The organism is Pseudomonas sp. TNT2022 ID642 (genome assembly GCF_028656995.1).
Classification (GTDB): domain Bacteria; phylum Pseudomonadota; class Gammaproteobacteria; order Pseudomonadales; family Pseudomonadaceae; genus Aquipseudomonas.
Map to the genome: position 1 here is coordinate 1 of NZ_JAMDGW010000010.1, position 56,276 is coordinate 56,276.

39 protein-coding genes are annotated in these 56,276 nt (G+C 58.7%); 20 read left to right on the top strand and 19 right to left on the bottom strand.

The genetic code is table 11. The features are described 5' to 3' along the window. Window positions 1–448 precede the first annotated feature (448 nt). The 7 genes from M5G26_RS11245 to M5G26_RS11275 all read left to right on the top strand — a co-directional run bounded on the left by M5G26_RS11245 (window position 449) and on the right by M5G26_RS11275 (window position 7,439). Entirely contained in the window at window positions 449–1,375 is a 927-nt protein-coding gene (locus M5G26_RS11245; RefSeq protein WP_273915328.1) for a glutamate/aspartate ABC transporter substrate-binding protein, read from the top strand. A gap of 193 nt (window positions 1,376–1,568) precedes the next feature. Continuing rightward, window positions 1,569–2,315, top strand: a complete 747-nt coding sequence (locus M5G26_RS11250) for an amino acid ABC transporter permease (protein ID WP_016986630.1) — start codon at window positions 1,569–1,571, stop codon at window positions 2,313–2,315. Further along, window positions 2,315–2,986 (top strand): amino acid ABC transporter permease, encoded by a 672-nt coding sequence (locus tag M5G26_RS11255; RefSeq protein ID WP_003227756.1) that lies wholly within the window; start codon window positions 2,315–2,317, stop codon window positions 2,984–2,986. Before M5G26_RS11250 ends, M5G26_RS11255 begins: the two co-directional genes overlap by 1 nt. Continuing rightward, window positions 2,983–3,717, top strand: a complete 735-nt coding sequence (locus tag M5G26_RS11260; protein WP_007963947.1) for an amino acid ABC transporter ATP-binding protein — start codon at window positions 2,983–2,985, stop codon at window positions 3,715–3,717. Before M5G26_RS11255 ends, M5G26_RS11260 begins: the two co-directional genes overlap by 4 nt. Before the next feature lie 145 nt (window positions 3,718–3,862). After that, a complete protein-coding gene (locus M5G26_RS11265; RefSeq protein WP_038369086.1) occupies window positions 3,863–5,764 on the top strand; it encodes a sensor histidine kinase in 1,902 nt (633 codons plus the stop codon). Continuing rightward, window positions 5,761–7,089 (top strand): sigma-54-dependent transcriptional regulator, encoded by a 1,329-nt coding sequence (locus M5G26_RS11270; protein ID WP_122598872.1) that lies wholly within the window; start codon window positions 5,761–5,763, stop codon window positions 7,087–7,089. Before M5G26_RS11265 ends, M5G26_RS11270 begins: the two co-directional genes overlap by 4 nt. Window positions 7,090–7,100: 11 nt before the next feature. Then, window positions 7,101–7,439: a GlpM family protein gene (locus tag M5G26_RS11275; protein WP_273915329.1), complete on the top strand. Its 339-nt coding sequence runs from the start codon at window positions 7,101–7,103 to the stop codon at window positions 7,437–7,439. 211 nt (window positions 7,440–7,650) lie between these two features. Here the strand turns inward: M5G26_RS11275 and M5G26_RS11280 are convergent, their stop codons facing one another. Together M5G26_RS11280 and M5G26_RS11285 are read right to left on the bottom strand one after the other, a co-directional pair. After that, window positions 7,651–8,316: a DsbA family oxidoreductase gene (locus tag M5G26_RS11280; protein ID WP_273915330.1), complete on the bottom strand. Its 666-nt coding sequence runs from the start codon at window positions 8,314–8,316 to the stop codon at window positions 7,651–7,653. A gap of 176 nt (window positions 8,317–8,492) precedes the next feature. After that, on the bottom strand, window positions 8,493–9,527 hold the full coding sequence (locus M5G26_RS11285; RefSeq protein ID WP_134177577.1) for an alpha/beta fold hydrolase: 1,035 nt from the start codon (window positions 9,525–9,527) through the stop codon (window positions 8,493–8,495). Window positions 9,528–9,744: 217 nt separating this feature from the next. On the opposite strand from M5G26_RS11285, the gene M5G26_RS11290 reads away from it, so the two are divergent. Both M5G26_RS11290 and metR read left to right on the top strand, forming a co-directional pair. Then, window positions 9,745–15,300, top strand: coding sequence for a dermonecrotic toxin domain-containing protein (locus M5G26_RS11290; RefSeq protein WP_273915331.1), 5,556 nt, complete (start codon window positions 9,745–9,747; stop codon window positions 15,298–15,300). A 149-nt stretch (window positions 15,301–15,449) separates the two neighbouring features. After that, the gene (metR, locus tag M5G26_RS11295; RefSeq protein WP_007916739.1) at window positions 15,450–16,367 is read left to right on the top strand and encodes a transcriptional regulator MetR; all 918 of its coding nucleotides are present in this window, start codon (window positions 15,450–15,452) and stop codon (window positions 16,365–16,367) included. A 94-nt stretch (window positions 16,368–16,461) separates the two neighbouring features. Here metR and M5G26_RS11300 read toward each other — a convergent pair whose 3' ends face one another. The 5 genes from M5G26_RS11300 to M5G26_RS11320 all read right to left on the bottom strand — a co-directional run bounded on the left by M5G26_RS11300 (window position 16,462) and on the right by M5G26_RS11320 (window position 20,677). After that, on the bottom strand, window positions 16,462–16,962 hold the full coding sequence (locus M5G26_RS11300; RefSeq protein ID WP_273915332.1) for a GNAT family N-acetyltransferase: 501 nt from the start codon (window positions 16,960–16,962) through the stop codon (window positions 16,462–16,464). A gap of 2 nt (window positions 16,963–16,964) precedes the next feature. Continuing rightward, a complete protein-coding gene (locus tag M5G26_RS11305; protein WP_273915333.1) occupies window positions 16,965–17,603 on the bottom strand; it encodes a LysE family translocator in 639 nt (212 codons plus the stop codon). 23 nt (window positions 17,604–17,626) lie between these two features. Then, entirely contained in the window at window positions 17,627–18,049 is a 423-nt protein-coding gene (locus M5G26_RS11310; RefSeq protein WP_273915334.1) for an NUDIX hydrolase, read from the bottom strand. Window positions 18,050–18,118: 69 nt separating this feature from the next. Continuing rightward, the gene (locus M5G26_RS11315) at window positions 18,119–19,444 is read right to left on the bottom strand and encodes an APC family permease (protein WP_150693221.1); all 1,326 of its coding nucleotides are present in this window, start codon (window positions 19,442–19,444) and stop codon (window positions 18,119–18,121) included. A 411-nt stretch (window positions 19,445–19,855) separates the two neighbouring features. Then, window positions 19,856–20,677, bottom strand: a complete 822-nt coding sequence (locus M5G26_RS11320) for a carbon-nitrogen hydrolase family protein (protein WP_273915335.1) — start codon at window positions 20,675–20,677, stop codon at window positions 19,856–19,858. A gap of 126 nt (window positions 20,678–20,803) precedes the next feature. Between M5G26_RS11320 and M5G26_RS11325 the strand changes: the two genes are divergently transcribed. Both M5G26_RS11325 and M5G26_RS11330 read left to right on the top strand, forming a co-directional pair. Further along, the gene (locus tag M5G26_RS11325; protein WP_095048312.1) at window positions 20,804–21,604 is read left to right on the top strand and encodes a helix-turn-helix transcriptional regulator; all 801 of its coding nucleotides are present in this window, start codon (window positions 20,804–20,806) and stop codon (window positions 21,602–21,604) included. A 171-nt stretch (window positions 21,605–21,775) separates the two neighbouring features. Further along, entirely contained in the window at window positions 21,776–23,395 is a 1,620-nt protein-coding gene (locus tag M5G26_RS11330) for an FMN-binding glutamate synthase family protein (RefSeq protein WP_273915336.1), read from the top strand. Window positions 23,396–23,444: 49 nt separating this feature from the next. On the opposite strand, the gene M5G26_RS11335 is transcribed toward M5G26_RS11330, so the two are convergent. From M5G26_RS11335 to M5G26_RS11345, 3 genes are all read right to left on the bottom strand, one after another. Next, on the bottom strand, window positions 23,445–24,929 hold the full coding sequence (locus M5G26_RS11335) for a glucosyltransferase domain-containing protein (protein WP_273915337.1): 1,485 nt from the start codon (window positions 24,927–24,929) through the stop codon (window positions 23,445–23,447). Window positions 24,930–25,120: 191 nt separating this feature from the next. Continuing rightward, window positions 25,121–26,542: an amino acid permease gene (locus M5G26_RS11340; RefSeq protein WP_273915338.1), complete on the bottom strand. Its 1,422-nt coding sequence runs from the start codon at window positions 26,540–26,542 to the stop codon at window positions 25,121–25,123. 1,814 nt (window positions 26,543–28,356) lie between these two features. Continuing rightward, window positions 28,357–30,006 (bottom strand): dermonecrotic toxin domain-containing protein, encoded by a 1,650-nt coding sequence (locus M5G26_RS11345; RefSeq protein WP_273915339.1) that lies wholly within the window; start codon window positions 30,004–30,006, stop codon window positions 28,357–28,359. A 291-nt stretch (window positions 30,007–30,297) separates the two neighbouring features. Here M5G26_RS11345 and M5G26_RS11350 point away from each other — a divergent pair, with 291 nt between their 5' ends. Together M5G26_RS11350 and M5G26_RS11355 are read left to right on the top strand one after the other, a co-directional pair. After that, a complete protein-coding gene (locus tag M5G26_RS11350) occupies window positions 30,298–33,441 on the top strand; it encodes a transglycosylase domain-containing protein (protein WP_273915340.1) in 3,144 nt (1,047 codons plus the stop codon). A 192-nt stretch (window positions 33,442–33,633) separates the two neighbouring features. After that, the gene (locus M5G26_RS11355; RefSeq protein ID WP_273915341.1) at window positions 33,634–38,748 is read left to right on the top strand and encodes a dermonecrotic toxin domain-containing protein; all 5,115 of its coding nucleotides are present in this window, start codon (window positions 33,634–33,636) and stop codon (window positions 38,746–38,748) included. Between the two features lie 57 nt (window positions 38,749–38,805). Here M5G26_RS11355 and M5G26_RS11360 read toward each other — a convergent pair whose 3' ends face one another. The 6 genes from M5G26_RS11360 to M5G26_RS11385 form a co-directional block, all read right to left on the bottom strand. Next, complete coding sequence (locus M5G26_RS11360; protein WP_273915342.1) at window positions 38,806–40,023, bottom strand: hypothetical protein; 1,218 nt, start codon at window positions 40,021–40,023, stop codon at window positions 38,806–38,808. A 40-nt stretch (window positions 40,024–40,063) separates the two neighbouring features. After that, window positions 40,064–40,564, bottom strand: coding sequence for a CS1 type fimbrial major subunit (locus tag M5G26_RS11365; protein ID WP_191625154.1), 501 nt, complete (start codon window positions 40,562–40,564; stop codon window positions 40,064–40,066). A 33-nt stretch (window positions 40,565–40,597) separates the two neighbouring features. Continuing rightward, window positions 40,598–41,341 carry a molecular chaperone gene (locus tag M5G26_RS11370; RefSeq protein WP_134177597.1) on the bottom strand — a complete coding sequence of 248 codons (744 nt, stop codon included), beginning with the start codon at window positions 41,339–41,341 and terminating at the stop codon, window positions 40,598–40,600. Between the two features lie 44 nt (window positions 41,342–41,385). Next, window positions 41,386–42,603, bottom strand: coding sequence for a hypothetical protein (locus tag M5G26_RS11375; protein ID WP_273915343.1), 1,218 nt, complete (start codon window positions 42,601–42,603; stop codon window positions 41,386–41,388). Between the two features lie 4 nt (window positions 42,604–42,607). Further along, window positions 42,608–45,130, bottom strand: coding sequence for a CS1-pili formation C-terminal domain-containing protein (locus M5G26_RS11380; protein ID WP_273915344.1), 2,523 nt, complete (start codon window positions 45,128–45,130; stop codon window positions 42,608–42,610). A gap of 113 nt (window positions 45,131–45,243) precedes the next feature. Then, on the bottom strand, window positions 45,244–45,735 hold the full coding sequence (locus M5G26_RS11385) for a CS1 type fimbrial major subunit (protein ID WP_134177600.1): 492 nt from the start codon (window positions 45,733–45,735) through the stop codon (window positions 45,244–45,246). Window positions 45,736–46,245: 510 nt separating this feature from the next. Here M5G26_RS11385 and M5G26_RS11390 point away from each other — a divergent pair. Further along, window positions 46,246–46,821 (top strand): PadR family transcriptional regulator, encoded by a 576-nt coding sequence (locus M5G26_RS11390; RefSeq protein ID WP_273915345.1) that lies wholly within the window; start codon window positions 46,246–46,248, stop codon window positions 46,819–46,821. Continuing rightward, entirely contained in the window at window positions 46,818–47,606 is a 789-nt protein-coding gene (locus M5G26_RS11395; RefSeq protein WP_134177601.1) for a siderophore-interacting protein, read from the top strand. Before M5G26_RS11390 ends, M5G26_RS11395 begins: the two co-directional genes overlap by 4 nt. A 92-nt stretch (window positions 47,607–47,698) precedes the next feature. On the opposite strand, the gene M5G26_RS11400 is transcribed toward M5G26_RS11395, so the two are convergent. Both M5G26_RS11400 and M5G26_RS11405 read right to left on the bottom strand, forming a co-directional pair. After that, a complete protein-coding gene (locus tag M5G26_RS11400; RefSeq protein ID WP_273915346.1) occupies window positions 47,699–48,331 on the bottom strand; it encodes a Pr6Pr family membrane protein in 633 nt (210 codons plus the stop codon). A gap of 1 nt (window position 48,332) precedes the next feature. Then, window positions 48,333–48,563, bottom strand: coding sequence for a VF530 family DNA-binding protein (locus M5G26_RS11405; protein ID WP_007916799.1), 231 nt, complete (start codon window positions 48,561–48,563; stop codon window positions 48,333–48,335). Between the two features lie 300 nt (window positions 48,564–48,863). Here M5G26_RS11405 and M5G26_RS11410 point away from each other — a divergent pair, with 300 nt between their 5' ends. From M5G26_RS11410 to M5G26_RS11420, 3 genes are all read left to right on the top strand, one after another. Beyond that, window positions 48,864–50,225 carry a carbohydrate porin gene (locus M5G26_RS11410; protein WP_273915347.1) on the top strand — a complete coding sequence of 454 codons (1,362 nt, stop codon included), beginning with the start codon at window positions 48,864–48,866 and terminating at the stop codon, window positions 50,223–50,225. 217 nt (window positions 50,226–50,442) lie between these two features. Further along, window positions 50,443–52,854, top strand: coding sequence for a glucose/quinate/shikimate family membrane-bound PQQ-dependent dehydrogenase (locus M5G26_RS11415; protein WP_273915348.1), 2,412 nt, complete (start codon window positions 50,443–50,445; stop codon window positions 52,852–52,854). 510 nt (window positions 52,855–53,364) lie between these two features. After that, on the top strand, window positions 53,365–53,730 hold the full coding sequence (locus M5G26_RS11420) for a DUF6124 family protein (protein WP_137219352.1): 366 nt from the start codon (window positions 53,365–53,367) through the stop codon (window positions 53,728–53,730). A gap of 65 nt (window positions 53,731–53,795) precedes the next feature. Here M5G26_RS11420 and M5G26_RS11425 read toward each other — a convergent pair whose 3' ends face one another. Then, on the bottom strand, window positions 53,796–53,984 hold the full coding sequence (locus M5G26_RS11425) for a hypothetical protein (RefSeq protein WP_150693206.1): 189 nt from the start codon (window positions 53,982–53,984) through the stop codon (window positions 53,796–53,798). A gap of 687 nt (window positions 53,985–54,671) precedes the next feature. Here M5G26_RS11425 and M5G26_RS11430 point away from each other — a divergent pair. Then, window positions 54,672–55,046 carry a DUF6124 family protein gene (locus M5G26_RS11430; RefSeq protein WP_127929640.1) on the top strand — a complete coding sequence of 125 codons (375 nt, stop codon included), beginning with the start codon at window positions 54,672–54,674 and terminating at the stop codon, window positions 55,044–55,046. Between the two features lie 242 nt (window positions 55,047–55,288). Continuing rightward, window positions 55,289–55,741, top strand: a complete 453-nt coding sequence (locus M5G26_RS11435; RefSeq protein ID WP_273915349.1) for a hypothetical protein — start codon at window positions 55,289–55,291, stop codon at window positions 55,739–55,741. Window positions 55,742–56,276 lie beyond the last annotated feature (535 nt).

Genomic DNA, 56,276 nt, shown 5'->3' on the forward strand with positions numbered 1-56,276 from the left:
TACCCGGTCTTTACCCACCCCAGCCCTCTCCCCCAGAGGGGAGAGGGGGAAGGGAGCCGATCGAGGTGCTCTGTAAATCCTGAGTTCGACTCGGTATCTCAAGTCGGTGCATCCCACCCAGTCGCCGCGTTCAGTCCCCTCTCCCTCTGGGCGGTCCGACGTTTCGGGAGGGTTAGGGTGAGGGGCTTCCGACCGTTCGGTTTTCCGAACGCGACTTCCCGGTCGATTCGGTAAACCGGATCAGTTACGCCAAAACAAACCATCACAAAACTTTAATAACGTTATAAATCATTAACTTAATGACATCGGACTGGTCTGGCACGACTCATGCTCTACACTCTCTCGACGAATGCTTGTTGTGCCAACACTTCAGGAGCCGTCAGGCATTCGAAGCACAAAAGGGCCGACAAACTGGCTCCATAAAAAAAACAATGTCGAGGAAAATTTGATGCGCATCGTTCCCCATATCCTGGGCGCAGCCATTGCTGCCGCTCTGATCAGCACGCCAGTTTTCGCCGCCGAACTCACCGGCACCCTGAAGAAAATCAACGATTCGGGCACCATCACGCTCGCTCACCGTGACTCCTCCATTCCGTTTTCCTACATTGCAGATGCTTCCGGCAAACCAGTGGGCTACTCCCACGACATTCAGGTGGCCATCGTTGAAGCCCTGAAAAAAGACCTGAACAAGCCCGATCTGCAGGTCAAGTACAACCTGGTGACCTCGCAAACCCGTATCCCGCTGATCCAGAACGGCACCGCGGATATCGAGTGCGGCTCCACCACCAACAATGCCGAACGCGCCCAGCAAGTCGACTTCACCGTCAACATCTTCGAAATCGGCACCCGTCTGCTGGTCAAAAAAGACAAGGAAGGCAAGCCGTCCTACGCTGACTTCGCCGACCTGAAAGGCAAAAACGTCGTGACCACCGCCGGCACCACGTCCGAGCGCATCATCAAAGCGATGAACGCCGACAAGCAGATGGGCATGAACATCATCTCCGCCAAAGACCACGGCGAATCCTTCAACATGCTGGAAAGCGGCCGCGCCGTAGCCTTCATGATGGACGACGCCCTGCTGGCCGGTGAAGAAGCCAAGGCCAAGAAACCGACTGACTGGATCATCACCGGTACGCCACAGTCCTTCGAAGCCTACGCGTGCATGGTTCGCAAAGACGACCCGGCCTTCAAGAAGGCGGTCGATGCCGCCATCGTTGGCCTGTACAAGTCGGGCGAGATCAACAAGATCTACAGCAAGTGGTTCGAGAGCCCGATTCCTCCAAAAGGCCTGAACCTGAACTTCCCGATGAGCGACAAGGTAAAAGATCTGATCGCCAACCCGAGCGACAAGCCGGCGCCTGACGTAAAAATCTGATTACTGACTAACCTTATCTCCTGAGGGAGCCACCCTCCCTCAGGCGTCTGTTACTACCTGCTGGCTATACAGTGGAACACTCGACCTGGCGGTTTTCGAGCCGATCGCGTGTGCCTGACGTTCAACGTCAGGTGGGAAAGGATCTTCCCCAAGCGGGTGCTTGTACATCGATCGATCTCGAGGGGAGACCCTAATGAATTACAACTGGGACTGGGGCGTGTTCTTCAAGTCCACCGGCGTCGGCAGCGAGACTTATCTCGACTGGTACGTCACCGGTTTGGGCTGGACCATTGCCATCGCCATCGTGGCGTGGATTATCGCCTTGCTGCTGGGCTCCATTCTGGGGGTCATGCGCACGGTGCCAAACCGCATCGTATCGGGCATCGCCACCTGCTACGTCGAGCTGTTCCGTAACGTGCCGCTGCTGGTTCAGCTGTTCATCTGGTACTTCCTGGTGCCCGACCTGCTGCCGCAAAACCTGCAGGACTGGTACAAACAGGACCTCAACCCGACGACCTCGGCTTACCTGAGCGTTGTCGTGTGCCTGGGCCTGTTCACCGCTGCCCGTGTCTGCGAACAAGTGCGTACCGGCATCCAGGCGCTGCCACGCGGCCAGGAATCCGCCGCCCGCGCCATGGGCTTCAAGTTGCCGCAGATCTACTGGAACGTGCTGCTGCCCCAGGCCTACCGGATCATCATTCCGCCGCTCACCTCGGAATTCCTCAACGTCTTCAAGAACTCCTCCGTGGCGTCCCTGATCGGCCTGATGGAACTGCTGGCGCAAACCAAGCAGACCGCCGAATTCTCGGCCAACCTGTTTGAAGCCTTCACCCTGGCCACGCTGATCTACTTCACCTTGAACATGAGCCTGATGTTGCTGATGCGCATGGTCGAGAAGAAAGTCGCGGTGCCCGGCCTGATCTCCGTGGGGGGTAAATAATGGACTTCGATTTCAGCGGCATCATCCCCGCTATCCCGGGCCTGTGGAACGGCATGGTCATGACCTTGCAGTTGATGGTCATGGGCGTGGTCGGCGGCATCGTGCTGGGGACGATCCTCGCGCTGATGCGCCTGTCGTCGAGCAAACTGCTGTCGCGGGTGGCCGGCGCTTATGTGAACTACTTCCGTTCGATCCCGCTGCTGCTGGTGATCACCTGGTTCTACCTGGCGGTGCCGTTCGTGCTGCGCTGGATCACCGGTGAAGACACGCCGATCGGTGCGTTCACCTCCTGCGTCGTGGCCTTCATGATGTTCGAAGCCGCGTACTTCTGCGAAATCGTCCGGGCCGGTGTGCAGTCGATCCCCAAAGGCCAGATGGCCGCCGCGCAGGCGATGGGCATGACCTATGGCCAGACCATGCGTCTGATCATCCTGCCCCAGGCGTTCCGCAAGATGACCCCGTTGCTGCTGCAACAGTCGATCATCCTGTTCCAGGACACCTCGCTGGTCTACACCGTGGGCCTGGTGGACTTCCTCAACTCCGCCCGCTCCAGCGGCGACATCATCGGCCGTTCCAACGAGTTCCTGATCTTCGCCGGTGTCGTCTACTTCATCATCAGCTTTTCCGCCTCGCTGCTGGTCAAGCGTCTGCAAAAAAGGTTTGCCGTATGATCTCTATCAAGAACATCAACAAGTGGTATGGCGACTTCCAGGTGCTGACTGATTGCAGCACCGAGGTCAAAAAAGGCGAAGTGATCGTGGTCTGCGGCCCGTCGGGTTCCGGCAAATCGACCCTGATCAAATGCGTCAACGCGCTGGAACCGTTCCAGAAAGGCGACATCGTCGTCGACGGCACGTCGATTGCCGACTCGAAGACCAACCTGCCGAAACTGCGTTCGCGCGTGGGCATGGTGTTCCAGCATTTCGAGCTGTTCCCGCACCTGACCATCACCGAAAACCTGACCATCGCGCAGATCAAGGTGTTGGGCCGCAGCAAGGAAGAGGCGACCAAGAAAGGTCTGCAACTGCTTGAGCGCGTCGGTCTGTCCGCACATGCCCACAAGCATCCGGGGCAACTCTCCGGTGGTCAGCAACAGCGCGTGGCGATCGCCCGTGCGCTGGCGATGGACCCGATCGTCATGCTGTTCGACGAACCGACCTCGGCGCTTGACCCGGAAATGGTCAACGAAGTGCTCGACGTGATGGTGCAACTGGCCCACGAAGGCATGACCATGATGTGCGTGACCCACGAAATGGGCTTCGCCCGCAAAGTGGCCGACCGCGTAATCTTCATGGACGCCGGCAAGATCATCGAAGACTGCCCGAAAGAGGAGTTCTTCGGCGACATCAGCGCCCGCTCCGAACGCGCGCAACACTTCCTCGAGAAAATCCTGCAGCACTAAAAGCAACACCGCCAGCCCCCTGTAGGAGCTGCCGCAGGCTGCGATCTTTTGACTTTGTTTTTGAAGATCAAAAGATCGCAGCCTGCGGCAGCTCCTACAGGGAAATGGCAAGGTCTGTTGTGGTGGTTGACCCAAGGCATCTGTGATGAAATGCGACCCCAATCTCTATCGCGCAGCGCCGCCATCACTTGCCGTGAAGCCTCGTCTGATTCGTCATTTGTTCCTGCCGCCGCTGGTCATCATCCTGATGATCGGATTGGGTTTTATCGGCTTCTGGACCAGTGAACATTTCGGCATTCGCAGCCTCGGCGAGAACGGTCAGCGTCAACTGGAACTGCACGCCCGCGCGGTCGAAAGCGAGATCAGCAAATACACCTACCTGCCCAGCCTGCTGGAACTCGAAACGAGTGTGTCGCAGTTGCTGGCTGACCCGACCCCGCAATACCGGGAAACGGTCAACGCTTACCTCGAAGGCCTGAACCGGCGCAGTCGCAGTCGGGCCATCTACGTCATGGACACCACCGGCCGCGTCATGGCCACCAGCAACTGGCGCGATGTCGACAGTTACCTCGGTGAAGACCTGTCCTTCCGCGCCTATTTCCAGAAAGCCGTACGCGGCGAACCCGGGCGTTTCTATGGCATCGGCAGCACCAACGGTGAACCCGGTTACTACCTCGCTCATGGCCTCGAAGAGCACGGCAAGATCATCGGCGTCGCCGTGGTCAAAGTGCGCCTGGAAGCCATGGAAGAACGTTGGCAACGGGCGCGTCTGGAAGCCTTCGTCAGCGATGAAAACGGCATCATCATTCTATCCAGCGATCCGGCCCGGCGCCTGAAAGCAGTGATTCCCTTGAGTGAAGCCACCAAGGAAAAACTCGCCCGCAGCCTGCAGTACTACTGGTTCCCGCTCAACGAACTGCAACCGTTGGCTCGCGAAACCTTGTCCGAAGGCGTGGAGAAACTCACCTTCCCGGCCAACAGCGAAGTGCAGTCCGGCGAGGATGACATCAGCTATCTGGCGCAGACCCGACCGCTGAGCGACACGCCGTGGAATTTCACCCTGCTCACGCCATTACAGGACTTGCGCCGCGAAGCGATCAACCAAGGCATTCTCGTTGCCGTCGCGTTCGCCCTGGTGGCCTTCCTGCTGATCGCCTGGAACGAGCGGCGCAAGGTCATCGCCACTCGGCTTGCCGCCCGCGAAGCCTTGCAGGAAGCCAACAATCAACTGGAGCGTCGGATTACCGAACGCACCACCGACCTGCGCGCCAGCAACGAGCGACTGAAAAGCCAGATCCGCGAACGCCGCCAGGCCGAAGAGACCTTGCGTCGTGCCCAGGATGAACTGGTCCAGGCCGGCAAACTCGCCGCCATCGGCCAGATGTCGACCAGCATTGCCCACGAATTGAACCAGCCGCTGGCGGCGATGCGCACGCTGTCGGGCAACACCGTGCGCTTTCTCGAACGCGGTCAGCTCGACGTCGCCAGCACCAACCTCAAGACCATTAACGATTTGATCGACCGCATGGGCCGGATCACCGCCAGCCTGCGCTCGTTCGCCCGGCGCGGGGACAATCAGGGTCAGGCCAGCCTCGGCAAAGCCGTCGATGCCGCGTTGCAAGTGCTCGGTGCCCGCGTGGAAACCTCGGCGCTGGACGTGCATCGTCAGTTCATCGACGTACAGGTGCAGATCGACCAGACCCGTCTCGAACAGATTCTGGTCAACCTGATCGGCAACGCCCTCGACGCCATGCAGGCGCAACCACGGCCCGAACTGTGGCTGGAGGGCGAAGAATTCAACGGCAAATATCGCCTGCGCGTACGCGACAACGGCCACGGCATCGACGCCGAAGCGCGCAAGCATCTGTTCGAACCGTTCTTCACCACCAAACCCGGCGAACAAGGCCTGGGCCTTGGCTTGACGCTTTCCGCCAGCCTCGCAGCCGCCACCGGCGGGCATCTGGGTGTTGAACACCCGGCCAGCGGTGGTACCACCTTCGTCCTCAGTTTACCGTTGGTAAGCCCTACTCCTGCCGAGCCAATATGAACCACGAACTCAGTGTGCTGATCGTCGAAGACGACCCCCATGTGCTGCTCGGCTGCCAACAGGCGCTGACCCTCGAAGATATTCCCTGCGTCGGCGTCGGCAGTGCCGAGGAGGCGCTGGAGCGCGTCGGCGACAACTTTGCCGGCATCGTCATCAGCGACATTCGCTTGCCGGGCATCGATGGCCTGGAACTGCTGACCCGCCTCAAGCAACGTGATCGCAGCCTGCCGGTGGTATTGATCACCGGCCACGGCGACATTTCCATGGCCGTTGGCGCGATGCAGAAAGGCGCTTACGACTTCATGGAGAAACCGTTCTCGCCGGAGCGTCTGGTCGACGTTGCACGGCGGGCGCTGGAGCAACGCAGCCTCGCCCGTGAAGTGTCGTCGCTGCGTCGGCAACTGGCCGAACGTGATTCGCTCGAAGGACGCATCATCGGTCGCTCGCCGGCGATGCAGAACCTGCGCGAACTGATTGCCAACGTCGCCGACACTTCGGCCAACGTGCTGATCGAAGGCGAGACCGGCACCGGTAAGGAACTGGTCGCCCGCTGCCTGCACGATTTCAGTCGTCGCCACAGCAAGCAATTCGTCGCGTTGAACTGCGGCGGTCTGCCGGAAAACCTTTTCGAAAGCGAGATTTTCGGCCACGAGGCCAACGCCTTTACCGGTGCCGGCAAACGCCGTATCGGCAAGATCGAACACGCCGACGGCGGCACGCTGTTCCTCGACGAAGTGGAAAGCATGCCGCTGCCATTGCAGATCAAACTGCTGCGTGTGTTGCAGGAACGCACCCTCGAACGCCTCGGCTCGAACCAGAGCGTGGCGGTGGATTGCCGGGTGATCGCGGCGACCAAATCCGACCTCGACGAATCGAGCAAGTCCGGCGAATTCCGCAGCGACTTGTACTACCGCCTCAACGTCGTGACGCTGGAATTGCCGCCACTGCGCGAGCGCCGCGAAGACATCCTGCAACTGTTCGAACACTTCACCCAGCAGTCGGCCCTGCGCTTTGATCGCGCGCTGCCGGAACTGGACAACCAGACCCTGTCGAACCTGATGAGCCACGACTGGCCGGGCAACGTGCGCGAACTGCGCAACGTCGCCGAACGGTTTGCCCTCGGTTTGCCGGCGTTCAAGAAGACTGGCGCCAGCAGTGGCGGACAAGGCCTGGCGTTCGCCGAAGCGGTGGAAGCCTTCGAACGCAACCTGCTCAGCGATGCCTTGCAACGCAGCGGTGGCAACCTGACTCAGGCGAGTCTGGAATTGGGTATGGCCAAGACCACGCTGTTCGACAAAGTGAAGAAGTACGGGTTGAGCCATTAAGCGAGAACAATGTGGATCTGTTTTTCAAAGCCCTGTTGGGCGCAGCGGTGGTGCTGATCATCGCGGCGCTGTCGAAAACCAAAAACTACTACATCGCCGGATTGGTGCCGCTGTTTCCGACGTTTGCGCTGATTGCGCATTACATCGTTGGCAAGGGGCGTTCGATTGATGATTTGAAGAACACGATCGTGTTTGGGATGTGGTCGATCATTCCGTACTTTGTGTATCTGGCGACGTTGTATGTGATGGTCGATCGGATGCGGCTGGAGGCATCGCTGGCGGTGGCGGCGGTGGCGTGGTTGATGGCTGCCACTGTTTTGGTGACTGTTTGGGTGCGCCTGCATAGCTGACCCTCACCCCAGCCCTCTCCCAGAGGGAGAGGGGGCCGACCGCTGAATATTGAAGATCTCCGCCGACGTGAAAGTGCTGTACCGAATCCATAATCGACTCAATGCATCAGGTCGGCGGATAGCCAAATACAACTCGATCAGTCCCCTCTCCCTCTGGGCGGTCCGACGTTTCGGGAAGGTTAGGGTGAGGGGCTTTTGGCTCCTACCGATATCAGTTGACCGTACCGCCCTTCGACTCCGCCATAATCTGCCGAATCGCCCCAACAAACGTCTCCACCGGCTGCCCGCCCGTCACCGCGTACTGCCCGTTGAACACCACGGTCGGCACCGAACTCACCCCGCGCTGCAGCCACAACTGCTCTTCTTCACGCACCTCATCGGCAAACTCGTCCGACGCCAGAACAGCCTCGGCACGCTGACGATCCAGCCCGACACTTTCCGCAATCTGCACCAGTTGCCGGTGATCCGACGGATTGCCGCCCTCACTGAAATAAGCCTTGAACAGTGCCTCTTTCAAGGCCAGCTGCACACCTTCAAGCCCGGCCCAGTGCAGCAGGCGATGCGCATCGAAGGTGTTGTAGATGCGGCTGTTGCCATCAGTGCGAAAGGCAAACCCCAGCTCGGCGCCACGGGCGCGGATCGCTTCGCGGTTCTTCTGCGACTGCTCCGGGGTCGAGCCGTATTTCTCTTGAATATGCTCGGTGATGTTCTGCCCTTCGGCGGCCATTTTCGGATTGAGCTCGAACGGCTGAAACCGGATCTCGGCCTGCACTTCGTTGCGCAGAATTTCCAGTGCCTGTAACAGGCCATACAAACCGACGACGCACCAAGGGCAGGAGACGTCGCTGACAAAGTCGATTTTCAAAGCGGAATTCATCAAACACCTCGCAGGGGAAATCGTGCGGGAAAGTTTGCACGATACACCTGCTTCAGATTTTTGGTGACCATAGCGACTCCTTCGCGAGCAGGCTCGCTCCCACCCTTGGAATGCGTTCCCCTGTGGGAGCGAGCCTGCTCGCGAAGAGGCCCGCTCAGACAACACAAATACCTCGGTTACAGCAGATTCCCACCCACCACCGGCTCAATCTGCGCCCAGTGCGAGGTGTCTTCACGATGCGCCTGCAAATACGGCAGCACCGCCGCCAGCAACGGCTCCTTGAACGCCTCTTGAAAGCGATGCGCCAACCCCGGAATCAGCTTCAACTGACTGCCGCGAATATGCGCCGCCAGATGCACGCCGTGCATCACCGGCAGCAACGGGTCCGCTGTGCCATGCACCACCAGCGTCGGCACCCGTAACTGGTTGAGTAACGCCACCCGACTCGGTTCAGCAAGAATCGCCATGATCTGCCGTTTCACGCCTTCCGGGTTGAACGCGCGGTCATACGACAGCGCCGCCTGATGCAGCAAGGCCTGGCGATCATCGGTCACCGCCGGGCTACCCAGCGCCGCCAGTAAATCAGCCTGTTGCTCCAGTGCCACCTGGCGATTCGGTGCACCGCGTCGCGACAGCAACTGCACCAGCGCTGCACTCGGTGCCGGCAATCCTTCGGCGCCCGAGGTGGTCATGATCAATGTCAGGCTCTCGACCCGCTGCGGTGCCATCGCTGCCATGTGCTGGGCGATCATCCCGCCCATGCTCGCGCCCAGTACGTGGAATTGCTCGACATGCAACGCGTCCATCAAACCCAGCGCGTCGTCCGCCATGTCGGTCAGGCTGTACGGCGCTGCCACTGGCAGACCGAGCTTGTAGCGCAACACTTCGAAGGTCAGATTGGCTTCAGCCGGCGCCTGACGCCACGTCGACAGGCCGACATCGCGGTTGTCATAGCGAATCACGCGAAAGCCCTGCTGACACAGCGCAACCACCACTTCGTCCGGCCAGTGAATCAACTGTCCACCCAGGCCCATGACCAGCAATAACGCCGGATCCGACGCGCGGCCAATGCTCTGGTAAGCCAGGCTCACCTGTTGCAGATCGACGTGTTCGGTCGGCACATTCACATCGCAGCGCGCCGCCGCCCATGCCGATGATCCGAAAAAAATCGCGGCCAACAAAGCCGCGACAGATAAAAAACCCTTAGCCATGAAAAACACCGAAACGCAGAACCCCAGTAGAGCGCGAGTCTGATGAAGTTTGTACAAGCGCGCTGCCACAGTTCCATGACAGTTTGATGAAGAGTGCCGAGCGGTCATGGGCGATGGTTGCAAACAATATCTATGTACCGCCATCGCCTCGCGCGATCGCACTTCAATGACCCGCTCAGGGACGGATTCCCCGCCCCGCCATGCGAGTCATGCCACCATGCCCGATCGCCTTATTCTGGATGAACTCCCCGCCACTTCACCGTTGTCCGAAACGGTCGAGCACCTGCCGAAAACGATCGATGACAGCCTGTTGCAGCAGGCCAGCCACCGCTGGCGCGCCAGCCATGAGGGTTTGCGCGAATTGTTTGCCCCCAGCCCTGCCCTGCGCGACACCGTCAATGAGCTGCTGCGCCAGCGACTGCAACTGGACGGTGAAACAACCGGATTGCGCTTTGCTGCCACCGATGACGAGCCAGAACACATCGTCAGCCTGACCGACGCCTGCGCCTTTGTCGTTCAACACCCGACGCTGGAAACCGATCTGGATCAGCGCTGTGATCTCAGCGGAATCAGCTCGGATCATGCGTTGTACGCATTGAAACCCCTGCAAGTCCTTGAAAAGCTCAAATCCCTCGATCCACGCAAAAGCCACGAAATTCGCTGGGCAGAGTTCTGGGATGCGCGGGCGCCGCGCACGCCTGTGTCGCGACGTACCCGCGCCACGCAACTTTACCGCGCACACTTCGAAGCCACCGCGCACACAGCCCTCGCCAACCGGGTCATCACCGCCGCGCAACTCAAACCGCTGCAGCACATCATCGATTCAGGCGCAGGTGCGCTGACAGTCGAGGGGCAACCCATCCACACGGAAAAGCTGGCACTGGTGCTGAGCAACGACAGCAAAGTCAAACTCCCAGGTGCATGGGTCATCAGCGTCGGCGATTTGGCCACGGCGGCGCCACTGCTTTATCTGCCCTGCAAAGCCACCTCGATCCTGGCCTTCAACACACGCGCAGAAATGCAAACATGGCTGACTATTCAAATACAGATCCCCACCGGATTGCCCAAGGACATCCTGCGCTTTGACTACAGCGCAGCGCTCGACCCGATGGCCACTGGGGCAAGCGATCTGTTCGCCGACCGACACCATGCGCAGCTCGATGCCTTGAGCAATACCAACCTAGGCAAACCCGGGATCAGAGCGCACGGCACGCGATCACTGGTGCATGTCGACCTGATCGATCATCAGCGCAGCAGCGCGATCATCGTGGCGGCCCCGCCAACACCGCTCGCGCCCGCCAGTGATATCGAAACGGAGGAGAAACCGCTATTCGGCAGCCTGTCGGCCGGTATTCCCCTGGCCGTGCGACAAGTGGCGCTCAAACGCGAACGCGAGGCCCTTGAACGCATGCAGGACAACGATGGCGACGGCTCTCGGTATCGCCAATTCAAGGAAGCCCTCAAAGCGCTGGAGACAGCCGAACAAACCGGCGAGGCTGCCGCCACATCGCTGCTTTACCGCGACAGTACCCTCGAGGTGAACACTTTCAACTCAGCGTTCTCGGCCCTGCGTCAGGCGCACCGGGACGGTTTGTATGCCGAAGGCAGACTGCAAGCGGCCTTGGGCCAACTCGACAGTGCCGAACACGATCTGCTCAAAGCCGTGCTGGAAACCCCCGTCGCGGCTGCACGCGACGCTGACATCACGGCAGCCAGTCTGACGTTGTCGCTGACCGCAACCAAGGACGGGATCAGTACGACGCAGAGCGAACCGCTCAAAGGCGCACTGGTCATCGGGCGCCAAGCGGCATTTTCAGACAGGGCGTCGAATTCCAGCCTGATGCTCTATTGGCCAGGCAATGGTGGTGGCCTGCAACGCTTTGCCGATCGCCGGACACTGGAGCGCGAAGTGTTCCGGATTCAGGATCACGACAGCGACGTGACCCTGCAACTGAGCCCGCTGACCACAGACCCGCTGCATCATTGCCTCAACGCGCTGGTGACCGACTTCGAAACAAAAGCCACGCCCCTGCGCGGTAAGCCCGAACAGGCTGACGCTCTGGAAATTCTGCGCCTGGGCTGCCTCGCCAATGTTCAGGTTCCGGTGCATGCCGCCCGGAGCCTGGCCTTTGCTCATTTGCAGGAGCAGGAGCGCAGCGGCACCCTCGCCGGCCATCTGCCCGGGTGGCTGATCAAACTCAAAGAGCAAGAGCGTAACGGGCTGAAACAGAACATCGAGGCGTACATCGCGGCGATGCGCCAAAGCCACGCCCTCATGACCCTCGCGCTGGAACCCCGTGACGACTTTACCCGCCGCCACCTGCACGCTCGACTGCGCAAGGATTTTTCCCTTGAAGGCTACTTTTCAGTACAAGTCGAACTCCCCGACTCGACCAAAACCGAACAAGCCCATGAGGCGGGCCCCGGTGGTGTCAGGAAGACAACGGTCATTGTGCCCAGTAAAACCCGCAGCAAAATGTCACTTGAGGACTTGGCCCAGCTCAATATCGACAACGTGCATTCAGTGCTCAACGACTCACTGTCGCAGCGGTTGATTTTCCTGCGTCTGGAAGTCACCGCGACACTGAAAGAGGATCGCACACGCCTGCTCAACGGCATCAACCTGACCTATCTGCGCAAAGTCCTGCCGGAACTTGATCTGCCCAAAGCCTATGAGCAGAAGATCCATGATGCATTCAGGGGCGCAGCCAGCGAATCGCACTTCGTCACACAACATCGCCGGGAAAGCCTGATTGAGCCCTGGCGCCTGATGCTGAAAATCCAAAGCGAAAATGCGCGCCTGCAAAAGCATCTCAGCCGTGATGACTCCGCGCTGCTGAACATCGCCATCGATGCCAACAGCGCAGACGCGTGGCAAGCCCACGGCAAGCGTCTCGTCCTCTTGCCGGTGTCGCTCAAAGTCGGCGGCAAGGACACCCCCCGCGAAGGGCCGGTGACCCTGTCCGGCGTCAGTTTCATCGAAGAACAGATCAGCGGCGTCACCCTGTTGTACCTGCCAGACAGCCACGACGGACAGTTCTTGCGCCGCTATGACACGCTCGAAGCGGCGCGCAAAGGCCTGTTCAGGTTGTGCGCAAGTGACAAGTGGATCGAGTATCTGGCCAACAGGGCTTTGCAAGGTAACGTCAGGTCCCATGTCCGCCGAATCGGTCAGGCCGTGGAAAAAAACTTCGATGCGATCATCGAAGTGGGCGCGCGCTGGCCGGCGACTACTTCGTTCGCCGCGCACCTGCTCGACGCACACATGGGGCGCTTGATCGAAGCCCATCGCGGCACTTCGCGCTCCAACGACGAGCTGTTCTTCGAGCGCTACACCTTGAAAGGCCCACGCGCCTTCAACTACATAAAAATGGCGTTGGGCATGGTGCCCTTCGTCGGCAGTGTACTGGCCCTTTACCAGGCCTGGACCGCTGCCAATCAGGCCACCGCAGCGTTTTTGCGTGGTGATGTGGCGGACGGTCTGGCAGAAATCGAGTCCATGTTGCTGTCGTTGATCGACGCCCTGATGGATCTGCTTCCGGGTGAAGCGGTGGCTTCGACCCTCTCGCGGACGACACGCGTGTTGACACAGGCTCGACAGCTGCGCGCGGTGCTCGGCAACGTGGCGGCGCTGCACGGCAAGTCGCAGCGTCAGGCCAGGCATATCCTGGCGCGCTTCAAGGATTACGAATATGAACACCCGATTTCCCTGGCCGACACAGAACCCGCCACCCATGGCCTCTATCGCGGGATCTACCGGCATGAGAACGAATTTTTCATCGAACGTCAGGGCCGCCTCTACCAAGTGGAACTGAGCAGGGATTCGCGCAGCTGGCGTCTGTCTGGCAGTTCGCGAAAAACCTACAAGCAGCCGATCGCACTGGATGAAAACGGGCACTGGGACACCTGGTTCGGCGTCTACGGGACCGCCCTGGAAGGCGGCGCACCGGGGGGAGGCAATGTCGCCGGGCGCATTGTCGACACACTCGACTCTTACTGGCCGTCGGTGATTCGGCAACGCTTGCCGCGCTGGTTGGTGGATCGAAACTTCCGCCGTCACCATCAACTGACCGCTGCCGCTGACGACCTGGCCAATCAATTGCAGCGCCGGGGAACAAAAAGCGACCAGGTGCTCAATGCCTACCGCGATGCCACGGATGCGGAGCGCATGACCATGCTGCCAACGGTCGAAGCCGCTTGCGTTGGCGATATCCGGGTGGCCAGTCAGCGGTATGAAGTGTTGACCGAATTAACGGCGCTGACCCAGGGCAGAAAACGCAGGGCTGTCGCCCAAATGCAAAGCAGGACCGCATGGCTGTTGACTGATCGTTATCAGCGCCGCGCCATTCACCTGTCGCATAACACTTACGGAATGATACAAGCCGTCAAGCGATTGAAGCAGCTACACAATGCGCTGCCAGCTGACGCTGTGGTCGAACGTTTGCAACATATTGAAGACATACACCGGTTTCGTGTCGAGATCGTGAACAAGCTCGAACAATTGGGGGAACTCAAAGACCAGGTCAATCACTGGTATGAACGCATTCTTGTCAAAGACCGGCCGAACATTTCGGCGCAGGTCGATTACACCAACGCCCGCCACAGTGAGGCCGTCTTGCTGTACCTGAAAACCTCGCAACGTTTGGAAATCGTCAAAAGAATCGGCAGTCCCGACGATGCGTCGTGGCGCTACTTTGCAACGGTGGCGGAGCCCCTTCGCAGTAAAATCGATCAGCGCCTGTACCGCCAGTACGACCTGCCGAACATTCAGAGCACGACCGCCGAACGTACCCGCATTCTTCAGGAAAGCATCGACGCTTGCGTCGAGTTCCGGCGCGAGATGGCTGTCTGGACCGCCAGCTATCCGCAATTCTTTCATCTGGACGTCGTCGAGTCCTTGCTGGAAGGCATTGATCGCTTGGCTGATCGAGCGCGTGCCGCTCTCAACAAGCCACCCGAGCCCAAGGTCGCAGGGAAACCTCTGCAGCGCGTATTCATCACTGATGACAACCAATTACGCCATGGCGTGGAGCAATGGGACAACGTGACCAATACCCGTCGATACAAATGCACCGGGTCTGGAGGCTATGAGGAAATCTATGAACAAGGTGCTGATGGCAAATTACGGCTGACCAACCCGCGACCCGCAGCCGCCCGCCCGCCAACGGGGTTGAGTCTGGCCAAACTGGTCACCGAGGCGCAGCAACGTCTGGATGACGTGGCGAATTACCGCGCCAAGGTTCAGAGAAACGCCAACAAGGGCATGCTCCCCGTCGACCTAGAACACATGATGAAAGGTCGGGCGGGTGAACTCACCACGCGCGCCGACGATATCGCTGCCAAGTCTGCCCAGCACCCGATCATTCAGCGACTGCGCGATCAGGCAAGCGAACTGGTTATCGAAGGTCGTGCCATCCGCACCGAACGCTCATTGACCAGTCAAAAGCCTACCGACGGCATGCTGGATGACCTCATCGATCAGCGTGCGGTGGATATCCGCAAATTGCGTCCGATCCAGCAACTGGCTGATCATCAGGGTCACCCCAACTACCTGCAGGAATATGAGGTCTGGAACCTCACGCAGGAGCCTGAGCAATTGCTCTGGTACGTGCATTTCCATTACCGCTCGACGACCATGCCTTTGCGCAAGCTCGAAAGAGGCCATGTGAAACTGCCAGAGAATCGTTTTCTGACCCACGCTGACGACCCGACCCTGCTCGATTCCCGAATCACCGAACAGTCGATTGTTCTGAGGCATTTCGAAGGACTCTGAACATAAGACGCCTCAATCGCATGAAGAACTGCAGAGCCACCACTCCGCAGTTCTGCCGCAAAAGCACGCGTCGATGTCGACAGCGCCATCATCATGAGACAAACTCAACCTCTTTGCGTTGATCACAAGTTTTACTCATGGAGTCATCGGTGCTTGAAATTCGTCACCTGAAAACCCTGCATGCCCTGCGCGAAGCCGACAGCCTGGTCGATGCCGCCGACCGTCTGCACCTGACGCAATCGGCGTTGTCTCACCAGTTCAAGGAACTTGAGGAACGCCTGGGCATGGCCCTTTTCGTGCGCAAGACCAAACCGGTGCGTTTCACCAGTGCCGGTTTGCGCCTGCTGCAACTGGCCGACGCCACCCTGCCGCTGTTGCGCGCCGCCGAACGGGATATCGGCCGTCTGGCCGGTGGCACCGCCGGGCGCTTGCACATGGCCATCGAATGCCACAGCTGCTTCCAGTGGCTGATGCCGACCATCGACCAGTTCCGCGATGCATGGCCGGAAGTCGAACTCGACCTCGCTTCGGGTTTCGCCTTCGCACCGCTGCCGGCGCTGGCGCGTGGTGATCTGGATCTGGTGGTGACTTCCGATCCGCTGGAAATCGCCGGCATCACTTATGTACCGCTGTTTACCTACGAAGCCATGCTCGCGGTGGCCAATCAGCATGCACTGGCAAGCAAACCGTACATCGTCCCCGAAGACCTGTTGACGGAAACGCTGATCACCTACCCGGTGGAACGCGACCGCCTCGACATCTTCACACGCTTCCTGGAGCCGGCCGATATCGAGCCGGCGCAAGTGCGCACTTCAGAGCTGACGGTGATGATGATGCAACTGGTCGCCAGTGGTCGTGGCGTCTGCGGCATGCCGCACTGGGCGCTGCACGAATACAGCTCGCGCGGTTACGTGAAGGGTAAACGGCTGGGGGAAAAAGGTTTGTTCGCGACGTTGTACGCGGCGATTCGCACCGACATGCTCGATGCCCCGTACATGCGTGATTTTCTGCTGACGGCGAAGGACACCTCGTTCTCGACCCTTGATGGTGTCAGCGCGGTTCGCTGACGCTAAAAATCAAAAGATCGCAGCCTTCGGCAGCTCCTACAGAGATCAGTGTAGGAGCTGCCGAAGGCTGCGATCTTTTGATCTAGCCCCCCTCTCAAGGTAATTCACGCCACATGTGGATCTTGTCGAAGTAGTCTTCACCCACTCGCACCGCCAATGGTTCGAGGCCGAACTGGATGAAGCCGCAGCGCTGGTAGAGATTGAACGCGGCGTCATTGCCGGCGGTGACGGTGAGCTGGAGCAGTTTTAGCGCCGGGTGGTTTTGCGCTTCGGCAATGGCCGCCTGCACCAGTTCATGGCCCAGGCCGTGCTGACGAAAATCCGCCGACACGTACATGCCGAACAGCGTGGCTTTATGGCGGGCCTTTTCGCGCGGTTCGAAGGCCAGGCCGACGATACCGGCCAACGTGCCGGCTTCAAACGCGCCAAGCACCACATCGAGCTTGCTGGTCAGACGCCCTTCCCACCAGCTCAGCGGCATCACCGCGCGCTCGCGCACGCTGGAGGTGAACGCCTGCGGATGGCGGTCATAGGCTTCGAGCATCAGTTCGCGGTAAGCCAGGGCATGGCTGGCGTCCAGTCGTTCGATCCACATGCTCACGCCACCCTGCGTTGCTCAAGCATCAGCCGTACAGCGAGGCCGCCCAGCACCAAGCCCATGAAATAACGCTGCAGCGCCAGCCATGTCGGGTTGCGCACGAACCATGAAGCGATACCCGCCGCGAACAACGCGATCAGCAAGTTGACGCAAAAACTCACGCTGATCTGGGTCAGGCCGAGTACGATGCTTTGGGTGAACACCGAGCCGTGTTCAGGGGTGATGAATTGCGGGAACACCGAGAGGTAGAACACCGCGATTTTCGGATTCAGTGCGCTGGTGAGAAAGCCCATGGTGATCAGCTTTCGCGACGAATCCGCCGGCAGTTGCTGCGCCTCGAACGGCGAGCGCGCTCCCGGTTTCAGCGCTTGCCAGGCCAGCCAGAGCAAGTACAGCGCACCGGCCCACTTGAGCACTTCATAGGCCATCGGCACCGCCAGAAACACCGCCGTCAAACCGGCCGCGGCCGCGAACATGTGCACAAAGAATCCACTGACCACCCCGAGCAACGACGTGACTCCGGCCTTGCGCCCCTGACAGATCGAACGCGAGATCAGGTAGATCATGTTCGGCCCCGGCGTCAGCACCATCAGCAATGCGGCAGCAGCGAAAATCAGCAGGTCTTGCAGCGGGATCATGGCAAAGTCCTTTGCGGAGATGATCAGGCGATCTCGATCAGCGAATTGCGATAAAACGGCAGGATCAGGTCGCGTGTCAATGGCGCCAGTACGACAGCAGGATCAGTGGCCGGATCGACCCAGATCACTTCTTCGATTTCCGCTGCCGGCGTGACTTCAGTGTCGATGATCAGTTGGAAGATGTCCGCTTGTACAACGAATCCCGGCTCGTTGGCGGCGGGAGCGGAAAACTGGCCGAGAAAAGACGCCTGCGCCGGATCGATCTGCAAGCCCAACTCCTCTTCCAGCTCACGCGCCAGCGCGTGCACCGGTAACTCGTGCACTTCGATCTTGCCGCCCGGTTGCATGAACGCCGTGGTGCCGCGCTTGCGCACCAGCAAGGTGTGGCCCTGAGTGTTGAGCAACAGCGCAGCGGCAATGCGAATGGTCTGGGAAGGCGTCGGCATACACGGTGTCCTTTGGCGCAAAGGCGCCAAGGATCACATGCCTGTCAACCAAGTGCCAAGCCGCAGGACTCAGGTCGCTTCCTGAAAATCCATCTCCGGCGGTTGGCGACGGAAGCCACCGGTGAGCACGGCAAGATAAACCACGCCGATCGCCAGCCAGCTCAAGCCCAGATACACCGCCAAGTGATCAAGGCTGACCATCAGCCATATATCCGCCAGCAGACCAATGAACGGAAAGATCAAAAACAGCACCAGCTCACGCAGTCCCTTTTTCTCGCCACCGATCCAGTAATGAAAGATCACCGACAGATTGACCAGACTGAACGCCAGGAAGGCGCCGAAGTTGATGAACGAAGTCGAGGTGGTCACGTCGAGTTTCAGCGCCAGCAACGCCACCACGGCGCACAGCAGGATGCTGTTGACCGGTGTGCCGAAGCGCGCGTGCAAGGTGCCGAAGAACGACTTCGGCAACACGCCGTCGCGGCCCATGGCGAACAGCAACCGCGAGCCGCTGGCCTGCGCCGACAGCCCCGAGGCGAACTGACCGACAATCAAACCGATCAAAAAGATCGACACAAACAGATCACCGCCGATATTGCGGGCGATTTCATAGGCGGCCGAGTCAACGCTGTCGAACTGGAACGACGGGTGCGCGATCTGCACGAAATACGAAACGCCGACGAAGATCAGCCCGCCGATCAGGGTGATCAACATGATCGCCCGTGGGATGGTGCGGCGCGGGTCGCGGGTTTCTTCGGTCAAGGTGCTGACCGCGTCGAAGCCGAGGAACGAATAGCAGGCGATGGCCGCGCCGCTCATGATCAGCGGCATGTGCATGTCGCCGTTGAAGAACGGTTTGACCGACCACAACGGCGTGCTCGCATCGCCGCCGATGTAGTGCACGCACAGCGCGACGAAAGCGATCAGCACGAGGAACTGCACCAGCATCAGCAAAGCGTTGATGCCGTTGGCCAGTTTCAGGCCAATGATGTTGATCGCGCTGGTGATGCCGATGAACGCCAGCACCCAGATCCATTGCGGGATGGACGGGAATGCCGACGCCAGATACGCCGCGCCGATCAGCCAGATCGCCATCGGTAGAAACAGGTAATCGAGCAATACCGCCCAACCGGCGATAAAGCCGAGTTTCGGGCTGATTGCCTTGCGCACGTAGCTGTAAGCGGAACCGGCGACGGGGAATGCAGCGGCCATGCGCCCGTAACTCATCGCGGTGAAGAACATAGCAATCAGTGCCGCCAGATAGGCGGCGGGGACCATGCCGGCGGTGGATTGGGCGAGGATGCCGAAGGTGCCGAGGACAATGATCGGCGTCATATAGGCGATGCCGAACAGCACCACCGACCCTAATGAAAGGGTGCGTTGCAAACGAGCCATGGGCGACTTACTCCGAATGTTATTGGATTTATGGCAGAGCCGGGTTCGGCGAATGTTTTCGGGTGTGGCTTTGTTGTTCTGGTGTTGTTTGAGTTTTTTGTTCGGCTTGAAATCTTTTCCCCCTCACCCCAGCCCTCTCCCCCAGGGGGGCGAGGGGGAAAGGGAGCCGATCTCCATGGGTTTCAAATCCTGAGTTCGACTTGAACTCGTAGATTCAATCCTCAGTTCGACTTGAACTCGCAGATCAAATCCTGAGTTCGACTCGAATGCGCAATTTCAAATCCTGCGCCCAATTCGAATTCACAGCTTCAAATCCTGAGTGCGATTCGGTATCTCAGGTCGGCGTACCTCGGACAATCAACTCGGTCAGTCCCCTCTCCCTCCGGGAGAGGGTTAGGGTGAGGGCATCCGTCAACGGCGTGGAATCAACAACTCACGAACACCATCGCCACGCTCCACCACCTCCCCTGGCAACTTCAAACGCTGATCATCCAGATAGCGATAATCCCTGCGTGCAATCTCCAGTTGAGCGAAATCCAGCTCAACACTGAACTGCCCTTCTTCCCGTCCGGCCTCAAACAGCAACGTCCCCAGCGGATCGACCAACGCACTGCCACCGGCAAACATCAAACCGTCATCCCCCGCCTCCACGCGATTGACCATCAACGCAAAGGCCTGATTCTCCTGCGCGCGGGCCATGATCGCGGTGCGGTGCGTCGGCGCGTACGGATCCATATTGCCGTTGGTCACGATCAACAGTTCGGCACCGAGTTGCGCCAAGGCGCGGGCCGACTCCGGAAACTCGATGTCGTAGCAAATCAGCAAGCCAACGCGCACGCCGTTCCACTCGCAGGTGGCGTAGCGGTCACCGGCCTCGAACACGCCGCGATCCGACGCCCACAGATGGGTCTTGCGGTATTTCAGGGCAATGCCTTCAGGGGTAATCAGCAGCGTGGTGTTGTAGAAACGCCCGTTGTCGTTTTCGGCCATGCCGATCACCACGGCGATGTTGCGTTCGCGCGCGGCGGCCAGCACCGCGCTGACGGTCGGGCCGTCCAACGGTTCGGCGGTGTGCGCCACGGTTTCGGCCGTCGGGAAGCCCATCAGGTGGGTTTCCGGGAACACGATCAATTGCGTGTCGGCAGCGCACGCGGCAATCGCCGCCAGGGCGCGTTCGAGGTTGTATGCCGTGGCATTGTCACGGCCCGCCAGTTGGGCGAGTTCGACTTTCATGAGGGTTCCCTTGTTATGAGCGTCGGGCGCTGAAAGATTGCCCGGTGGCTGTCTGTGGGCCAGTATGCGCAGCAAGCGAGCGGCCAGGGAATTACGCGGCCGGGGTAACCCGATAGGGGTAGATCGATGACACTTTCGTTTGACGACATCACCTGGCACCGCGCCGTCGGGCAATTGATCGACGCGCTCGACAAGCCGAATTTCTGGGCGCAACTGGTGCGACTGCTCGACCAATACGTGCCGTTCGATAGCTGGGTGGTGCTGCTGTTCAGCGCCGATCAACACCCGCAAGTCTTCGCCGAATGCCCGGGCGCAGACGGCAACCCTGACCCGTTGTTTCAGGATTATCTGCGCGGCCTGTACCTGCTCGACCCGTTCTACATCGCCTGTCGCGAGCAAACGCGCACCGGTTTGTATCGCCTCTCGGAAGTGGCACCGGAGCATTTCGAACTGACCGAGTATTACCAGCGATACTTTCGTCTGAATGTCGTGGCCGACGAAATCCAGTTCAATTGTCAGCTCGAAGGCGATCGCACGCTGTGTCTGTCACTGGGCAGTGAAAAACGTTTCACTGGCGAACATATCGCCTTGCTGTCATTGATCCAGCCCTGGGTGCTGGGCCTGCTGCGCCAGCGGTTACCGTATGAAATCAACGAAACCGTGGCCCTCGCCGCCGCCCCTGTCCGGGCAGACTGGCGGGTGCAACTGGAGGCGTCGGTGCAGCAACTCAAAGGTGCACAACTGACCGCCCGCGAGCTGGATGTTGGGCGTTTGATGCTCAGCGGTTGCTCCAGTAAAGAAATCGCCCGTAAGCTGGAAATCTCCGTAGAAACCGTGAAAGTCCATAAGAAACACATGTACAGCAAGCTGGGGATCAAATCCCAGTCCGAGCTGTTTTCGATTTTTCTTCAGGCGCAAAACGCCTGATCGTTTGGTGAAGTTGCTTTTTGTGGGAGCGAGCCGGCTCGCGAATGCGTCGGATCAGACAATAATTTTTCTACTGACAGGTCGCTTTCGCGAGCCGGCTCGCTCCCACAGGGATTTTGTACATCCCTGAGCCTTTCGCCGAAATCTCTGAGTCCGAACCAAGGAAACCGTATGAGCCTGTCACTCCTGAGCCGCTACGCCTTCTTTGCCGTCTGCGTGATATTTACCCTCGCCAGCCTGCCTTTCCTCGAACATGACTGGCTGTGGCCGATCACTGCGGTCACCGGCGTGCTGAGCCTGATCGGTCTGTTCGACCTGCTGCAAAGCCCGCACGCGGTGCGCCGCAACTACCCGATCCTCGGCAACATCCGTTACCTGGTCGAAGGCATCCGCCCGGAAATCCGCCAATACCTGCTGGAATCCGACAGCGATGCCCTGCCCTTCTCCCGCGCGCAACGTTCGCTGGTTTATTCGCGAGCGAAAAACGAAACCGCCGACAAACCCTTCGGCACACTGATCGATGTCTACCAATCCGGTTTCGAATTCATCGGCCACTCGATGCGCCCGGCGCCACTGACCGACCCGAGCAGTTTCCGCGTCACCGTCGGCGGCCCGCAGTGCTCGCAGCCGTACTCGGCCTCGGTTTTCAATATTTCGGCGATGAGCTTCGGCTCGCTCAGCGCCAACGCCATCCGTGCGTTGAACCAGGGCGCTAAACTCGGCAACTTCGCCCACGATACCGGCGAAGGCAGCATCAGTCCGTATCACCGCGAACACGGCGGCGACCTGACCTGGGAACTGGGCAGCGGCTACTTCGGCTGCCGCACCAGCGACGGCCGTTTCGACCCGGAACGCTTTGCTACCCAGGCACAGAATCCGCAAGTGCGGATGATCGAAATCAAGATGAGCCAGGGCGCCAAACCCGGCCACGGCGGCATCTTGCCCAAACACAAAGTCACCAAGGAAATTGCTGAAACCCGCGGGATCATGATGGGCGAAGACTGCGTGTCGCCGTCGCGCCACAGCGCGTTTTCCACGCCGATCGAAATGATGCAGTTCATCCAGCAACTGCGTGAACTGTCCGGCGGCAAACCGGTGGGCTTCAAGTTCTGCCTCGGCCACCCGTGGGAGTTCATGGGCATTGCCAAAGCCATGCTGGAAACCGGCATCCTGCCAGACTTCATCGTCGTCGACGGCAAGGAAGGTGGCACCGGCGCCGCACCGGTCGAGTTCACCGACCACATCGGCGTGCCGATGCGCGAAGGCCTGTTGTTTGTGCACAACACCCTGGTCGGCCTCAACCTGCGTGACAAGATCAAACTCGGCGCCAGCGGCAAGATTGTCAGCGCCTTCGACATCGCCAGCGTGCTGGCCATCGGCGCCGACTGGGCCAACTCCGCACGCGGCTTCATGTTCGCGATCGGCTGCATCCAGTCGCAAAGCTGCCACACCAACAAATGCCCGACCGGCGTAGCGACTCAGGACACTTTGCGCCAGCGCGCGCTGGTGGTGCCGGACAAGGCGCAGCGCGTGTTCAACTTCCACCGCAATACCCTCAAGGCGCTGGCGGAAATGTTGGCAGCGGCCGGCCTCGAGCATCCGTCGCAACTGTCGGCCAAGCACTTGGTGCGGCGCATGTCGGCGACCGAGATCAAACTGTTCTCGCAGTTGCACGTATTTCTGAAACCGGGGGAATTGCTCACCGGGGAAGTGAATGGCGAGTTTTACTCGCGGATGTGGCAGATGGCGCGGGCGGACAGTTTCGAGCCGCAGGAAGTCGCGGCCGCATAACGACCAATGCGCCGGTCTGCGCAACGGACTGGCGCGAACGACCAGCACCTCACCACTGCAACAACCGTCCGTGCGGCGGCTCTTTCATGACGATAAAGCCATAATCGCCGAGCAGATAAATGCGGTAATACAGACTCTCCACCAGCGCTGGATAACCCCTGTAGCCGACGTGAGAGGCGTTACGTCGCTCACGTTCGGCAACCACATTGGTGATGCCCATCGACGGCAGGTTCTCTGCGAGCATGTAGTAATCGACATTCAGCAGATAACGCAAAACCGGTAGCTGCCTGAACGATCCCTCGGCACTGGCCAGCCAGCGCTCGGAGTAATTGATCGACAGGTAAATACGCTTGGCTTCACGCAGTTCGCGATGGGCGGCGATGTCGTGACCGAGGCTGTACAGCGCAGCTGTGGCGAAGGTTTTCTGCATGTTCAACACGCGGCCGTAAGCAAACGACAGCGACAACGTCGCCAATAGCGGGATCACCAGCAGCAAAGGCAACAAACGGTGACAGGGAGCCAGCGCCAGACGTGCGAGAAAGAACAGAAACACCAGCAGCACACCAAACCCCATCAACGTTCGCGCGCCCTCATTGAAATCGCGGAACAGCAACGTGATACCCGGCACCAGCAATACCAGCACCGCGAAAGTGGCCAGGCCGAGGATCGCATAGCTCGCGCGCCGATCCATCCCTGCGAGACGCGCCAGCCCCCAGAGCGCAAAAAGCACCAGAGCAGCAAACACCCAAAGATATCCACCGTGAAACAACAGCGCGATTTTTTCCAGCACGCGGCCCATGTTGGTGATGATTTGCAGTAATGGATGCCCTGCCCTGTCGAGCAGCTGCGCTTGCCGCGAGGCCGCCATGAACGGGTACGCGGTGACGTCGTAGATCGCGATGCCGAGAGCGAGTTGCGCAAGCCTGCCGCCGAGCAACTGCCAGACCTCCGTCCACGAGACACGCCGGTGCAACGCCCTGAGCAACTCCACACAACACAAGCCCAGAAAGACGTTGACGCTGATCTGGTACAGCCCGAGACCCAGCGCAATCAATGCCGCCGGTATCAGCCAGCGTTGTACCCGCGTTGAACCGTCAAAGGTCACCGCGCAGACCATCGCCACCAGACTGAAGGCCATACTCGGCCCGTCGTACTGATAGGAGAAATTCTGCAGCAGGAACGGGTTGTACCAAAGCGGCAACGGCACCAGACAACAGGCCAGCGTCGGCTCGGCAAAGTAGTGAAACGTCAGGCGCGTCAGCGCCAGGCTCATCGCCACAGTGGCAAGCAGCAACGGCAAAGGGAAGATATCCGGCGCAGCGCCGGTGAACGTCAACGCCTGATACAGCCAGTCGGCGAACAGCCGCCCGTAACCGGCCCAGGCATTACCGGCGGCCAGCGCACGCCAGTTGTCGTCGATGTAGGGATAGTCGGCGAGGATCAACGGCAGAACATACAATCCGGTCGCCAGCACAAAGAACAGCAGGACCTGGCGCCGGCCGAGTTCGCGAACGAAAAAATCGCTGATCCTCATGGCTGCGCCTCTATTCACTACCGCGCCAAGTGATACAGATTTGAACCTCAGCGTCGGGTTTGTATCGCTCTTTCAGACCGGCGGTAAAACGGCAAAAGATCGCAGCCTGCGGCAGCTCCTACAGGGTGAGATTCTCTGTAGGAGCTGCCGCAGGCTGCGATCTTTTGCTTTTCGCTGGTGTGATTTACAACTTACGACGCCGAACGCACCGCGCCTTGCGCTGCGTTGGTCGGTTGCAGCTTGAACACGTAGAACAACACTGTCAGCAGCACCAGGAACGCAGGTCCCACATACAGCGCCACGCGAGTGTCCGGGAAGTACGCCATCAGGCCGACCACCAGCACCAGGAACGCCAGGGCAAAGTACGAGCTGACCGGGTACAGCCACATTTTGTATTTCAGTGCCGCGCGTTCGCTGGCGCTCAGGCCTTTGCGGAATTTCAGCTGAGCCAGCAGGATCATCACCCAGGTCCAGATCGCGCCAAAGGTGGCAATCGAGGTCACCCAGACGAAGACTTTCTCCGGCACCAGATAGTTGAGCATTACGCCCAAGAGCAACACCGCAATCGACAGCAACAGCGCACGACGCGGTACACCATTATTCGATGTTTTGGCAAAACCCGCCGGTGCCTGACCATTCTGCGCCAGGCTGTAGAGCATGCGCCCAGTGCTGAAAATGCCACCGTTGCACGACGACAGCGCCGCAGTGATCACCACGAAGTTGATGATGCCGGCGGCGGTCTTGATGCCCAGACGTTCGAAGGTCATCACGAACGGACTGCCCTGAGTGCCGATTTCATTCCATGGGTAGATCGACAGAATCACGAACAGTGCGCCGACGTAGAACAGCAGAATACGCCAGAACACCGAGCCGATCGCGTCAGGAATGGTCTTCTGCGGGTTCTTGGCTTCACCGGCGGTCAGGCCGATCATCTCGACACCGAGGTAGGCGAACATGACCATTTGCAGCGACATCAGCACGCCGGTCACACCGTTGGGCATGAAGCCGCCATGCGCCCACAAATTGGAAATCCCCAGCGCCACACCGTCATTGCCGAAGCCGAAAGCGATGATGCCGACGCCGCCGATGACCATGGCGATAATGGTGACGATCTTGATCAGGGCGAACCAGAATTCGAATTCACCGAAGGCTTTCACCGCAATCAGGTTGATCGAACCCATGCTGATCAGCGCCGCGAGCGCCCAGATCCAGCGCGGTACATCGGGAAACCAGATGCCCATGTACACGGCCACGGCTGTGATTTCCGCGACGCAGGTCACCAGCCACAGGAACCAATAGTTCCAGCCAGTGAGAAAACCGGCCAACGGGCCGAGATAGTCTTGCGCGTAACGGCTGAAGGAGCCGGCGACCGGGTTGTGCACAGCCATCTCGCCGAGCGCGCGCATGATCACCAGGATCGCCAGGCCACCCAGAATGTAAGACAGCATGATCGCCGGGCCGGCCATTTCGATGGCCTTGGCCGAACCTAAAAACAGACCGACGCCGATACAGGCACCGAGCGCCATCAGGCGAATATGCCGTTCGCCGAGTTCGCGTTTGAGCGGACCGCCCTGAGCGGTGTCGCCGTGAGGCAGGTGATTGCCAACTGGCATAGGGGTGCAACCTCGTCTTGTTATTGGATATGACCACCGAGTATCGAAGCGTCGGCCGATAAGCCTTGGCTTGAAATGAAACCGCGCCTGCTTTGTGGGCAGACGCGTCTTGCAGGGCAACCTGAAAGATCAGCGGGGCGTGCAGTATAAAAACCTTGATGCAGGGTTTTTCACTCTATAAACCAAAAGATTCAGCGGGAGTTGCCGCAGATACGCCAGCTGGCCGAGGAGATCAACTGGTAGCTGTAGGAAAACTCGCCACTAAAAACGCCGGCGAGTATTGCACAACCTTGGTGCGTCGTCTTTTCAACGTGCGTTTTTATCCGGAGAAATCGGGTATCAGGCCGCGCTGCTTTGCCGTGTCGCAGTGACCGCGGTTTTCACGACTCTGGAACCGGTTCTGATGACCTTGTCCTGAAAAAAAGCCTTGGCCACTCGGGTTGGCTTGTCAAAAAAACCGGGATCTTTAACGGAATATTGTGCAATTGTCGGAGCACCATACTGGGCCTGATAGTGAAGCACCCACTCACCCGTAGTCCGCTCATATTTCATGTAAGCAAACCCCGTCAGAATCATGTACGCGTTGCCGCTTTCATCATTAAGCAAGCCGTAATCCGGAAACTCCATGGCGGCACTCAATCCCCAACCATGTTCGTGGCCGGGCAGATCGTTGTACTGAGCAGCTTCCTTGCCAGATTCCACATGTCTTACGCGCAGGACGTTTTCCCCCATCTGATCGACGATAAAAGAGCAGCCGCTGAACCCGGGCGTAAACACATGATCGGGCTCGCCCCATCGAGGGTGAACGGGAATGTCGACATATCCTCCCTGAGGCGCCCAATACCCCGATAACGCATTGGTCTGGTGTGGCAGTTCGTCAGGAGTGCTCCACACGCTGATTGCGTTGAATTCGCCTTCGACCACGCCGGAAGTTGTCATCCGTTGCATGGCAAAAATCATCTGCCCCCCTCCTTGGGTATTGATCATTTGCGGATCTATCTTGCGGATATCCGACCAGAACTGGGACTTGAAAAGATCAGTGCTGATAGGAAGATTATCGAATTGCGGGGCCGCCAGGGCCTGATGAATATTCGTCGGCCTGCTGGTGAAAGGGACAAATTCAAACGGCCCCCAGTCGTAGGAAAGATGGCGAACATCGTTGAGCGTCACCACTTCGATCCGCGGTTCCCACAGACCGTTGGGCAAACGCTCGCGCTGGAAAGGCGGGCGCCCCCATACCGGCCTGCCAGAGGTACCTGGCTGCGGCCCGCTGACGGCGTCCGAGTCATGCAGTTCATCGGTGATATTGCCGCCGAACAGCGACTGCGGTTGCCATTGATCCGGCGCCACTTGCCGATACCTGCGAGCCGCCAGTTCGTTGAAACCGGAATCGACAAGGATGACGTCGACTACTTCCGCGTTAAGGGTGAAATCATTCTTGACGCGATACACCGCGACCTTGCCCCGCTCATCCATATTGCGAATATAGCGGCGCTGCCCGTCAGCACTTTGCAAGATCCCTTTGCCTGCCGGGCTGAGGCGGGCCACTTCGGATGGCCTGACGGCATAGCGACGAAACTGCCTGTTATTGAACCCGGCAGGTGTCGGTTCAACTTTTGTCGAAGGAGGTGGCAACGCAGGTTGCCATTCGCCAGCCCCGTCTTGCTCAACGAGCGGCTGGTAAGCCTGCGGATTGTTCGGATGAAGAATTCTTGATTGCCCGGTGGCCGGTTCAATGACTGTCTCGAAGACACCGTCCTCGACCTTTACATAGTGTCTGGCGCCGACCACAAATTGATTCTGTGGATCAGGCTTCACGTCTGCCAACGAAACGTCGCTTCGATAAGGTGCAAGGTCAGGCTTCCACAAACGCTTCTGTCCTGCGGGCATTTCAATCGGCTTGAACTCTGAATGAATACCGGCCAGCAAAGGCAGAGTCGCCACACCAATGCCGATATTTTCCAGCACGTCGGTGATGTGTTCCCAGCCGGCTTCCTTGTCGCCCTTGCTGAGTTCATCAAGCCCTCCAGCACTTCGTCCATCAGTTGTACGGCCGACACCCCGAGCATGACCAACCCCAATGGAGGCACTGCAAAAGACAGCACATTCAATGCGGCCAGGCCGACTTCGAGAAATATCGCGAGCAAGGATTGCTCATCCCGCACATCGGCATCGGCATTGGACACAGCAGCATCGCGGGCATCGCTGAAAATCCGCTGGTTGAACTCCCGATGCAATGTTGTCCAGATGTCGTAGTGCTGAACCCAGGGATCGCCCGAGGGATCCAGCACCCTGAGTTGCAGAAGAAAATCGGGCTCATGCTTCTGCCGACGGGTTTCGTGATCCCACAACCGCGGTTTGCCTGACGCCGTAGGAACCTCTTCGGTAAAGCTGTAGTAGAACGTCGAACGATCCTTGTAACGCATGAACCGGCTGAAGAATTGTTGATAGGCCGTTGGCGCCTTGGACGAGTCGCTTTCAGAGCGACGCACGAACTGTTCAATCAATCGGGCCTTGAGTTCCGTCACTGTCGCGTAGTGTTTAACGGGATGATCGGGATCGTCGGGAATGTAGGCGATGAAAGCGTTATTGGCGTAACCGTCAACGGTCGGCAGCAGGTCGTCCAGAATGCTTTCATCGTCCGGGTCGGCGATCTCGAAAATGATACAGCTGTGCACGGGCAACTCATTGAAACTCAAGCTGCGATACCACAGTGTCTTACCGTCGACGTGAACAGGCTCCTTCCCTTCTATACTCGACATCAATGCTTCAAAATGTTCGCGACGAATATCACCTTTACACAATGCAATATAACTCGCAGCTTTCAGTGCTGCTTTCTGGTAGTTGACGAACAGCTTATTCAGCTTGTCCCGAGCACCGCCGTCATCCCAGTGAAGTTCAGTATGCAAGTAGGCCTGATAGTGTTTCCCGATATCGAGTAGCCGGCATAACGCGATAAATTCATGAACATCCAGTCCAACTTCGACTTCCGCTCTTCCTGAAGCGGTCATATAGCAATGCGGCTTGAAAAAGAACATCGCCTTTTTTTCAGCCGGGTGGTTATGCAGGGCGGCGTCCACCAGCGAAGCGGGTGGAATCTGCGAGGAGTGAAAATCACTTTTACCGGACAAATCCACTTGCACCCGATTGACGTCCAGATCCAGCCCGGTCCTTTCCTTGATGGCCTTCGCCAGCAATGGTGCGGCGAATTCATGAGGACTTTTCACCGATGCCATGGCGTTATTCAGCAACGTGTGCGCCGCTATACTTTCTTCTATCAGCCTTCGAGCTTCGTCGCGTTGTTTGGGCGACGCAGTCTTTAGCCATTGTGGTGCATCGGCATCAAAACTTTTCAACATCTCCAGATTTTCTTTTGACATATTCAACAATGGCGACGGCGTTGCGGCCGTAACAACATCAACATGTTCGGCAATACTGAAAACCTGACCACGAGATTCAAACATGACTTCATCCCAGACAAATAAAATTGAAGCCCGAGTTAACATCAAAACATTCAACAGGCGAAGCCGGCGAGTGCTACCAGACTTTGGCAACTTACATTCATACAAATAACCGCTACTGAAAAGTTACAACTGTGTTTTTTTGATTCGCAGTCGCTCAACCCGCCACATCACACCGCATTTTCCGTGCCGTACCTCCACGCCTGCCCCGACTGCACATTTTTTTCACCAGCCCCAACCACCGTCTAAGCTTCAGACAAGTCCGATCAATCTGCGTGAATGGATCAATCGACTATGGGCGCTTTGTGGCAAACCGATTCGAGTAAAGCCGTGGTTCCGACTGACCGTGTGGATGAAGCGCCTGTCCCTGAAAAACCCCGCCGCAACCGGCATGGGTGGAAGGCTTTCTGGTTGTTGCTGGTGATTATCGCGATCGTGGTAGGGCTGGCCGCGTCCAAGGAAATGCGCACCTCGCGCTTTCAGTCGCGCGAGCTCAGCCGGTACGCGGCTTCGCTGACTTACCATCTCGAACCCGGTCCCAGTGAAGCGATTCGCTATCCAGGCAACGGGCCGTTCGATCTGCGTCTGGGTTACAGCTCGCTGGATGAATTCCTTCCGCGCCTGCTCAAACGCAATTACGTCATCACCGAGCAGACGCGTTTTTCCCCGGCGCTGCTCAGCTATACCGACAAAGGCCTGTTCGTGCCGTACTCGGAGAAGATCCAGGCCGGGCTGTCGATCACCGACTGCCGGGCTGCGCCGCTGTACAAGTACAACTATCCGCAACAGCTGTACGCAAGCTTCGCGGCGATCCCGCCGGTGGTGGTCAGCAGTCTGTTGTTCATCGAAAACCGTTTTCTGCTCGACCCGAAACAGCCACTGGCCAACCCGGCAGTGGACTGGCCGCGCTTCGGCATGGCGGCGTGGTCGCAAGTGGCGAAATTGCTGCGTTTGCCGGGCCAGTCGGCGGGCGGCAGTACCTTGGCCACGCAACTGGAAAAGTACCGGCATTCGCCGGATGGCCTGACGGTGTCCGGTGCCGAGAAACTGCGGCAGATGATGTCCGCCAGCGTCCGGGCCTATCAGCCCGGTCCAGAAACCCTGGGGGCACGGCAGAACATCGTGCGCGATTACCTCAACAGCGTGCCGCTCTCGGCGGTGCCGGGGCATGGTGAAGTGCATGGCATGGCCGAAGGCTTGCGCGTCTGGTACGGCAGCGACTTCAACCAGGCCAACGCACAATTGAACAGTCCGGCCACGGACCCGAAAACCATGGCTGCCAAAGGCCTGGTCCTGCGTGAAATGCTCTCGCTGATGATCGCCCAGCGTCGCCCTTCGCATTACCTGACCAAGGGCCGCGAAGAGCTTGCCGACCTCACCGACAGCCACTTGCGCCTGCTCAAGCAGAACGGTGTGATCGACAGCGCGTTGGCCGATGCCGCCCTGACCAGCAAGGTGACTTACCGCGACTGGCAGACCCAGCCGACCATTCAGCCGATCGAGACCAACAAGGGCATCAGCGTCGCCCGCAGTCGTCTGGCGAGCATGCTCAACCGGCCGCTGTACGACCTCGACCGCCTCGACCTCTCGGCCACCAGCACCCTGCAGGGCGACCTGCAAACCCAGGCCACCGCGTACCTGAAGAAACTCGCCGACCCAGCCTATGCCGCCGAAATCGGCCTGCTCGGCGAACGCTTGCTGACCACCACCAGCACCACGCAAGTGCGCTACAGCTTCACCCTCTTCGAACTGACGCCGGACGGTTCCCGCGTGCGGGTGCAGACCGACAGCACCGACCAGCCGTTCGACATCAACGAAGGCAGCAAACTCGAACTCGGCTCAACGGCAAAAATGCGCGTGCTCACCACTTACCTGCAAATCATCGCCGAACTGCATGACAAGTACGGCGCCATGAGCGTGCCGGAACTGAAGAAAGTCGAAGTCCCCGATCAGGATCGCCTGAGCCAGTGGGTCATCGATTACCTGATCCAGAACAAGGATCACGACCTGTCGAAGCTGCTCGGCGCAGCCCTTGACCGCAAATATTCGGCCAGCCCCGGCGAAGCGTTTTTCACCGGCGGCGGCTTGCACACGTTCCACAACTTCCGCAAGGAAGACAATGGCCGCCTGCCGACCCTGCGTGATGCTCTGCGCGAGTCGATCAACCTGCCGTTCATTCGGCTGATGCGCGATGTGGTGCGTTATGTCACTTATTCAGGGCCCAATAGCAGTGCCGAACTGCTCAAGGACGATCGCGATCCGCGCCGGCAGGAATACCTGGCAAGTTTCGCCGACCGCGAAGGTACGGCGTTCCAGCTCAAGTTCTGGAAAAAATACAGGAACAAAGACACGCAGGCACGCCTCGACACCTTCCTCGACAGCATGCGCCCGACACCGATCCGCATGGCCGCCGTGCATCGCTACCTGCTGCCCGAGGCCAGTCAGGAAGACTTCAACACGTTTGTGCGCTCCCACCTCAAGGGCGCCAAGCTCAGCGAAAAACTCACCGATGATCGCCTGATCCGCCTCTACGATTCCTACGGTCCTGGCAGTTACGATTTGCCTGATCAAGGCTTCATCGCCAAGGTGCATCCGCTGGACCTGTGGATGATGGGCTATCTGTTGAATCACCCGGACGCGACCTTCAGCGAGATCGTCAAGGCCAGCCATTTCGAACGTCAGGAAGTTTATAGCTGGCTGTTCAAGAGCAAGCACAAGGGCGCCCGCGACAGCCGGATTCGCACCATGCTCGAGATCGAGGCGTTCCTCGAGATTCACCAGCGCTGGCAGAAAGTCGGGTATCCGTTCGATCACCTGGTGCCGTCGCTGGCCACCGCCATCGGCAGCTCCGGTGACCGCCCCGCCGCACTGGCCGAATTGATCGGCACCATCCTCAATGACGGCGTACGCATGCCGACGCTGCGCATCGACAGCCTGCATTTCGCCGCCGGCACGCCGTACGAAACGCAACTGGTCAACGACCCGCATGTCGGCAAACGGGTGATGCCGTCCGAGGTCGCCACGGCCATGCGCGAAGCACTGTCGCAAGTGGTCGACGCCGGTACGGCAAAACGTGTTTCCGGCAGTTTCAAACTGGCTGATGGCAGCCCACTGGCCATGGGTGGCAAAACCGGGACCGGTGACAACCGCATCGAGGCCATCGGTTCGGGCGGTCGCATCCTCAGTTCGAAGTCGATCAACCGCACAGCAACCTTTGTGTTCTTCATCGGCGATCACCATTTCGGCACCTTGACCGCATTCGTTCCGGGTCGCTCGGCGGAGAATTTCAAATTCACGTCGGCCCTGCCGGTGCAGGTGCTCAAAGGCATGGCGCCGATTCTGACGCCGTACCTGCAACCGGGCAGCGACTCGCAATGCAAACCGCCGCAGACCGACAGCGTGGCGATGCTCGAAGCGCCGCGCCCTACGGCGAGGTAACAAATCGTGTCGCCTCTTTCTGCATCAGGGTGACGAATTTTCGGTTCGGCGGGTGGTATTCATGTATTTTTCAGATTCGATTTTTCGTCGGGTTGCAGACCCGCAAAGCCGTTTGCCTCCCGATCTTTGAACTTTTGTTTTGCCCCGCCGTGGGTACGCTGATCACTCCTCAACAATCAAGGATGATTGGCCATGTCTCCCTCTCCCCAGCCTGCGGAAAACGCCGACAAAGGACGGCACTACGATTTCATCAAGTCCGCCGTCAACGACAGCTTCAAGACCGCCACCGTCAGCAGGGGCCTCGCCCTGGCCGCCTCGCCACTGAAGAATGAAGCCTGGTACACCGCCGCGCCCGCCGCGTACCTGAGCAAACTCGCCGCTGCCAACCTCAAGGCCTGGAGTTCGCAGAACCAGGTTGATCATCTCTTGGCGAAAACCGATCTCCATGCCTTTGCCGAGCCTCTGCTCAAGGCAGAAATCAAAGCACGGCACGGCATCGAGCCGGACGTGAAAACCACCTTTCTGCGCCTGTACCTGCCCAAGGACAAACCGTGGTACACCATCGATGTTTCCGGGGGTGTCGCAACCCGCACGGTCTCGCTGCTGGATGCCGCCCTGCACAACTTTGCCAGCAGTGAAACGGTCGGGCATGGCTCGGACTACATCAGCAAACCCGATGAGCGCGGTTTGTTCGATGTGCTGCCAATCAAAGGTGCAATGCCTGTCAGCCAGTTCCAGACGCTGTGCCGCGATCTGGATATCGGTGCGCAGTATAAAAAGCATCTGGAAAGCTACCTGCTTCCCGGCGAGCCACTGGCCGCAAGCGTGCTGCAACACAAGGTGAGCGAGAGCCAGAAAGATGCCCTTGCCGTCGCCGCGCACCTGGCACTGATCAAGGAAGATATCCCGTACGACGCCTACAAAATGCTCTTGAGCCTGGCCGAGGACAAACCACAACTGCTGCTCAACGGCCGCTCGATGCAGTGCTCTGACCTGTCAATGCTCGGCACTCGACTGACCGGTATCCTGGTCTTGACGCACGCCGTAACGGACAAGCGTGGCATCCGACGCCTGATCGTCTACATACCCCACGACCCGGATCACCCGCTCAAGGAGTACGACTCCCTCAAAGCCTTCCGGGATGAATTGGCGCGCCAGTTTCGCGAAGACCGAATCAGCGCCTCGACCGGCCAGACCTATCGCCAGTTCTTCAGTCAGTTTGTCGACCAGCAGCAGCGCGGGCACTTCTTCGCCGAGCTTGAGCAACGCCTGTTCATCGTCAGGTATCACCCGCGCCAGGACCCGACCGATCAGCGACCGCCGTGGCGCAAGGATCCGGTGGCCAACCCCAACCTGCAATTCAGTCGGGTGAAATTACAGGGCGATTACTGGCGCCATGCCTATCAGCAAAAGCTCAACAAGATCCTCAACGACGCCCGGGAAATCGCTGTCTCTACCGTCGACACCGACAGCAAGGCGCGCTGGGCGTGGTGGGATAACTTAAAGAAGATTGTCTCGGACATTTTCAACGTCGCGCTGTTGATCGCCACCCCGTTCGTGCCGGGACTGGGCGAACTGATGATGGCCTACACCGCTTACCAACTGACCAGCGACGTCATCGAAGGCATCGTCGATCTGGCCGAAGGTCTCTGGGAAGAAGCCGCCGGGCATGTCATCAGCGTAGTGACCGACATCATCCAGTTGGCCGCCTTCACCGCCGGCGCGCAGATCGGCGAAGCCTTTCGCGTGAAGCTGTCGCCATTGGTCGACGGGATGAAAGCGGTCAGGCTTCCCAATGGCAAAGAGAGTTTATGGCACCCGGACCTGAGTCCTTACGAACGCAACGAACTGATGCTTTCGCCAGGCGCCAGACCCGACCGCCATGGACTGCATCAGTACGCTAACGAAAACGTCCTGCCGCTGGAGGGCAAACTGTACTTTGTCGAAAAAGCCTCGACTAACGCGACGTCCAACACTCACCGCATCAAGCACCCGAGGCGCGCCAACGCCTACAAGCCGAAAATCGAACACAACGGTCACGGTGCCTGGGTGCATGAAATCGAAGCCCCGCAGGACTGGCCGAATGAAGCGCTGATGCGGCGACTGGGCCACCGCGTCGAACGTTTTTCCCCCACAGAGCTTGAGCAGATCCGCATCAGCAGCGGCACCGATCACAACGCGCTGCGCCAGATGCACATCGACAACAGCCCACCGCCGCCGCTGCTGGCCGATACGGTCAAACGCTTCAGCGCATACGACGATGTGCTTACGGCGAGTGCCGACATTCGCAGCGGTCGCCCGATCGATCCACAGGCTGTCTGGCTGGAACCGATACTGACCACTTTGCCGGGCTGGCCTGGCGGCAAAGCGTTGGAGGTATTTGCCGATGCCAGTCTGAGCGGCCATTCGCGCAAATACGGCAACCCGCAAGCTTTGCCGGCCGATACATTGAGCATCAGTCAGGGCGATCTCAACGCGGGCAGGTTGGTGGAGCGGGTGGTGGACTTTCTCGGTGACGAGGACCTGAATCATCTGACCGGTCAAGCGGCCAGTCGCGACGAACGTGTCGGCCTCTTGCGCAATCGGCTCGCGGACGCGGTTGATGAGCGACGCAGCGCCGTCGCACACCACGTGTATCAGGCCAGTGAACGCTCCGGTAAAACCGACATCCGCGTGGTCAAACAGACCTTTCCCGAGCTACCGCTCGTGCTCGCCGAGAAAGTCGTGGCCGAGGCAAGCCCGGCCGAATTGCAAAGAGTCGTCGACGAACAACGCCTGCCTCTGCGCCTGAAAAATCAGGCCCGAGAGCTGAACTTCGAAGCCAGCGCCGCCCGCGCCTACGACGGTTTTTTTCGCGATGAGCTGATCACCGCCGACACCGAACGACTGGCCCTCAACACCCTGAAATTCTACACCGACAGCTTCGGCGATCTGCGCATCGAAATCCGCGACGGCACCTGGGATGGCCCGTTGCGCTGCAGCGCCGGACCGCAGGAGGCAACCAGCGTCCGGCGTCTGATCCGCGATGAACACGGCCGTTATGCGGTGCTCGACGACAGCAATCGCGCACTGCATGACGCCGACGATTTCTATGCCTCGCTTCTGCGCGCGGTGCCCGAACAGACCCAGTCGGTTTTAGGCCATCGACGCGGCCAGAGTCATGCACTGAAACGCTGGATCATGGAAAAAGCCGCGCCGGCTGCCGAACGCCGGACGGTGTTGGCCGAACCACCCATTCGGCCGGTGGTGAGCATTGAAACCGAGACCCTGGTGCGCGGCTTGCCGCGGTTTCTCCGTCGATCGACACCGGATGAAAGAATAAAGGACCTCTTTCCCAAAATGAGCGAAAGGGAACGAACGACTTTTATTGAAGCTTTGGCACGCAAGGGCGAACCGGTCGACGCCATCGAGCGCCTTGAAAACGAACGCAAGGAACTGCACGACGAGTTGATGACCTGGAGTAGCAGTTATCGCGAATTTGATGTGGAAAGCGACTACTGGAACATTTCATCCGACTACTTGGAAAAAGGCGGCAGGTTCATCGAGACACGGCTGATTGAATGCTTTGATCGTCAAAGCGAGATTTTCGGTGAGCGCAGCCTGCATCCGGAACAAGGCTTGACGCTGGATTTATCTTCCGAGTTCCAGGGGTATGAACTCGAACGCTGGTGGAATGACCTGCGCAGGCGGCCAAAGATGAAAAAATACTTTGATCGCATCACGGCGCTGAAACTTGACCGGGCGCGCCTTTCTCCAGACCCCAGCGCTCTGCTGAGTACCTTCCCTGAGCTTCGCCAATTGAGCGCCCGCGAGTGCGAGTTGAAAGAAATGCCTTCCATCATCGGGTTGATGCGCCAACTCAAAGATCTGGACCTGACCGATAACGCCATCACACTGACCAGCGAATCCAGCCAGCAACTGGCCGGGCTGGATCAACTGCGAACACTGAATCTGAACGGCAATCCCCTGCGTCAACCACCCGATGTCGGACACATGGATCACTTGACTGAACTGCGCCTGGCCAAGACGAAAATCCAGACCTGGCCCGAAGGTTTGTTCCGTGTCGGCGCGATCGACAAACAGCGACCACAAAGCTTCTATCTGGATTTACGCGATGCACCAATCAACACCTTACCCGAGGTCACTCCCGGATCAGCGCAGGCTTACACCCTGAGCCGGGCGCGCTTCGATACGAAGCGATTGTCCGTCGAAGATCACGTGCGGTATGGCGAGTACCGTAAATCCGTAGGCCTCTCTTTTGCGCAGGAGAACTTTCCGGCCGCCGAAAACGAAATCAGTTATTGGCAATTGTTTCCCAAGAACTCCACTGCCTCCAGCCCTTCAGGATCGCTCAGCAAGTATCGCCTGGAGTCCTGGCATGATCTGATGGCCGAACCCTATTCGGAAGGTTTTTTCAGCGTGATTCGCAAGCAGCGAGAGAGCGCCGAATACCAAACGGATCATGGCCGCAGACGCCTGACCCAGCGGGTCTGGGAAATGGTAGACGCTGCCGCACTCGATGCCAGGCTGCGGGAAAAGCTGTTCCAGCAAATTGAGTCGCCCAAAGACCGCGCAGATCTCGGCGCCCGGTTGTTGAACTCATTGGGAATGAAAGTGCTGGTATCGAAGGCTTACGCCGGGTCGACTTCAGCCACCGAACTGGAAGCCAGCCTTGTGCGCCTGGCGCGCGGTGCCGCGCGGTTGGACCGGGTTGCCGATGAAGTCAGGGTCGAGTACAAAAACCAGACCGAACAAAACCTCATGGACCCCGGCATACCCGTGTCGGATGAAGTGGACATTCACCTGGCATTCGAGATCGGTCTGGCGCAAAGACTGGAACTGCCCTGGCAGTCCGAAAGCTTGCTGTATCCCCGCCCCTCTGGCGTCTCTGCGGAAAACATCGAGACGGCCTACAAGCTGATCATCAAGGACGAACAGGGTGACGGGCTGGTCAACGGGATGATCGACCTATCCTCCGAAAACTTCTGGGAAGAATATTTACGCCGTACCCACCCTGATGACTACGAAGCCAATGACCGTTTGTTCGACGACATGTCAGGGCAGCTCGACGAGCTGCGCAGCGCCCAGGCCGAATGGGCCAACGCCACCCCCCAGACGCCCCTGAATGCGCTGGCGCGCAAACTGGAAAGGCTCGCCGATCTGTTGGGCGTTCCCCAGGCAGAGGTGTTCAGCGGCGACCTCATGAGCGATGCAACCTATGAACGACTGTTCAATAAAATCGCCTATGAGCGCAAAGAGATTTCCAGAAAACTGACACGTGAAGCCATGGCCAAGACCGGTCTCTGACTTCCTTGATTTGCAACCCGGCCAGCCCCACAAGGAACTGGTCGGATTGCACCGCGACTAACCGACTTCCGAATCCCAGATCACCGTGATATTGCCTCTGTAGGGCCGGCCTTGGGCATTGTCGATCATCCAGTGGGTTTGCTGCTCGTTCACTTCGAAATGCAGAGTTCCCGGCTTGCGATCGATATAGAGAGAGGGTTGAAACGGCGCTGTAGGCTCAATTCCCAATGGCTTGCGCTTGACCGGCAGCCCGGCGCTGTCGCTCAAGCCGTTGGGCAGACTGACACTGACATCCACTGCCCCGGCGAATCCCTGACCATCAACAATGGCACATCCCGATTCGAATCCCAGACGATGCTCACATTCAAGTTTCATGGTGAATTTCGACGACGCCGAGATATGGAATATCTGATCGCGGTAAAGCCGCGAAGGTTTGCGACCGCTGTCCAGCCAGCGCTGCCAGCCGCCTTGCGGTTCCAGTACAACTTTGTCGCCGCCAGGCGGGATATCCACTTTCAGGGTGTGCTGCACGTCGAGTACAAAATCCAGGGTCAGGTTGCTGTCGTCCGGCTCCATCCAGGGTCCAAGATCAAAATCACGTGTGACACCAAGGCTATAGGCCATTGAGCCGGTGTAAAGACCGGAAGACATACCCAGCGGGTTGGGCGTTCTCAGCTCGTAAGCAATATCGAGCGAATTGAAGGATATGGATGGAATGTTGTACATCGCCGTCTTGACGCAATAAGTCTCAACAGGGGTCTTCCAGAAGAACCGATAAGAATCAGCGCTGTACGCCCCGACGCCGCTATAAAGACAGGGGGGCGCTGCATACACCCAACTGTTGGTGGTCCAGAGTTTCTGATGCCCTTCAAGGATATCGCTCACACCCACCAACTCGTGTGCCGGCTGGCTCAAAACGTAACTGGAACCCATACCGGTGATACGGACTTCGACGGTCTCGGTTTCCTGAGTCTGAGCATTGGTCACCGTCAATCGTCGCCAATTGGCTGGGGCCTTCATCGATATCCAAAAAAATGGCGTAATGGGGACGATTGAATTGAAACGAACAGGTACCTCAATACTGAACGTAGCGTTGTCAGTGCATTGATCCGGATACTCCGCGCAATAACCCGAATTCGGGGTTTTATTGACGAACACGTTCTTGCTCGGCTGCGAAGGATCCGGCTGAAACAACGCGCGGATCTCCTGATTGATCGCCTGCGCCTGCGGGGCGTACAACGCCGCCAGCACGCCCAACCAAATGAACATTTTCATTATTCGTCCTGCCTCTGATGAGCCTGATCCGTTTTGCCGCTTACGCCCCCGGTGCCCTGGCGTTGAACATCAGCACGACATTGCCGTGGTAATCCCCAGGGCGATAACCACCCGTTGGTTCGATCGGGTCGATCTTCAACGCCACGCGCTTGCCCCCTGCGGCTTCTTCCTCGGACAGCACCTGACGCGGGGTGACATGCGAACTCAGCTCGACATCATTGAAGGAAACCAGCAGATCGATCACCTCGCCGGGGCGGCCATTTTCCAGGTACGGGTCGTAGGCAAGGCGGGCTTCGATCGCACTGCTGTCATGGCGCACGTCGAAGTTCCTCTGTAGCCCGCTGAGGGTCGAACGCTGGTAATCCCACTCAAGCCGCTGCGGTCGGTGGATCCAGTCCGGCTCTGCGGGAATGATGTAGAACGGACGGCTGGGGATGGTCAGGGACACTTCGAAGGTGTGCTCTTCGCGCGCGGCCCACGCCCCGGCGCCAGCCAGCGCAGTGACGGCCAGCAGCGCCGCGGCGGTGCATTGCTTGATCATGTTGGTTACCCGATACGTCAATGGAAAACACACCTAGCGACTGGCGATCTTCATGGTTTTCTTGTCGCTGCCTTCGATCAGAAAGAAGCTGTACTGGCGGCCCTTTTCCTTGTCGAAGGCAAAGGTCTTGCCCGCCAGCACATGGTGTTTGGTGGTGGCGCCGCAGTCGCTTTCCTTGCTCAATGAGCAGCTCTTGAACTCATCGACGATCAGCACGGTGTTGCCGTTGTTGCGCAGTTCATAGCGGTTGTCGGTGTCGTTGACGACGGTGGCGAAACGCGCGTCCTTGGGCCGCACGAAGAAGATCGTGCCGAACCCGGTCATCACGTTGACTCCGGCTGAAAGCGAGTTTTTATAGTCTTCACGCTCTTCGCTGCTGACCACGAACTCGTCTTCCTTTTCCGGCACCACCGGGACGAAACGTACGCGGAAATAGCGCTCGCGATCACGCTCGCCCATGTACAGCAAACGCGTGCCCTGCATACCTTGCGCCGGGACGATCAGCCGCGCCGGGCTGGCCATCACGCCATTGCGCGAAGCGCCATCGGCGGCATTTGCTACGGGCACTTCCTGCGGCAAGCCATCGGCGCCGTAGATGATTTCCAGCACGTTGATCTTCACGAACGCGGTGGCATCGCCGCTGTTGAACACCCGTTTGAGGTAGGTACTTTTATCGGCGTCGAGATAGTCGTAGACGGTGCCGACATTGATTTGCGGACCGGCCTGCGCCGTCAGGCAAAACACGCTGAGCACGCCCAGCAGAAAACCACGGTTCATCGCGTTCAACTCCATGAATATCGAAAGGGGTTTGACTGGCGTGCTCACACATCCGAGTCCCAGATAATGGTGATGTTGCCGCGCAGCCGGTCGTTCTTGCCGGGACGCAGGAGGAACTCGATCGCAAACGGATCGAGCTCGAAATGCATCGCGCCGGGCTTACGATCCACGTACAGGCCTGGCTGAAACGGGCCGACCCAGGTGTTGAATAGCAATGGCGTCCGGGTAACGACACCACCACTGGGGCCAGCGATACCCGCCGGTAAACTCATGGCCACTTGAACCTGAGTGCTATCCCCCGATGGGCTGCCCAACGCGCAGGAGGAACCACCTTGAGAATTGCAAAGCAACATGACCTTGAAGCGCGACGACGCAGAGATGTAGAAGGGTTGATCGCGAAAGATCCGCTTCGGCTTGCGGCCGCTGTCGATCCACGGCGCCCATCCGCCTTCGGGTTCCAGCGAGACTTTATCGCCGCCCGGTGGCAGATCGACCTTGAGGGTGTGCTGCACGTCCAGCACGAAGTCGAGGGTCAACTGGCTGTCATCCGGTTGCATCATGTAGCCCATATGGAAATCGCCGCCTGGCCCCATGGTGTAAGTAATCGATCCGGTATACAGACCGCTCGACATGCTCAACGGGTTAGGCGTCTTTAGCTCATACGAAAAATCCAGCTTGTCGAAGTACATCGAGGGGATACGGAAAACGGTATTTTTGGTGCAGGACGCCTCCACTGGGGTATGCCAGAAAAAACGATAGCTCGTGTCGGAATACCCCGCCAAGCCGCTACCGACACAAGGCGTCGGGGCATAAATCCAACCTGTTTCAGATCTCCAGAGCTTGTCATGTGCCTGCGCGGCGTTCGATATTCCAGTGAGCTCCTGCACCCGATCACTCAGAACATATGTGGAGCCGATGCCGGTAATACGTACCTCGACGCTCTCCGTTTCCTGGGTATCCTGATTCGTGATCGTCAACCGTCGCCAATCTGCGGGGACTTGCAACGAGACACCGTCACCCGGTACGAGTGCGCGGTTTGAACTGTAACGAACAGGCAACTCGATGCTGAACATTTTGCCGTCAGCGCATTTCCCGGGAAAAGCCACGCAATAGCCGCTATTGGGCGTCAGGTTATCGAACAGGTTCTTGCCCGGCTGCGAAGGATCAGGCTGAAACATTGCGCGGATTTCCTGATTGATTGCCTGGGCCGGCGACATGCTCAGCGCCAGTGCCAAGGCACAGCCACCTGTAAATATCTTCATGGAATCAACCTGCCTTCTGTTCAGTGGAGGTGACGTCGGCCAGGGTGTCCGGCGTGCAACGCAGATCGCCGATCATCAGCACATTGTTTTCGCTGCGATGGCTGCCGGCATCAAGGCGGAACTGACACAGCAACTGATTGCCCTGACGCACTTCCAGGGTCGGTGAACCGGCGTTCATTTCCATCGAGAAGAACCCGTCGACTTCGGTCACGCCACGGCTGGCGTGGTTGATCACGTGATGGCCCTTGAGCGGCAGCCCTTGCCCGTCCACCAATCGACCTAGCACGGTCAGGGTTTTCATCACGCGGACCTTGCGGTACTCCACGCCCCCCTTGTTCAGGTGATATCGAGTGCGCGCCGGTTCAATGGTGGCGGCCGGCACGTTATTGCCTTCGAAGTCGAAACTTACCGAGCTGTTCTGATATGCGGTAATCGGGATGAAATTGCGCCCCGGCTTCAACGCCGCCCCGCCACCGCTGTAATCGTCGGCGCGCAGAACGATGTCCTCAATATCCGACTCGACGTCGACAATCATCCCGGCGCCACGCACTTCGCTCTGGCTGGTCATGAGCACCTGCTGCCCGCCGACCACCAGCGTGCTGTCGACGTTGAGACCGCCGGTGAAGTTGCCGTTGTAGGAGGAGCGCTGAATGAAGCCATCGCCATTGACCGCGTCGGTGCGGAAGTTGGCGAGGCTGGCCACGCCCACCCCGTAAGTGTCCGTGAGTGCCGTGAGCGACACGTTTTGCAGGACGTGATCCTGGAAATCCTTGCGCCAGCCGAGCGAGGCGTTGTTGTCACGCGTGCCGTCGCGGGCGGTGCGCGAACCGATACTGCCGGTGATCTGCTGACCGGGGGCGCCGAGCGCCATGTTGATGCTCAGGTCGACGCCGCGATTACGCGCATCGCCACTGCTGAAACTGCCCGGCCGATCAAAAATCGACAGGCGCCAACTGGCATCGCTGCCCAGCACCATCGTGCGCTGGGTCCAGCCCAGATCCACCCCCATGCCTTCGACATTGCCCTCGCTGTGCGAGACCCGCGCGTTAACCGAACTCTTGCTGCTGAGGCGATGGTTGAGCGCCAACGAAGAATTGCTGGTCTGGCCGATAAATACATTGCGCGGACGCACCCGGGTGCCATCGGGCAAGGTGTCGTAGGTATTGGTGGTGTCGAGCCAACTGCGGTTGTGGCTGACGACGATGCTGCCGGCGCCATAGTTGTAGAGGCTTTGCAGATCGAGACCGGTGCCGTAATCCTCGGTTTTGTAGACGTTGGCATACAGGCTGAGGTGATTGGCCAGCGTCCAGTCGATGGACGTGCCGTATTGCAGTTTTTCACGGATCTGGCGCGCCGACAGACCGAGAATCACCCGCGGATGCAGCAGGTAAATCAACGAGGCACCTGCGGTCGGGCTGCCGCTGGCCTGGGTGTCCCAGTTGCTCAGCAGTTTCTGTTCTTCGCCGGCAAAGACGTTGTAGCGCCAGCGCTCGTCGAGGTTGCGCCAGTTGTTGGGCTTGTACACCAGCTCCTGGGTGGTTGAGGTGATCTGGCCGTCTTCGATCAGCCGCACTTCCACTTCATAAATGCCACCGGGCAATGGTCGGGTGTCGAGGGTCTGCAAACCGGCCGGCACCGATTGGGTATTGATCAGCAGGCCATCGCGCCAGATCTCCACCGATCCCTGGCGGTTGGCGGTGACGTAGATCGGATAAACGCTGGGCATCGGGCTGTTGATCGCCAGGCTGTCGGAGCTGCCGTACATCACGCCGACGGCGGTGTCGGGGCTGGTGCCGAACGTGCGCGGCTGGCGCGTCAGCCCTTCGGAATTGGGGGTGAAATAACCCAGCCGGAAAAAACTGCCTTGCAGTTCGCGCTGGGTGTGCAGCTCTTGAATGGCGTGATACAGCTTGTCGTCCGGGCCGCCGAGACGGGCCACTTGCAGATTGAGCGTCTGGCTCCAGTTGCCCAGGCTTGAGCTGGCTTCGAGGCCAAAGCGTCCGCCGAGATCCTGGTCCTGACCGCCATTGAGATTAAGCTGGTTGCGCACCATCAAGCCGTGACTACCGCTTTCAGGCTGATCGTAGTAACGCTTGGCCTCAACATCGCGCTCGGCGTTTTCGGTGAGGATCGACACCAGCGAATTTTCCAGGTTGTAGTGCACCGCCAGAAACTGATCCGGGCAAGCGCCGCTGCATGTCCCCAGTGGCACACCGGGCTTGAAATAGCTCGCCCACTTTTCGCGTTCGGCGGGGCCAAAGCGGTTTTCGCTGGTGTCGGTGAATTCGAGCAGGGTGATGCGATCATCGCGGGACAACACCACCATGGCCTCACCCAACGGCTGCTGGTCAACTTCGACCCGCACTGCCAGAGGCACATCAAAGAAATGCTCTTCGAAATCCGCCGGCAACCCCTTGGCCTGCGCCAGCAGACTGCGGGGTGTGGTACCGGTGGAGTCGGACGCCACGGCTACGCTGGCACAAAACAACAGCGCAAGCGCAGCCGCGATGGGTGTCATCGGGAACATGAACTCGTACTCTGATTTACAAACAAGGAAAGTCCGGCGGGGCAAGCACAGCTGTCTGCCCCGTCGGTTAGCGCCACTTGTAAAAGTGCACGCTTAGTGCCCGATCAATGCGATCAGTTGCCACCAACTGGTGGCACGGCATCAAAGATCATTGCCACGGAGCCGGTGTAATCACCCGGCTGGAAGTTGCTGCCTACGGCGCTGATGTTCAGCGGCGCACGGTAGTTGACGTCGGACTCCGACTCACCCACCACCAGTTGCGGAGTCAAGGTCAACTCCTTGTTGTTAAGCAGCACGCGCAGGTCAATGGAGGTATTGCCGGCGATCAGTTTCGGCTGGCTTTCGAGGCTGGCATGTACCGAACCGTTGTTGTTACGCACATCGAAGAAACCATTGACGTCGCGCATCTTGCCGGTGGTCGGCTGATAGCTCATGTCCTGGTCCTTGTTGACCAGGTCCGGATCAGTCGGCACAACATAGAAACCGTTGGTCGGCACATGCGCGACAAGGCTGATCGAGTGCGACGCTTCACCAGCGGCGAATGCGCCAGTGGAACCCAGTGCCAGAAGAGCCAGTGGAGCGGCGATTGCGAATTTCTTGAACATCGTTATGTACCTGTTTTCTTGGTAGGGGGATGAACATTGAAAGTTCAAGACAAACACTGCCCGAGTCGCTGCCCGAGTTGAGCCAGGTCAAACTTGAACTTTCAATGCCGGGGCATCATCGACTGTTACCTCTGGAATGTAAGCAGGCAACTTCCGACAACTTCGTAGTTAATCAACCCCATGACCCGCGAGAAAAAAGAACAAAAAAACGATATTCGAAACGGTAACTGTAAGTTATCCCCTACAGACAGTTTAAGTTAAAAAACCATACAGCAACTTCGCCCCGACAGCACGGTAACTTAGTTGAATCTAGAATATATACTCTAGCGCAAATAGAGTGATGACTTTAACTTTCAAGTTATCCCGCGTGAAATTCGCCGGAAAAAACGTCGCTTGCATTCGCGGCGCGAGCACCGCTCGTCAGTCGAGGTCGCGGTGCGGAGAAAAACGTCTTGCACCCGCCATAAGATATATCTTAAGTTGTATCTAAACACGACGAGAGAAGACGAAATGAGAGACCATCATTCCCCCCACCGCGAACACGGCGACGGCCGTGACGGCTTTGAGAGGCGCCCCGGACGCGAACGCGGCGGCCGTGGCCCACGGGTGTTTGCACCCGGTGATCTGAAATTGCTGTTGCTGGCGCTGGTCGCCGAACAGCCGTGCCACGGCTATGACCTGATCCGCCAGATCGAAGGCATGTTCGACGGCGCGTACAGCCCCAGCCCCGGCGTGATTTACCCGACGCTGACCTTTCTCGAAGAGAGCGAACTGATCACCGGCGATGCCGAAGGCGGCAAAAAACGCTATAGCGTCACCGAAGCCGGCCGTTTGTCTTTAAGCGAACAAGCCGTAGCACTCGATGGCGTGCGCATGCGCATCGATGTCAGCAAACGTTCGTTGCGCGGGCATGATCGTCCGCCGGAAATCCACGAAGCCGTACACAACCTGCGCCATGCCCTGCAAATGCACCATGGCCGCTGGAGCGCCGAAGAAATCCTGCGCGTGCGTGACCTGCTCAACGACACCGCCAAAGCCATCGTCGACGGCCCCGCCGTTCAACCTGCCCCGGAGAAAGCCGAATGACTGCAGTCGATACCCAAACCATTCACCGCGTGATGCACGAAATCAAACGCCGCAAGCTGGAAGTCCTGCGCGTGGTCGACCTGACGCCGCGCATGCGCCGCATCACCCTCGGCGGGCCGGAACTGGCCGGGTTTACCAGCCTGGGCACGGACGATCACGTCAAACTGTTGTTCCCGCAGAACGCCGAGCAGGCCGCAGCGCTGGAGACCATGGTGCTCGGCGCCGGCAAGGACGATGGGCCGAAACCGGAAATGCGCGACTACACACCGCGTCGCTATGACCTCGACGCGCTGGAGCTGGACATCGATTTCGTTTTGCACGGTGACGGCCCTGCGTCGACCTGGGCCGAGCAAGCCACACCGGGGCAGTTCCTGCACATCGGCGGCCCGCGCGGCTCGATGATCGTGCCGGACATCTTCGACAGCTACCTGCTGATCGGCGATGAAACCGCCCTGCCCGCCATCGCCCGCCGTCTCGAAGGTCTGGCGGCCAATCGCAAGGCGCTGGTGGTGATTGAGGTGGAAAACGGCGCCGAGCAGCAAGTGCTGGAAAGCGCGGCGCAGGTCAATGTGATCTGGGTGTTGCGCGAGGGTAGCAAGGACAATTTGCTGGCGACGGTGAAGCAATTGCAGGTGCCCACGGGCAATCTGTATGCGTGGGTCGCGACCGAAACGAAAGTTTCGCGACAGATTCGCCGGGTGCTGATTGATGAGCACGGGCTCGATGAGCAACTGATCAAAGCGGTCGGCTACTGGCGCGCCGAAGGCACCTCCGAAGAGGAGTAAATCCCCCGATCAAAAGATCGCAGCCTTCGGCAGCTCCTACATTGGAATGCGTACACCTGTAGGAGCTGCCGAAGGCTGCGATCTTTTGATTTTCATCGCCGTAATCGGTCCAAGCCAATGACCAACAACCCAATCACCACAAACCCCACCAAAATCCCCCCGGCATTGAGCAGCACCTGTGGATAACCCAACACCGCCACATCAATGAACGGATACGCATACGCGCCGAGCAAATGCCCGCGCAGTAGCGCGTAGATGAAATACACCAGCGGATAAATCAGCCACACCGGCAGATGCCACAGGCGCAAAGTGCCTTTCGCGACGCACAACCACCAATACCCCAGAAACAGCAACGGCATCACGTCGTGCAGCAACTCGTCAGCGATAAATTGCCAGCCTTGCGGGTGCCACAAATGCCGCAGCAAAAGGCTGTAAGCAAGCCCGACCACAGCAATGCTCACGGCAATCCCGCTACTCACCCATGGCTGCAAAAACCAGCGGCGCGCAGCGGATTCGCGAGCGGTCACGGCGCAGGTCAGCACCGTCGCCACCAGTGTATTGGTCAATATCGTGAAGTAACTGAAAAAGCTCACCAGCCCGCCCAACAGGCTGGCGCCGACACTCAATCGCGCGAAGAAAATCAGGTACAGCTGAATGCCCAACCCTGCCCAGCCCAGTACGGCTGCGCAGGTGATCAGACGACGACGCCAACAACCGGCGTCCATGTCAGAGCGGTCGCTTGGTGCGCATCAGCTTCACGTACAGACGCTCGACCTTCTCCCGCGCCCAAGGGGTTTTGCGCAGAAACGTCAGGCTCGACTTGATGCTCGGGTCGCTCTTGAAACAGCGAATATCGATGCGCTCGGCCAGCCCCGACCATTCGTAATGGCTCACCAGCGCGTTGAGGATCTGTTCAAGGGTCACGCCGTGCAGCGGATCGGGGGTTTGTTCGTTCATGCCAGGCCTTTGGGCGAAGTGAAAATGCAGAAGCCGCGCACCTTAGCCGAGGGGGTGTTCGGGTGGAAGGCCTACCTTCAAATGTAGGCCAACCTGAAAAGATCGCAGGCTGTGAAGCGGCCCACAATGCGCCCGTTTGCCGCACTGTTACCGAATCCGAAACGCTGCATGTTCACAAAAGGCCTTTGTCTTTTTGTAACAGATCATTATCCTGCCGCCCTTCCGCTGAATCGCTTCACTGCCTGCGACTTATTGAAGCACTCAGCCCGCACCCCCGAAAACACCAAAAAAGACTTAGCCATGCCCGATTTTTCCTTCTCCCGAGACAGCGCTATCTCAGCCCTGCGCACCCTTGGCGGCTGCACCGCCCTGGGCCTCGCCACTTGCGCCCAAGCGGCGCCCGCGTTCGACAGTGAATCACCGTACATGCTCGGTGACTGGAACGGCACGCGTACAGAACTCTCGGAAAAAGGCTACGACTTCAAACTCGATTACACCGGTGAAATGGGCAGCAACCTGCACGGTGGCTACGACCATGACCGCACCGCGCGTTACAGCGATCAGTTCGGCCTGGGCACACACCTGGACCTGCAAAAGATCCTCGGCTGGGACGACGCCGAGTTTCAACTGACCATCACCAAACGCAGCGGCAACAACATCAGCAACGACCGCATCAACGATCCGCGCGTCGGTGGTTTCACCTCGGCCCAGGAAGTCTGGGGCCGTGGCCAGACCACACGCCTGACGCAGATGTGGTACCAGCAGAAATTCTTCGATCAGAAACTCGACATCAAGGTCGGCCGTTTCGGCGAAGGCGAAGACTTCAACAGCTTCCCGTGCGACTTCCAGAACCTCGCGTTCTGCGGCTCGCAGGTCGGCAACTGGGTCGGCGGCATCTGGTACAACTGGCCGGTCAGCCAATGGGCGCTGCGCGTCAAATATCACCTGACCCCAGAGCTGTATGCACAGGTCGGCGCCTACGAGCAGAACCCGTCGAACCTCGATCGCGGCAACGGTTTCAAACTCAGCGGCAGCGGCACCCAGGGCGCGATTCTGCCGGTCGAACTGGTGTGGACACCGAAGCTCAACGGCCTGCCGGGCGAATACCGTGCCGGTTATTACTACAGCAACGCCAAGGCCAGCGACGTCTATAAAGACAGCCAAGGCCAGCCGGCAGCGCTGAGCGGTGAAGCCTATCGCAGCGCCTCAAGCAAACACGGCGTGTGGCTGGGTATTCAGCAGCAGATCACCAGCGTCGCCAGCGACAACTCGCGCGGCCTGAGCGTGTTCGCCAACGGCACGATGCACGACAAGAAAACCAACGCGATCGACAACTACGTGCAGGCCGGCATCACTTACAAAGGCCCGTTCGACGCGCGCGCCAAGGATGACATCGGTTTCGCCCTCGCCCGCGTGCACGTCAACCCGGCGTTCCGCAAAAACGCCGAAGCGAGCAACCGTGCCAACGCCGTTTACGACTACGACGATCCGTCGTTCCTGCCCCCGCAAGACACCGAATACAGCGCCGAGCTGTATTACGGCGTGCACGTGACCAACTGGCTGACCGTGCGCCCGAACCTGCAATACATCCGCCACCCCGGTGGCGTGAACGACGTCGACGACGCCCTGATCGGCGGGATCAAGATCCAGTCCTCGTTCTAAAGAACCACTGAGACCCAATGTGGGAGCGAGCCTGCTCGCGAAAGCAATTTCAACTTCACCAGAGAAGTCGTCTGACACACCGCTTTCGCGAGCAGGCTCGCTCCCACAGGAAAATTCGTTAGCTAGACAAGTTTTTATCTGAACCATGCCTGTGCCAAATCGTCATCTAAAGTGACTACAGCGCGGGACTAAATAAAACGTCACGGAGAATCACACTATGAGCACCGAAAGTGCTTCGAGTCGGGGCCGTTTGCTACCGAGCCTGCTCGGCATTCTGCTTCTACTGATGGGCCTGGCCATGTTGGCCGGTGGGGTCAAGCTGAGCATGCTCGGCGGCTCGCTGTACTACCTGCTGGCCGGTATCGGCATCGCGCTGAGCGGCATTCTGATGCTGATGCGCCGTCGCGCGGCGCTGGGTCTGTACGCCATCGTTCTGTTCGCCAGCACCGTTTGGGCGCTGTGGGAAGTCGGTCTGGACTGGTGGCAACTGGTGCCACGTCTGGCCCTGTGGTTTGTCCTCGGCTTCGTGATGTTGCTGCCGTGGTTCCGTCGTCCGCTGCTGCTTAACGGCCCGGCGCCGATGGGCACTGGCGGTCTGACCGTCGCTGTGGTGCTGGCCGGCGTCACCGCTCTGGCCAGCCTGTTCACCCACCCGGGCGAAACCTTCGGCGAACTGGGCCGCGACACCGCGGACACCACCAGCACCGCGCCAGCCATGCCCGATGGCGACTGGCAGGCCTATGGCCGCACCGAGTTCGGTGACCGTTACTCGCCGCTGAAGCAGATCACCCCGGCCAACGTCGGCAAGCTGCAAGAAGCCTGGCGCATCCAGACCGGCGACCTGCCGACGGCGGATGATCCGGTCGAGCTGACCAACGAAAACACTCCGCTCAAAGCCAACGGCATGATCTACGCCTGCACCGCGCACAGCAAAGTGTTGGCCCTGGATCCGGACACTGGTAAAGAACTGTGGCGCTTCGACCCGCAGATCAAGAGCCCGGTCGGTTTCAAAGGCTTTGCGCACATGACCTGCCGTGGCGTGTCGTACTACGACGAAGCCGCGTACGCGAAAACTGAAAACGCTGCCTCGGCGGTGATTTCCGAAGCCGGCAAAGCCGTTGCTCAGGCCTGCCCGCGTCGTCTGTACCTGCCAACCGCTGATGCTCGCCTGATCGCACTGAACGCCGACACCGGCAAAATCTGCGAAGGCTTCGGCAACAAAGGCGTGGTTGACCTGACCCAAGGTATCGGCCCGTTCACCGCCGGTGGTTACTACTCCACCTCGCCAGCGGCGATTACCCGTGATCTGGTGATCATGGGCGGTCACGTGACCGACAACGAATCGACCAACGAGCCATCGGGCGTGATTCGCGCCTTCGACGTGCGCGACGGCCACCTCGTATGGAACTGGGACAGCGACAAGCCAGACGCCACCGAGCCATTGGCACCGGGCGAAACCTACAGCCGCAACTCGGCGAACATGTGGTCGCTGGCCAGTGTCGACGAAAAACTCGGCATGGTTTACCTGCCACTGGGCAACCAGACTCCAGACCAGTGGGGCGCTGATCGCACTCCGGGCGCCGAGAAATTCAGCGCCGGCGTTGTAGCCCTGGACCTGGCCACCGGTAAAGTGCGCTGGAACTACCAGTTCACTCACCACGACCTGTGGGACATGGACGTTGGCAGCCAGCCAACCCTGCTCGACATGAAAACCGCCGACGGCGTGAAACCGGCGCTGATCGCTCCGACCAAACAGGGCAGCCTGTACGTCCTCGACCGTCGTGACGGCACGCCGATCATTCCGATCAAGGAAATCCCGGTCCCGCAAGGCGCCGTGAAAGGCGACCACACCGCACCGACCCAGGCCCGTTCGGACCTCAACCTGCTGGCCCCGGAACTGACCGAAAAAGCCATGTGGGGCGCGAGCCCGTTCGACCAGATGCTGTGCCGCATCCAGTTCAAAGAACTGCGTTACGAAGGCCAGTACACCCCGCCGTCGGAACAGGGCAGCCTGATCTACCCGGGTAACGTCGGCGTGTTCAACTGGGGCGGCGTCTCGGTCGACCCGGTTCGCCAAATGCTGTTCACCAGCCCGAACTACATGGCCTTCGTTTCGAAAATGGTGCCACGCGAGCAAGTCGCCGCCGGCAGCAAACGCGAAAGCGAAACCGCTGGCGTGCAACCGAACACCGGCGCGCCATACGCGGTGATCATGCACCCGTTCATGTCGCCATTCGGCGTACCGTGCCAGGCCCCGGCCTGGGGCTACGTTGCCGGTATCGACCTGACCACCGGCAAAGTCGTGTGGAAACGCAAAAACGGCACCAGCCGCGACAGCTCGCCAATCCCGATCGGCTTCACCTTGGGCGTGCCTAGCATGGGTGGCTCGATGGTCACCGCTGGCGGCGTCGGCTTCCTCAGCGGCACCCTCGACCAGTACCTGCGCGCGTACGACGTGAACAGCGGTAAAGAGCTGTGGAAATCGCGTCTGCCGGCAGGTGGCCAAGCGACCCCGATGACCTACACCGGCAAGGACGGCAAGCAATACGTGCTGCTGGTTGTCGGCGGTCACGGCTCGCTGGGCACCAAGATGGGTGACTACGTGATTGCGTACAAACTGCCGGAATAAGTTTTAAGCGGCGGTAAAAATAAAGGCGATGTCCCGCAAGGGGCATCGCCTTTTTTGTGCACGCCAAACACCCATGTAGGAGCTGCCGAAGGCTGCGATCTTTTGACTTCGTTTTTTAAAAGCCAGATCAAAAGATCGCAGCCTTCGGCAGCTCCTACAGGTTGAAATGCGTTGATCTGTGGGAAAGGTACTCGTCCTACAGACGTTGAAAGTGGCGCGGAGTTTTCCGACAAGTCGCGTCGGTTGTGCCTCGGAAATCGGCTGGATAGGCTCTGGGGGTCGCTGCAAATTCAGCGATGGGGCGTCGCGGCCCGATAACTGATGCATAATCGCCAACCTGACGGCACCTCGGTGCCCGTTGTTTGTGTCATGGCGGCTGTGCGCGGGATACCGTCCTTGGAGGTATGCCGATTTCTCAGTTATCGGTCCGCGAACCCGCGTACAGCTGCCACCTCAGATTGCGTCGCGGCAATCGAAGGCAGCTCCACTTTCACCAACTGAGTATTCATCATGAAAAAACCAACACCCAATCCCCCGGAAACCAACGACACCTCGCCCTACGAATCCCCCGATTCCAAGAAATTCCACGAAGCCGCCGAACGTGCCCTCGACCACTACCTCAAACCCAACGCCTTAACCCTGCGCTTCCACAAACCCAGCACCATGTTCCAGGTCGCCCCCGAACAGGACAGCGAAAGCCTGCTGGTCCACGCCTGTGAATCCCTGGCGCAAGCCAGCCTGATGACCAGCGACATCGCAGCCTACATCGACCTGCCGCAGCGGCGCACGATCCTGGCGATCCAGCAAATCATCATGCTCGCCGAACTGGCCGTGAACCGCGTGCTGGATAACCACGAAATTCCCGCACAAACCTGACAACCCACCTTGTGCAGGAGCTGCGGCAGGCTGCTCCTACACAGACGAACGTTAGCCCGGTTGACTCAAAAAGCTTTCCCTCCACTTTTCATCCGCTGCAATCGATCATTGATCAATTGCTCGGCCTGTTTGCGGGTCTCAAGCAACAAACTCTCATCTGTTGCGCTATAGATCACCCGAAAATGCAGTCCCGGAGTGTCGGAGAAATATTCGCGAATGATGTAATCCTTGTACTTCGAATCTGTATAACTCACGGTTTGATTCCTTGAAGTCGATAGATTGGCATGCAGCATTCTGACGCCCAAGGGCGCCTGGTTAATCTCGGGGTGACCGCCAAATATGTCTACTGTCAGAAATTACAGGGGCTCAAGACCGGTTCGAAATAAACCGCAATGAGTTTGATCTATGAGTGATGCGTCAGATTGAAGATAACCCTCGAGAGCCATCGCCTTTTTTTCCACGCCATTTTCAGAATCATCAGAGACAACCTGTGGGAGCGTGCTGGCGATTGCGGCCTGACATTCAACATCTCTGTTTACCGAAAGGACCCCATCGCTAGCAGGCTAGCTCCCACAGGTTGAAAGGTGTTGATCTGTGGGAAAGGTGCTCGTCCTACAGACGCTGAAAGTGGCGCGGAGTTTTCCGACAAGTCGCGTCGGTTGTGCCTCGGAAATCGGCTGGATAGGCTCTGGGGGTCGCTGCAATTTCAGCGAACGGGCGTCGCGGCCCGAGCAGTTCATTCGATTTGATGCATAATCGCCGGCCCAAACTGGAGCGCTCAGGTGCTTTTAGTTTGGTTTGATGGTGGCTGTGCGCGGGATACCTTCGGGTATGCCGAGATTGCCGAATGGCTCGGTCCGCGAACCCGCGTACAGCTGCCACCCTCTGTCGCGTCGCGGTGATTGAGAGTGACAGCCCCACTTATCATTCGGAGCGTCACCATGAAAAAGCCGACACCCAATCCCCCCGAAACCGACGACACCTCGCCCTACGAATCCCCCGATTCCAAGAAATTCCACGAAGCCGCCGAACGCGCCCTCGACCACTACCTCAAACCCAACGCCTTAACCCTGCGCTTCCACAAACCCAGCACCATGTTCCAGGTCGCCCCCGAACAGGACAGCGAAAGCCTGCTGGTCCACGCCTGTGAATCCCTGGCGCAAGCCAGCCTGATGACCAGCGACATCGCCGCCTACATCGACCTGCCGCAGCGACGCACGATCCTGGCGATCCAGCAAATCATCATGCTCGCCGAACTGGCCGTGAACCGCGTGCTGGATAACCACGAAATATCTCAATCTCCACCACACAGCTAACCCTCTGTGGGAGCGAGCCTGCTCGCGAAGGCGTCAGCGCATTCGGCAGTTGGAGTAACTGACACAGCGCTTTCGCGAGCAAGCCTGCCCCACACATGATCAGCACTGCGCCTTCTATATAACCTCAATCAAGAAGGTTCATCGCGAACAAGTATAAAAACCTGTCAGATATGACAGTTCCCCGTTTTTAACCTCTATCTCAGACTTCCTTCTCCAACTAAATCAGTCACAGGAAGCCCCCCATGACCCATCCAAAGGCATCCCCAGCAGTTTGGGTAAACGGTATTCTTAACGTTGATGTAAAAGGCACCATTGGCGGTACGCCAGTCAATTTGACCAGTTTCCTGACGACCAACGTTTCTGCGTCTGTCAACGAGCTGGGCGGTTACAATTTTTCTTTCGAAGATAATCACAGTTCATCGAGCCGACGATCACTCAGCATCTCGCTTCGCAAGCTGCTGGATCCTTCAATCGCTGACTACTATGAATATGTCGTGACCGAACGAGGTATTCATCCTTATGACTATGAGTTGACATCCTCTTCCGGCATTACTGTAAGTCAACTCAATAGCGGCCTGTATTTATACTCCCTCGATAACTTGCAACTTTCCGCCAAGGCAGTCCACGGTGATGAAACGCGTGAACTCACCGGTAACGGATACTTTTTTCTCCAAGAGCTGACTTACCCTATCTAACAGGCAGGTCAGGCTTTCAGTCATCGGATTAATCGTGCGTCTGCCTTTCCGTCACGTGCAGGAACCGACGGAGGACGCACGCCGACATGCAATACCGAGTTGAATTCACATACTGAAAAGCCCCTCACCCTAGCCCTCCCGAAACGTCGGACCGCCCGTAGGGAGAGGGGACTGACCGAGGTGTTTTGGCGAGCTACGCCGACGTGCGATACCGAGTTGAACTCAGATTCCGAAACAGATCAAAAGCCCCTCACCCTAACCCTCTCCCGGTGGGAGAGGGTACTGATCGAGGTGTTTGGATGAGCTACACCGACGTGAAATACCGACTCGAACTCAGATTCTGAATAAGATCAAAAGCCCCTCACCCTAGCCCTCTCCCAGAGGGAGAGGGGACTGATCTGAGGCGTTTGGACGAGTTACACCGACGTGAAATACCGAGTTGAACTCAGATTCTGAAACACATCAAAAGCCGAACCCCCCCGCTCTTCACCACTCAATAGGCCGAGTGTCAGCTCGCCTGCTCTTGATCTTGATC

Bases quoted from the DNA above. Each gene is read 5' to 3' on its own strand.
- M5G26_RS11245 (WP_273915328.1), top strand. From the start codon at position 449: ATGCGCATCGTTCCCCATATCCTGGGCGCAGCCATTGCTGCCGCTCTG.
- M5G26_RS11250 (WP_016986630.1), top strand. From the start codon at position 1,569: ATGAATTACAACTGGGACTGGGGCGTGTTCTTCAAGTCCACCGGCGTC.
- M5G26_RS11255 (WP_003227756.1), top strand. From the start codon at position 2,315: ATGGACTTCGATTTCAGCGGCATCATCCCCGCTATCCCGGGCCTGTGG.
- M5G26_RS11260 (WP_007963947.1), top strand. From the start codon at position 2,983: ATGATCTCTATCAAGAACATCAACAAGTGGTATGGCGACTTCCAGGTG.
- M5G26_RS11265 (WP_038369086.1), top strand. From the start codon at position 3,863: ATGAAATGCGACCCCAATCTCTATCGCGCAGCGCCGCCATCACTTGCC.
- M5G26_RS11270 (WP_122598872.1), top strand. From the start codon at position 5,761: ATGAACCACGAACTCAGTGTGCTGATCGTCGAAGACGACCCCCATGTG.
- M5G26_RS11280 (WP_273915330.1), bottom strand. From the start codon at position 8,316: ATGAATTCCGCTTTGAAAATCGACTTTGTCAGCGACGTCTCCTGCCCT.
- M5G26_RS11285 (WP_134177577.1), bottom strand. From the start codon at position 9,527: ATGGCTAAGGGTTTTTTATCTGTCGCGGCTTTGTTGGCCGCGATTTTT.
- M5G26_RS11290 (WP_273915331.1), top strand. From the start codon at position 9,745: ATGCCCGATCGCCTTATTCTGGATGAACTCCCCGCCACTTCACCGTTG.
- M5G26_RS11300 (WP_273915332.1), bottom strand. From the start codon at position 16,962: ATGTGGATCGAACGACTGGACGCCAGCCATGCCCTGGCTTACCGCGAA.
- M5G26_RS11305 (WP_273915333.1), bottom strand. From the start codon at position 17,603: ATGATCCCGCTGCAAGACCTGCTGATTTTCGCTGCTGCCGCATTGCTG.
- M5G26_RS11310 (WP_273915334.1), bottom strand. From the start codon at position 18,049: ATGCCGACGCCTTCCCAGACCATTCGCATTGCCGCTGCGCTGTTGCTC.
- M5G26_RS11315 (WP_150693221.1), bottom strand. From the start codon at position 19,444: ATGGCTCGTTTGCAACGCACCCTTTCATTAGGGTCGGTGGTGCTGTTC.
- M5G26_RS11320 (WP_273915335.1), bottom strand. From the start codon at position 20,677: ATGAAAGTCGAACTCGCCCAACTGGCGGGCCGTGACAATGCCACGGCA.
- M5G26_RS11325 (WP_095048312.1), top strand. From the start codon at position 20,804: ATGACACTTTCGTTTGACGACATCACCTGGCACCGCGCCGTCGGGCAA.
- M5G26_RS11330 (WP_273915336.1), top strand. From the start codon at position 21,776: ATGAGCCTGTCACTCCTGAGCCGCTACGCCTTCTTTGCCGTCTGCGTG.
- M5G26_RS11335 (WP_273915337.1), bottom strand. From the start codon at position 24,929: ATGAGGATCAGCGATTTTTTCGTTCGCGAACTCGGCCGGCGCCAGGTC.
- M5G26_RS11340 (WP_273915338.1), bottom strand. From the start codon at position 26,542: ATGCCAGTTGGCAATCACCTGCCTCACGGCGACACCGCTCAGGGCGGT.
- M5G26_RS11345 (WP_273915339.1), bottom strand. From the start codon at position 30,006: ATGTTTGAATCTCGTGGTCAGGTTTTCAGTATTGCCGAACATGTTGAT.
- M5G26_RS11350 (WP_273915340.1), top strand. From the start codon at position 30,298: ATGGGCGCTTTGTGGCAAACCGATTCGAGTAAAGCCGTGGTTCCGACT.
- M5G26_RS11355 (WP_273915341.1), top strand. From the start codon at position 33,634: ATGTCTCCCTCTCCCCAGCCTGCGGAAAACGCCGACAAAGGACGGCAC.
- M5G26_RS11360 (WP_273915342.1), bottom strand. From the start codon at position 40,023: ATGAAAATGTTCATTTGGTTGGGCGTGCTGGCGGCGTTGTACGCCCCG.
- M5G26_RS11365 (WP_191625154.1), bottom strand. From the start codon at position 40,564: ATGATCAAGCAATGCACCGCCGCGGCGCTGCTGGCCGTCACTGCGCTG.
- M5G26_RS11370 (WP_134177597.1), bottom strand. From the start codon at position 41,341: ATGAACCGTGGTTTTCTGCTGGGCGTGCTCAGCGTGTTTTGCCTGACG.
- M5G26_RS11375 (WP_273915343.1), bottom strand. From the start codon at position 42,603: ATGAAGATATTTACAGGTGGCTGTGCCTTGGCACTGGCGCTGAGCATG.
- M5G26_RS11380 (WP_273915344.1), bottom strand. From the start codon at position 45,130: ATGTTCCCGATGACACCCATCGCGGCTGCGCTTGCGCTGTTGTTTTGT.
- M5G26_RS11385 (WP_134177600.1), bottom strand. From the start codon at position 45,735: ATGTTCAAGAAATTCGCAATCGCCGCTCCACTGGCTCTTCTGGCACTG.
- M5G26_RS11390 (WP_273915345.1), top strand. From the start codon at position 46,246: ATGAGAGACCATCATTCCCCCCACCGCGAACACGGCGACGGCCGTGAC.
- M5G26_RS11395 (WP_134177601.1), top strand. From the start codon at position 46,818: ATGACTGCAGTCGATACCCAAACCATTCACCGCGTGATGCACGAAATC.
- M5G26_RS11400 (WP_273915346.1), bottom strand. From the start codon at position 48,331: ATGGACGCCGGTTGTTGGCGTCGTCGTCTGATCACCTGCGCAGCCGTA.
- M5G26_RS11405 (WP_007916799.1), bottom strand. From the start codon at position 48,563: ATGAACGAACAAACCCCCGATCCGCTGCACGGCGTGACCCTTGAACAG.
- M5G26_RS11410 (WP_273915347.1), top strand. From the start codon at position 48,864: ATGCCCGATTTTTCCTTCTCCCGAGACAGCGCTATCTCAGCCCTGCGC.
- M5G26_RS11415 (WP_273915348.1), top strand. From the start codon at position 50,443: ATGAGCACCGAAAGTGCTTCGAGTCGGGGCCGTTTGCTACCGAGCCTG.
- M5G26_RS11420 (WP_137219352.1), top strand. From the start codon at position 53,365: ATGAAAAAACCAACACCCAATCCCCCGGAAACCAACGACACCTCGCCC.
- M5G26_RS11430 (WP_127929640.1), top strand. From the start codon at position 54,672: ATGAAAAAGCCGACACCCAATCCCCCCGAAACCGACGACACCTCGCCC.
- M5G26_RS11435 (WP_273915349.1), top strand. From the start codon at position 55,289: ATGACCCATCCAAAGGCATCCCCAGCAGTTTGGGTAAACGGTATTCTT.